Annotated in this window: 47 protein-coding genes and 1 riboswitch (2 of these 48 cut by a window edge); of the genes, 25 read left to right on the top strand and 22 right to left on the bottom strand. The window is 44.3% G+C overall.

Translation table 11 applies throughout. The features are described 5' to 3' along the window. The 4 genes in view from mukB to cmoM are tightly spaced (at most 2 nt apart) and all read right to left on the bottom strand, a layout consistent with a single transcriptional unit that may run on beyond the window. Nucleotides 1–4381 carry the 5' portion of a chromosome partition protein MukB gene (mukB, locus tag AACR11_RS12650; protein WP_079324771.1) on the bottom strand. 83 nt of this gene lie to the left of the window's left edge, so 4381 of the gene's 4464 nt are visible here — the first part of the coding sequence; it begins with the start codon at nucleotides 4379–4381; its stop codon lies beyond the left edge, outside the window. Between the two features lie 2 nt (nucleotides 4382–4383). Then, nucleotides 4384–5109 (bottom strand): chromosome partition protein MukE, encoded by a 726-nt coding sequence (gene mukE, locus AACR11_RS12645; RefSeq protein WP_005450345.1) that lies wholly within the window; start codon nucleotides 5107–5109, stop codon nucleotides 4384–4386. Next, nucleotides 5090–6427 (bottom strand): chromosome partition protein MukF, encoded by a 1338-nt coding sequence (mukF, locus tag AACR11_RS12640; protein WP_009698286.1) that lies wholly within the window; start codon nucleotides 6425–6427, stop codon nucleotides 5090–5092. The genes mukE and mukF overlap by 20 nt, the downstream gene beginning before the upstream one ends. A 2-nt stretch (nucleotides 6428–6429) precedes the next feature. Then, nucleotides 6430–7221, bottom strand: coding sequence for a tRNA uridine 5-oxyacetic acid(34) methyltransferase CmoM (gene cmoM, locus AACR11_RS12635; RefSeq protein ID WP_009698287.1), 792 nt, complete (start codon nucleotides 7219–7221; stop codon nucleotides 6430–6432). Between the two features lie 114 nt (nucleotides 7222–7335). Between cmoM and elyC the strand changes: the two genes are divergently transcribed. Next, nucleotides 7336–8127: an envelope biogenesis factor ElyC gene (gene elyC / locus AACR11_RS12630; RefSeq protein ID WP_005450349.1), complete on the top strand. Its 792-nt coding sequence runs from the start codon at nucleotides 7336–7338 to the stop codon at nucleotides 8125–8127. An 80-nt stretch (nucleotides 8128–8207) separates the two neighbouring features. On the opposite strand, the gene torR is transcribed toward elyC, so the two are convergent. After that, nucleotides 8208–8921 (bottom strand): two-component system response regulator TorR, encoded by a 714-nt coding sequence (torR, locus tag AACR11_RS12625; RefSeq protein ID WP_005450350.1) that lies wholly within the window; start codon nucleotides 8919–8921, stop codon nucleotides 8208–8210. A gap of 233 nt (nucleotides 8922–9154) precedes the next feature. Between torR and torD the strand changes: the two genes are divergently transcribed. From torD to AACR11_RS12600, 5 genes are all read left to right on the top strand, one after another. Next, complete coding sequence (gene torD, locus AACR11_RS12620; RefSeq protein WP_005450351.1) at nucleotides 9155–9802, top strand: molecular chaperone TorD; 648 nt, start codon at nucleotides 9155–9157, stop codon at nucleotides 9800–9802. A 446-nt stretch (nucleotides 9803–10248) separates the two neighbouring features. Next, nucleotides 10249–11253: an HTH-type transcriptional repressor PurR gene (purR, locus tag AACR11_RS12615; RefSeq protein WP_005450353.1), complete on the top strand. Its 1005-nt coding sequence runs from the start codon at nucleotides 10249–10251 to the stop codon at nucleotides 11251–11253. 279 nt (nucleotides 11254–11532) lie between these two features. Then, nucleotides 11533–11622: riboswitch (cyclic di-GMP riboswitch) on the top strand. Between the two features lie 116 nt (nucleotides 11623–11738). Next, the gene (locus tag AACR11_RS12610) at nucleotides 11739–12329 is read left to right on the top strand and encodes a TfoX/Sxy family DNA transformation protein (RefSeq protein WP_005450356.1); all 591 of its coding nucleotides are present in this window, start codon (nucleotides 11739–11741) and stop codon (nucleotides 12327–12329) included. Nucleotides 12330–12449: 120 nt separating this feature from the next. Next, complete coding sequence (locus tag AACR11_RS12605; protein WP_005450359.1) at nucleotides 12450–13139, top strand: TVP38/TMEM64 family protein; 690 nt, start codon at nucleotides 12450–12452, stop codon at nucleotides 13137–13139. Further along, on the top strand, nucleotides 13139–13456 hold the full coding sequence (locus AACR11_RS12600) for a putative signal transducing protein (protein ID WP_005450364.1): 318 nt from the start codon (nucleotides 13139–13141) through the stop codon (nucleotides 13454–13456). Before AACR11_RS12605 ends, AACR11_RS12600 begins: the two co-directional genes overlap by 1 nt. Before the next feature lie 32 nt (nucleotides 13457–13488). Here AACR11_RS12600 and AACR11_RS12595 read toward each other — a convergent pair whose 3' ends face one another. The 4 genes from AACR11_RS12595 to topA form a co-directional block, all read right to left on the bottom strand. After that, entirely contained in the window at nucleotides 13489–14292 is an 804-nt protein-coding gene (locus tag AACR11_RS12595) for an alpha/beta fold hydrolase (RefSeq protein ID WP_005450365.1), read from the bottom strand. 122 nt (nucleotides 14293–14414) lie between these two features. Further along, nucleotides 14415–15872 (bottom strand): glycogen synthase GlgA, encoded by a 1458-nt coding sequence (gene glgA / locus AACR11_RS12590; RefSeq protein ID WP_029789005.1) that lies wholly within the window; start codon nucleotides 15870–15872, stop codon nucleotides 14415–14417. After that, nucleotides 15862–17079, bottom strand: coding sequence for a glucose-1-phosphate adenylyltransferase (gene glgC / locus AACR11_RS12585; RefSeq protein ID WP_005450367.1), 1218 nt, complete (start codon nucleotides 17077–17079; stop codon nucleotides 15862–15864). The genes glgA and glgC overlap by 11 nt, the downstream gene beginning before the upstream one ends. 532 nt (nucleotides 17080–17611) lie before the next feature. Beyond that, on the bottom strand, nucleotides 17612–20242 hold the full coding sequence (gene topA, locus AACR11_RS12580; protein ID WP_029789004.1) for a type I DNA topoisomerase: 2631 nt from the start codon (nucleotides 20240–20242) through the stop codon (nucleotides 17612–17614). A gap of 479 nt (nucleotides 20243–20721) precedes the next feature. Here topA and AACR11_RS12575 point away from each other — a divergent pair, with 479 nt between their 5' ends. After that, on the top strand, nucleotides 20722–20970 hold the full coding sequence (locus AACR11_RS12575) for a YciN family protein (RefSeq protein ID WP_005450369.1): 249 nt from the start codon (nucleotides 20722–20724) through the stop codon (nucleotides 20968–20970). 65 nt (nucleotides 20971–21035) lie between these two features. Here AACR11_RS12575 and aroA read toward each other — a convergent pair whose 3' ends face one another. Beyond that, nucleotides 21036–22316 carry a 3-phosphoshikimate 1-carboxyvinyltransferase gene (aroA, locus tag AACR11_RS12570; RefSeq protein ID WP_005450370.1) on the bottom strand — a complete coding sequence of 427 codons (1281 nt, stop codon included), beginning with the start codon at nucleotides 22314–22316 and terminating at the stop codon, nucleotides 21036–21038. A gap of 339 nt (nucleotides 22317–22655) precedes the next feature. Beyond that, the gene (locus AACR11_RS12565; RefSeq protein ID WP_029789003.1) at nucleotides 22656–23132 is read right to left on the bottom strand and encodes an outer membrane lipoprotein; all 477 of its coding nucleotides are present in this window, start codon (nucleotides 23130–23132) and stop codon (nucleotides 22656–22658) included. A gap of 41 nt (nucleotides 23133–23173) precedes the next feature. On the opposite strand from AACR11_RS12565, the gene aat reads away from it, so the two are divergent. From aat to infA, 3 genes are all read left to right on the top strand, one after another. Next, complete coding sequence (gene aat, locus AACR11_RS12560; RefSeq protein WP_005450374.1) at nucleotides 23174–23884, top strand: leucyl/phenylalanyl-tRNA--protein transferase; 711 nt, start codon at nucleotides 23174–23176, stop codon at nucleotides 23882–23884. Continuing rightward, nucleotides 23881–24582: an arginyltransferase gene (locus AACR11_RS12555; RefSeq protein ID WP_029789002.1), complete on the top strand. Its 702-nt coding sequence runs from the start codon at nucleotides 23881–23883 to the stop codon at nucleotides 24580–24582. Before aat ends, AACR11_RS12555 begins: the two co-directional genes overlap by 4 nt. A gap of 80 nt (nucleotides 24583–24662) precedes the next feature. Further along, nucleotides 24663–24881 carry a translation initiation factor IF-1 gene (gene infA / locus AACR11_RS12550; protein ID WP_001040192.1) on the top strand — a complete coding sequence of 73 codons (219 nt, stop codon included), beginning with the start codon at nucleotides 24663–24665 and terminating at the stop codon, nucleotides 24879–24881. A gap of 378 nt (nucleotides 24882–25259) precedes the next feature. Here the strand turns inward: infA and clpA are convergent, their stop codons facing one another. Together clpA and clpS are read right to left on the bottom strand one after the other, a co-directional pair. Further along, nucleotides 25260–27530 (bottom strand): ATP-dependent Clp protease ATP-binding subunit ClpA, encoded by a 2271-nt coding sequence (gene clpA, locus AACR11_RS12545; protein WP_005449844.1) that lies wholly within the window; start codon nucleotides 27528–27530, stop codon nucleotides 25260–25262. 48 nt (nucleotides 27531–27578) lie between these two features. Beyond that, nucleotides 27579–27899 (bottom strand): ATP-dependent Clp protease adapter ClpS, encoded by a 321-nt coding sequence (gene clpS / locus AACR11_RS12540; RefSeq protein WP_005427554.1) that lies wholly within the window; start codon nucleotides 27897–27899, stop codon nucleotides 27579–27581. A gap of 711 nt (nucleotides 27900–28610) precedes the next feature. On the opposite strand from clpS, the gene cspD reads away from it, so the two are divergent. Beyond that, on the top strand, nucleotides 28611–28829 hold the full coding sequence (gene cspD / locus AACR11_RS12535; RefSeq protein WP_005427548.1) for a cold shock domain-containing protein CspD: 219 nt from the start codon (nucleotides 28611–28613) through the stop codon (nucleotides 28827–28829). A 129-nt stretch (nucleotides 28830–28958) separates the two neighbouring features. Here the strand turns inward: cspD and AACR11_RS12530 are convergent, their stop codons facing one another. Further along, nucleotides 28959–31184 carry an NADP-dependent isocitrate dehydrogenase gene (locus tag AACR11_RS12530; protein ID WP_029788998.1) on the bottom strand — a complete coding sequence of 742 codons (2226 nt, stop codon included), beginning with the start codon at nucleotides 31182–31184 and terminating at the stop codon, nucleotides 28959–28961. Between the two features lie 371 nt (nucleotides 31185–31555). Here AACR11_RS12530 and AACR11_RS12525 point away from each other — a divergent pair, with 371 nt between their 5' ends. Continuing rightward, entirely contained in the window at nucleotides 31556–32260 is a 705-nt protein-coding gene (locus AACR11_RS12525; protein ID WP_005449848.1) for a pseudouridine synthase, read from the top strand. 97 nt (nucleotides 32261–32357) lie between these two features. Here AACR11_RS12525 and AACR11_RS12520 read toward each other — a convergent pair whose 3' ends face one another. Beyond that, nucleotides 32358–33023: a DUF2057 family protein gene (locus tag AACR11_RS12520; RefSeq protein ID WP_017188321.1), complete on the bottom strand. Its 666-nt coding sequence runs from the start codon at nucleotides 33021–33023 to the stop codon at nucleotides 32358–32360. Between the two features lie 261 nt (nucleotides 33024–33284). Continuing rightward, complete coding sequence (locus AACR11_RS12515) at nucleotides 33285–34280, bottom strand: porin (protein ID WP_005449852.1); 996 nt, start codon at nucleotides 34278–34280, stop codon at nucleotides 33285–33287. A 514-nt stretch (nucleotides 34281–34794) separates the two neighbouring features. Between AACR11_RS12515 and dinG the strand changes: the two genes are divergently transcribed. From dinG to rsmS, 4 genes are read left to right on the top strand one after another with little or no spacing between them, the layout of a single operon-like run. Then, a complete protein-coding gene (gene dinG / locus AACR11_RS12510; RefSeq protein ID WP_029788996.1) occupies nucleotides 34795–36870 on the top strand; it encodes an ATP-dependent DNA helicase DinG in 2076 nt (691 codons plus the stop codon). 14 nt (nucleotides 36871–36884) lie between these two features. Continuing rightward, nucleotides 36885–37670 (top strand): sulfite exporter TauE/SafE family protein, encoded by a 786-nt coding sequence (locus AACR11_RS12505; protein ID WP_005449856.1) that lies wholly within the window; start codon nucleotides 36885–36887, stop codon nucleotides 37668–37670. Further along, nucleotides 37667–38209, top strand: a complete 543-nt coding sequence (locus tag AACR11_RS12500) for a primosomal replication protein (protein ID WP_017188325.1) — start codon at nucleotides 37667–37669, stop codon at nucleotides 38207–38209. Before AACR11_RS12505 ends, AACR11_RS12500 begins: the two co-directional genes overlap by 4 nt. A gap of 2 nt (nucleotides 38210–38211) precedes the next feature. Further along, complete coding sequence (gene rsmS / locus AACR11_RS12495) at nucleotides 38212–38376, top strand: pleiotropic regulatory protein RsmS (RefSeq protein ID WP_029788995.1); 165 nt, start codon at nucleotides 38212–38214, stop codon at nucleotides 38374–38376. 63 nt (nucleotides 38377–38439) lie between these two features. On the opposite strand, the gene AACR11_RS12490 is transcribed toward rsmS, so the two are convergent. Next, the gene (locus tag AACR11_RS12490; protein WP_029788994.1) at nucleotides 38440–40557 is read right to left on the bottom strand and encodes a methyl-accepting chemotaxis protein; all 2118 of its coding nucleotides are present in this window, start codon (nucleotides 40555–40557) and stop codon (nucleotides 38440–38442) included. Between the two features lie 177 nt (nucleotides 40558–40734). Here AACR11_RS12490 and xthA point away from each other — a divergent pair, with 177 nt between their 5' ends. Further along, entirely contained in the window at nucleotides 40735–41541 is an 807-nt protein-coding gene (xthA, locus tag AACR11_RS12485) for an exodeoxyribonuclease III (RefSeq protein ID WP_009698305.1), read from the top strand. A 366-nt stretch (nucleotides 41542–41907) separates the two neighbouring features. Here the strand turns inward: xthA and AACR11_RS12480 are convergent, their stop codons facing one another. From AACR11_RS12480 to AACR11_RS12460, 5 genes are all read right to left on the bottom strand, one after another. Beyond that, entirely contained in the window at nucleotides 41908–42585 is a 678-nt protein-coding gene (locus AACR11_RS12480) for an ABC transporter permease (RefSeq protein WP_005446711.1), read from the bottom strand. Nucleotides 42586–42588: 3 nt separating this feature from the next. Further along, entirely contained in the window at nucleotides 42589–43329 is a 741-nt protein-coding gene (locus AACR11_RS12475; protein WP_017819029.1) for an ABC transporter permease, read from the bottom strand. An 81-nt stretch (nucleotides 43330–43410) separates the two neighbouring features. Next, entirely contained in the window at nucleotides 43411–44181 is a 771-nt protein-coding gene (locus AACR11_RS12470; protein WP_009698306.1) for an ABC transporter substrate-binding protein, read from the bottom strand. A 79-nt stretch (nucleotides 44182–44260) separates the two neighbouring features. Further along, the gene (locus AACR11_RS12465) at nucleotides 44261–45031 is read right to left on the bottom strand and encodes an ABC transporter ATP-binding protein (protein WP_005446708.1); all 771 of its coding nucleotides are present in this window, start codon (nucleotides 45029–45031) and stop codon (nucleotides 44261–44263) included. A gap of 238 nt (nucleotides 45032–45269) precedes the next feature. After that, nucleotides 45270–46736, bottom strand: coding sequence for a hypothetical protein (locus tag AACR11_RS12460; RefSeq protein ID WP_029790259.1), 1467 nt, complete (start codon nucleotides 46734–46736; stop codon nucleotides 45270–45272). Between the two features lie 457 nt (nucleotides 46737–47193). On the opposite strand from AACR11_RS12460, the gene AACR11_RS12455 reads away from it, so the two are divergent. The 8 genes from AACR11_RS12455 to AACR11_RS12420 all read left to right on the top strand — a co-directional run. After that, nucleotides 47194–48741 carry a DUF3360 family protein gene (locus AACR11_RS12455; RefSeq protein ID WP_005446706.1) on the top strand — a complete coding sequence of 516 codons (1548 nt, stop codon included), beginning with the start codon at nucleotides 47194–47196 and terminating at the stop codon, nucleotides 48739–48741. A gap of 306 nt (nucleotides 48742–49047) precedes the next feature. After that, complete coding sequence (gene pflB, locus AACR11_RS12450; RefSeq protein WP_005446705.1) at nucleotides 49048–51324, top strand: formate C-acetyltransferase; 2277 nt, start codon at nucleotides 49048–49050, stop codon at nucleotides 51322–51324. 152 nt (nucleotides 51325–51476) lie between these two features. Further along, a complete protein-coding gene (locus AACR11_RS12445; protein WP_017819026.1) occupies nucleotides 51477–52454 on the top strand; it encodes a lipid A deacylase LpxR family protein in 978 nt (325 codons plus the stop codon). A gap of 144 nt (nucleotides 52455–52598) precedes the next feature. Further along, entirely contained in the window at nucleotides 52599–53339 is a 741-nt protein-coding gene (gene pflA, locus AACR11_RS12440; RefSeq protein ID WP_029790260.1) for a pyruvate formate lyase 1-activating protein, read from the top strand. Nucleotides 53340–53518: 179 nt separating this feature from the next. Beyond that, a complete protein-coding gene (locus AACR11_RS12435; RefSeq protein WP_029790261.1) occupies nucleotides 53519–54184 on the top strand; it encodes an energy-coupling factor ABC transporter permease in 666 nt (221 codons plus the stop codon). Nucleotides 54185–54342: 158 nt separating this feature from the next. After that, nucleotides 54343–54843, top strand: coding sequence for a YfbU family protein (locus AACR11_RS12430; RefSeq protein ID WP_005431701.1), 501 nt, complete (start codon nucleotides 54343–54345; stop codon nucleotides 54841–54843). Between the two features lie 489 nt (nucleotides 54844–55332). Next, complete coding sequence (locus tag AACR11_RS12425; RefSeq protein WP_005431706.1) at nucleotides 55333–57267, top strand: PrkA family serine protein kinase; 1935 nt, start codon at nucleotides 55333–55335, stop codon at nucleotides 57265–57267. 45 nt (nucleotides 57268–57312) lie between these two features. After that, nucleotides 57313–57671: the start of a YeaH/YhbH family protein gene (locus AACR11_RS12420; protein ID WP_005446701.1), read on the top strand. 913 nt of this gene lie beyond the right edge of the window; the window shows 359 of its 1272 coding nt (coding positions 1–359); the start codon lies at nucleotides 57313–57315; the stop codon falls past the right edge of the window.

Raw genomic sequence — 57671 nt, 5'->3', positions numbered from 1 at the left:
GTACATGCTCGTGGTCTTTAAACACCTTACGCACCAGTTTGTAGGTCGTACCTTTCTCTGGGCTGATATTTTCTGGCGCCGCGATAAGAAGCTGCATATCCAGACGGTCACACAGTTCAAACAGCGTTGAGATAGATTTCGCATCCAGACGTGCTGCCTCATCAAGGAACAACAGACGACATGGCACGATATCTTTACTGCGCAAACGGCGTGATTCTTCTTCCCAGCTTTGAACAACCATCAGTAGGATTGACTGACCAGTACCGATCGCCTCACCCGTAGATAGCGCGCCAGATTCAGCTTGTAGCCAGCCGTCAGAACCACGGTTCACCTCCACACTTAGCTCTAGGTAGTTACGGTAATCCAGTAGCTCTTCACCCAGAACCTGAGGAGAACGTTGACCCATATCGATATGTGGGTTCACGCGTTGGAACAGTTTCGCCATTGCTTCAGAGAAGGTAAAGCGAGTCGATTCAAACAGATCTTTATGCTGCTCTTGTTGTGTCGCTAGACCGTTAAGTAGCACTTCATGACTTTCGCGGATCTTCACGTTTAGACGTACGCCCTTCACCTGACCGAACGAGATGTTCGACAAACCTTGGTTCAGCATACGAATACGGTTTTGCTCACGCTGAATCGTCTTCTTGATGATGCTCGCTACTGACTCAGAGCTGATCGCTAGGCGGTTTTCACGTTGCGTTAGCTCTTCCGTTAGACGCGCCAGCTCTACTTCCATCTCTTCGATCGCTTCGACTGGATCATCAGTACGGATGATATCCTGACGAATACGTTCACGAAGATGTTGGTAAACCGCGATGTAAAACAGAACTTTACGCTCTGGACGTGCATTGTCTTCTGATAGACGCAGCGCATCACGCAGGTCATCATTATTCGCAACCGCTAGACGCAGCGCACCCAATGATTTATCCGACATTGAACGCAGTTCATCCGCTGACATGTAAGCCAGTTCACGCTTGTGTAGACGACGCTCAACATCGTTCTCACGCGCTAGACGAAGTACCGAACACCAGCCAGCTTTCGCTGCAACAACGAAGGTACGCAGCTCAACGTATTCTTTCTGAACTTTCTTCAGACGTTTCGCCAAGCCTTTCATCTCTAGTTCAGTAGAGGTGATCGTACGCTCGTATTCGCTCTTACGGCTACGAGAAGTGTGTAGACGCTCATGCAGTTCGCCACGACGACGCATTGCACGCTCTTCTGCACCTTCGTCAGCGTTCACGCCAAACTCTTGAAGTTCTTGTTTGAACTCTTGAACCGTTTCCAGTTTCGCTTGGTGTGAACTCTTCAGAGAAGCCAATACTTGGTTGTATTGGTTCATTTGACCTTGCGATTGTTTCAACTCTTCACGAGAGCGAGTACGCATTTGTTCAGCTTGAACCAGTTTTGCTTTTAGCTGTTCGCTCAGCTCACTGCTCTTGTTCAGTAGGTCTACTGAATCTGAATAAGCGAAGTAGTGGCGACGTTCAACGAGATCCGAGAGCGCAAAGATTTGCTTCTTAAGATCTTGTAGCTGTTCGTCTGCCGCTTTGTATTCCGCTTCTAGTGCATCGAATTGCTCTGGGTCAGCATCTAGGGCAACCGCTACTTTTTCCAGTTCCGCCACCGCTTTCGCGTGGTTGGTTAGGAACGCTTTTGCTTCTGAAAGTTGAGCGATTTTCTCTTCCAACTCATCAAAGCGCGCTTGCAGCGACTCATCTTCAATCAACGCCATGTTCGGTGCTAGCTTGTCTAAAGAAGACAATGCTTGCTTGCTGGTTTGCAGTTGAGAACGTTGCTGCTGCTCTTTTGCATCCAGATCAGCCAGTACGCGCGCAATTTGGTTACGCTTGTCGCGAATGGTTGCCAATGCTTGCTCTGGGTCAGCTTCGAATGCTACTTGAATGTGGCTTGCCACAAACTGGTTGAACGCTTGGTACAGACGCTGCATTTTTTGCGAATCGAATGCCGCTTTCGCGTGCTTCTCAACCACTTCTTCACGTTCGTTACGCAGTAGCTCTAAACGCTGCTCACGTGCTGCACGACCAAACAATGGGATTTCAGGCAAGCGAGAGTAACGCATTTGGCGATCGTTCATACGAACACAAACCGCGCCTTCTAACTCTTCTGCGTCGAATGAGCTGTCATCAAAGGCATCGATGTCACCTTCAATGATGTACAAGTCTTCTGGACAGTCGTCTAGTTCTACCAGTTTCTCTTCGATACCAGATAGGTCAGAAACAACGATAGCGTGACGAGCCGGACCGTACATCGCACTGAAGTAAGGCGCGTCATCAATAGTGATGTCATCATAGATCTCTGACAGCAATACGCCGCCTAGAGTATCTGCCAAACCTTTCAGACGAGGGTCGTTTGAACCACCAGGTGAAGCAAGACGCTCAATCTCAGAGTCAAGTTGGCTGCGACGCTCTGCTAGTTTGTCTTTCGCCAGAGAAAGGGTCTTCTCTTGCTCAAGCACCACTTGCATTTGGCTCATGACTGACTGGCTATCTTCTAGCTCAGCGCCACTTTGCTCACGCAGTTTTTCTAGCGCATCGTTCGCCGCAATCCATGTTGGTGCAATGGCTTCTAGCTTGTTGATTTCCGCTGCTGCATCTTGCTCTAGACGACGCTGTTCGCTGCGTTGTTCACGCACGTCTTCCTGCGTCATTTCTAGCGAGTCGATTTGCATCGCGTGACGCTCACGTTCTTGTTCAAACGTGATTTCGTCAGTCAGTTCAACATGGAACTGCTTTTGGTATTCGTTAACGAGCTCACGTGCTTGACGTTGCTGGTTAAGGCTACGCTCAAGGTCACGGTGCTGTGCACGCCATTGCTGTTCGTTTTGCGCGACTTGCTGAGATTCACGCGCTTTCGCAATTGCGGTTTTCGCATGTTCAGACGCATCTTTACGCTCAACTTGACCAACAATGCTTTGTACCAGTTTAAGCGCCGTTTCGAACTGCTCTGCTGCTGCAGAAGACATGTCCAGTTTGTGCTTAACCGATAGCAACGCGTTGGTACTTTCTGATTCTTTGCTCTTAAGCTCAGAGACAAGCGCTTGTGCCGATTCTGCCGTTAGGCTGTCATCGCCAAGTAGCTGCTTCGCTTTTTCCAGCGCTTGAACCGCTTGTTGGTATTGAAGGGCACGAGTTTGTTGAACGTCGAGTGCTTGTTGGTAGTCCGCCAACTGCGTCTTAAGGCTATCCACCTCTTCTTCCGCAACGGTCGCTTGCTCTTCCACCATCATCACGCGTTCTTGCGCTTCTTCCACTACCATCATCTGTTCTTCAAGACGCTCACTCAGCTCTTCAAGATCTTCTTGGTAGCGTTCGATCTTCTCTTGCTGACGCAGTGCGTTTTGCACCAGTTGCAAGTAGTCAGAAGCCGCTTGGTAATCTTGCTCTAGCGCAGATTCCGACTCGATCAGCAGTTCTAGCTCTTCTTGAACACGGTTAAGCAGGTTGTTTTGCTCAACGAGAGTTTCACGAGAACCGAACAGCTCTGAACGTAATGACAGCGTTTTATCCAACTTGTTACGACGATCGTTCGCGTGACGCATGTAGTCCGCCGCCACGTAGTTAGTCGACTCTGTGATCAAGTGTTTGAACAAGTCACGGTCTGCTTGCGTGGTTTTGATCGCTTCTAGCGTCATGCGGTTTTCACGCAGTGCTGATTCCATATCTTGGAACGCTTTCTTCACGCCGCCGTTTTGTGGCAGAAGGTAGTCACGAAGCGAGCGCGTGATTGCACTTGAGATACCACCGTAAAGCGATGCTTCGATCAGGCGGTAGAATTTAGAACGGTCACCAGAGTTACGCAGTTTCTTCGGAATCACACCGAATTCGAACATCTGCGAGTGGTAATCCACGATAGAAGAGAAGGCTTTAAATTGAACGCCTTCAAATTCTGCGATCGATTCTTTTACTTCATTGATTTGACGTACACGAGCTTGAGTCGCAGATACGCTTTCAATCAAGATATCCGTTGGTTTCACATGGCTTGGAAGACCTTGGATAACAAACGGTTTGATGTCTACTTTCTTATCACGACCCGCTACTTGCTGCAGTTTTACTGCAAACAATAGGCGTTGGTTACGTGAGTTCACCACATCTAGCGCCGCATAACATGCGCCCGGCTGTAACTTACCGTACAGACCTTTGTCGCGAGACGATTGGCTGCTGCCTGCTTCTGTGGTGTTACGGAAGTGCAGTAGCGTTTGGTCAGGAATCAATGCGGTGATGAACGCCGCCATTGTGGTCGATTTACCTGCACCGTTACCACCTGATAGCGTGGTGACCAGACCATCGATGTCAAACGTACGGGCAAAGAAGCCGTTCCAGTTGACCATGGTCAGCGATTGGTATTTACCGCGTTCAATCATGCTCATGCTTCACCCTCTTCTGTTGTTTCTTCTTGGGCTTGGTCGTCTTGATCTTCTTCAGACAATAGGCTGCCTTGGCTTGGCTCTTTGGTGTGCACTACCGCTTCACCATCACGGATCAGACGTAGCTGCGCTTCACGCATATCATCACCAATTCGTACATCGGCACCAAAGCGGAATACTGCTTCACTGATGCTGAATTTACCGGTTTCACCGATGTTGATGATCATGCCTAGGCGACGCAGGCGACGGAGTGACGTACGTACTTTTTCAAACAGCTTTTCTTTATCAAGGTCAGAACCAGTCGCACGGTTCGTCACTAGCTTCATCAGCTTGTTTTCATCAGCCAGAGCAAGTAGCTCGTCGTACAATTCTTGGTTAGTGAAGATGCCTTCGTGCGCAAGACGTTCTGGGCTTAGGTAAAGGAAACACAGTACCTTACCCACCAGCATGTCCAGCTCAGAAAGGACACTACGACCAATCAAAGACGTTGAACGTGGACGGAGGTAGAAGAAACCTTCTGGCGCTTTCACCAATTCGGTGTTGTAGCGCTGATAGAAAGAAGAAAGCTCAAGTTCGAAATCCGACAACAACGCGTGGTTGTCCAGATCTTCACTTGAAACATGACGCCCTGCTCGAAGCATGCTGTCTAGCGCTGGGAACAGAGGGTTAGAAATTGCTTTTGCCAGATTCTCTGACATGTATTCATTAGTATCGGTCGATGACATTCGCTTGTACCTTTGCCCCAAATTCGTTGATTGCTTTCCAGTCTGGCTGAACAGCTTGGTAGTCGGATTCTGAATAACCCAGACGTACCGCCTGATCAACGACAATGCGAGCTAAATCAAAGTGATGAGTATGAGGGTGTTGTGCAAGGTAATCTCGCAGTACCACGCTCAAGTCAATAGGTGCGCCTTGGTCTTTATGCGCTTTCAGCATGTCACCAATTCGCTCCGCCAACTCATCATTGACTTGTTGAAACTCTTCGTATTCCACTTCCATCGGAACTTGACCTGTTACCTCGTCATCACGCAGTACTAGGGCTTCATCACGAAGGTCAGAAAGCCTTTCCGCATCTGCATAAGTCAGATACCAAGGCGAATCAAAGTAGTCTTTAACGGACTGGCGCAGACGCGAGCTAAACGCACGGTTCTTATCCATATCAATTGCAGTACGGATGAACTTGTGCACGTGTCGGTCGTAGCCAATCCAAAGGTCGATCGCTTGCTGGCCCCAGCTTGTGATTCGGTCCAGTTTCATCTGAAGACCAAACAAGGCTTCTTCGATAAACTCAAGCTCAGGGTCACCATAGACAATCTCTTGAATGTCTAGGATCTGAGTTTGCAGTTCATCACTGGCAGCTTGCAGCGTATCTTGAAGTTCACGCAACGTGCTTGATGTTTCTGACAGAAGCGCTTCACAGTTGTTGATTGCTTCACGCCAGTCTTTGTTAAGCAGGTCAGCAATCTGTTGTTTCACAGATTGTTGCTGCTCATCCATCACACGTTGGTTGAGATCAATTTGATCGAAGATTTCGCCTACAGAATATTTCAATATCCCGTACACGTTCTTCTTCCAGTGGCCCGGAGTGCCGCCTTTTTGTGCCGCTTCAATCGCTTTCGCCATTTCATCAGCGACCATAGACAACTGAATAGAAAGGCGCAGTTTCGAGAACTCACGATGGCGCACGTAGTAGTCGGTAATTCCTATCGCTAATGGCGACAAGCGGTAAATGCTCGCTCCGTCAGTAATCTCACTGACAAAACGGCTCATAAGACGCTGCTTAACCATCTCGTTAATGGCATTGTTCGCACGGAAAGCCGAAGCTTCTCCCGTCTCATCAAAAAGTCGAGTGACGATGGCAAATGCGTCGTGCAATTCACCTTCACCCAATTCTTCATCGAACCTTTCATTACTTAATACAGCGATAGCAATCAAAAATGCCAGTCGCTCAGTGGTCAGGTTCAACGAGAAATCGTGCTGCTTTACCCAGCCAACCAACTCATCGATTGGTTGCTCTGCAGCATTGAGAGTCATCTCACTCATCGTTATTCCTGTTTATCGTTCTTCTTAGCCCACACATGAATATAGCGGCCTAATGAGAGGTATGGCTCTTGTCGACAAAGTTGTTTTTCTAGCGCCAACACATCTTCAAACTCGTAATCGCCCATGTATTGCATATTACCTATGTAATCACTGAATGAACGAATACCAGATTTACCACAAATACTAAAACCAGAATCTTCTATCCATTGATAAACCTCTTCAGGTTTTAGCCCTTTTTGTGGCTGTAGTTTAAATCTTTTTCGGTGAGGCATGCCGTCTAAAACATGAGGAATGTTGCCACAAACCACATTTTTATAGACCAAGCCGTGGTGGTTATAGAACATAACCGAAGCGATGCCCCCCGGTTTGACCTGCTCCAAAAGCGTTTCAAGTGCGGTTTTCGGATCAACCAACCACTCCATAACGGCATGGAACATGACAAGGTCCACCTGCGCTTCCATGTGTTCAGCAATGGATTGGACAGGCGAATGAATCAGGCGATACTGCTCAAGCAAACCGTTTTTTTCAATATCCTGCTTTGCTAGTTGCAGCATTTCCGAAGATAGATCACACAAAGCGACATGATGTCCGAGCTTAGCAAGCTTTTGCGACATTTGCGCTAAACCACCACCAGCATCAAGGACTTGTAGTGCTTGATGGTCGGCGTCTAATTCACTTAGAATCTGTAGAAAATCTTCCCACACAATGATTTGTCGGATCTCCCCTTTATCGGAGCCGTAAATATTTTTTGCAAATTTGTGGGCGATATCGTCGAAATTGCGGTCTTCTGTCACTTCTGCTGAGTTATCATAACGGATTGTGCCGCTATTCTGTCACAAGGAAAGCAGGAATAAAGAGGGTTATCCTCATTTTTATTATCAATTGATGTTTTTTCGGACTATTTATGTATGTTTGAGCTGAAAAAAGTAATGTCAGCCTTGTTAATGCCGCTTCCGGCATTGCTAATCATAGGCTTGTTAGGTCTTGCTCTCATTAGTTTTACCACGAAACGTAAAACTGGCTGCTTTGTTGTTCTATTCTCTTTTGTCGGCATTTTCCTCGTTGCCTTCCAACCTGTTTCAACCAAGCTTCTGATGCCTCTTGAGCGCGAGTACAAAGCGTTTTTACCTGTATCAGGTAGCATTGACTATGTCATGGTGCTTGGTAATGGTCATGTCGTCGATGATGAGATCCCACCAACTTCTCAACTAAGCCGTACAGCGCTAATGCGCCTTACCGAGGGCATTCGTATTTTACGTATGTACCCTGGCGCTAAGTTAATTTTGTCCGGTTACGCAGGTGGATCTGAAATCAGTCATGCGCGCATGATGGCTAACGTGGCACTTTCTCTTGGTGTCGCAAAGTCCGACATCATCCTTCTCGAAGACGCTAAAGACACATGGGAAGAAGCCCGCCAAGCCGCTGCCTTTGTGAAGCAAAAAGACATTGTGCTGGTAACCTCAGCAAGCCATATGAAGCGTGCTTTGTACGAGTTTAATGCTGCAGGTATCAAGCCAATCCCTGCGCCAACTAACTTTATGGCAATTGATGACATTGAACAGCCATGGCAAAAGTACACTCCGAAAGCTCGTTACTTAGAACAAACCGAGTTGTATTGGCATGAGTATTTAGGTGGGTTGTGGCAAAAGTTGCGTGATAACGTAGGTCAAACACCAATGGTTGAAGTAGAACAACCATAAAACACTTAAAAACGATTCAGTGGTCAAATTGCGGAAACAAAAAAGGAGAGCCAATGCTCTCCTTTTTCTTTAGGTATGATTTAATCACCAGCAAACATGTAGCCTTCACCGTGAACCGTCACAAAGATTTGTGGGTTCTTAGGATCAAACTCCATCTTAGCGCGCATGCGGCGAATCAGTACGTCAATCGTACGATCATTTGGCGCATCCACTCGGTGGCTGATCATATTCAAAATACGCTCGCGGCTTAGTACCTGATTTGGGTACGAGGACAGTGCAACCAATAACTCATATTCAGCTTTGGTTAGTTTCACTGGCTCACCATTACGGCTTAGAGCTCGACGCTGAATATCAAACGTCCACTCACCGAAGCGCACAATGTGTTCTTCATTAGTGTCGTTCGCTGCTTTTTGAGAACCGCTGCGTGCCGCAGAGATGCGCCATAGCAAGTTCTTCACGCGAACCAATAATTCCCTTAGTTCAAAAGGCTTTGTCACATAATCGTCTGCGCCCATTTCTAGACCAACGATTTTGTCAATGCTATCCGTGCGTCCTGTCACTAATATGATGCCGATATCTGATTGGCTGCGTAATTCACGCGTAAGCATAAGACCATCTTCGCCAGGCAGGTTAATATCCAGCATGATTAGGTCAACATCACCGCCTTGAAGCACTTCGCGCATCTCTGCGCCGCTTTCTGCTTCACTGACTTTGTAACCTTCATTTTGGAAATAGCCCGCGAGCTTACTGCGAGTTACAACATCATCTTCTACGACTAATACGTGATAGCTCATTTACACCACTTTCTGTCTTTTTTATTTTCCAAGACGTATTCTATTCATAACTAGTAACATTTCTAGTCATAGATACATTAAAAAGCAAGATTTTGCGATTTTATTGATTCAAAGCAAGCTTATTTACAGCCATTCACAAATACGCATATTTTCCAATAATGCATAACAATTATAGTTACTGCTATTCATCTTAATTGTTTACACTTAAGGGATAACCATTCAGGAGCAAAAAAATGCAAGAAGTGAAAGCTTTTAACGAGAAACGCGCAGAAATCTATTGGTGGTTTTCTAGCCTGTTCGCAAAAGAACTGACAGAGAAAGAACTAGAAACCTACCACAGTGTTGAAATTCGAAGCTTTTTAGCGGGTCTTGGTGAAAACGAATCACTAAAACCAGCTGTTGATACCCTTGTTGATGCACTCAACCGTTTACAAGACCGTGAAGACGCTCAGTTAGAATTAGCAGCGGACTTCTGTGAACTCTTTCTAAAAACAGAAAAGCACGGCGCACTGCCTTATGCTTCAATGTACATCGGCGAATCTGGTTTATTAAATGATAAGCCAGCAGAAGAGATGGAAAAACTGATGGCAGACTTTGGCGTGCAAGTGGACGAAAATCTGAAAGAACCAGCGGACCACTTAGCGGTCGAGCTAGATTTTCTAGGCAACATGATTATCCGCTCGAACGAACTAGAGCAAGATAAACATATGGAAGAAGCGTTCGGAAAACAGAACGAGTTCATCCAACAACACCTTATGACTTGGCTGCCACAGTTTGCTGCTAAATGTAAGCAATTTGACGAATTTGGCTTCTACATTAGCGTTACGCAACTATTAATTGCATTTTGTAAACTGGACAGCACCTACCTTCTTGGTGAATAATTACCACCTATTTTGGGGAGTCTGTCATTCAGACTCCCTATTTTATTCGTTTGTTTTTAATCTGGCACAGAGAAATACAATCAATTTAGCCGTTAAAATGTGACCTCAGGGGCACAAAACAACTGCCTAGAATATTGCCAGCTTGCTCGCATCAGTCTAAAATGTGAGCGCAAACGATTAAATATGATTTATATGTAAACCGCTGAAATAAAGCGGTTTTTGTGTTTTCTTAACAGGATTGCTGACCAATTCCTCACTTATATAAGAAAGGAATATGAGACTCAGCGATAAATGTTGCTACAAACCTTTTTATACCGATTTCGGAACAACCGCTGCCAAATATCTCAGCAATGCCCCTATTCGCAGTTGCTCGGTTTGCGCAAGACCCTAAGCGTATGGTTGTCTTCACTACGGTATTTACAGTAGCTCGATACAGGACATCATTTATGGCCACTATTAAAGACGTTGCTCGCTTAGCCGGCGTTTCTACCACTACGGTTTCGCACGTAATTAATAAAACTCGCTTTGTTGCTGAAGCAACTCAAGAAAAAGTAATGAAAGCAGTGGATGAACTTAATTACGCACCAAGTGCCGTTGCGCGCAGTTTAAAATGCAACTCAACTCGTACCATCGGTATGTTAGTTACTCAATCTACCAACCTGTTCTTCTCTGAAGTAATCGACGGCGTTGAGAGCTACTGTTACCGTCAAGGTTACACTCTGATCCTATGTAACACGGGCGGTATTTACGAGAAGCAACGTGACTACATCCGCATGCTAGCTGAGAAACGTGTAGATGGCATTCTAGTAATGTGTTCTGACCTTACGGAAGAGCTAAAAGAGATGCTTGACCGTCATTCAGACATTCCTAAAGTTGTCATGGATTGGGGTCCTGAAAGCTCACAAGCAGACAAGATCATCGATAACTCAGAAGAAGGCGGTTACATCGCAACAAAATACCTGATCGACAATGGTCATACTGATATTGCTTGTCTGAGCGGTCACTTCGAAAAAGCAGCTTGCCAAGAACGTATTGCGGGTTACCGCCGTGCCATGGCTGAAGCAAACCTAGCCGTTAACGAAGACTGGATTCTTGAAGGCAACTTTGAGTGTGACACGGCTGTCTTAGCTGCAGATAACATCAGTGCTATGGACAAACGTCCAACCGCTGTTTTCTGTTTCAATGACACAATGGCACTTGGCTTGATGAGCCGCCTACAACAAAACGGTATCAAAGTACCTGACGATATTTCTGTTATCGGTTACGACAATATCGAACTTGCTGAGTACTTCTCTCCACCGCTAACGACGATTCACCAACCAAAACGTCGTGTGGGTAAAAATGCATTTGAGATCCTACTTGAGCGCATCAAAGATAAAGAGCATGAGAAGCGTGTTTTCGAAATGCAACCAGAGATCGTTGTGCGTAATACAGTTAAGAAATTGAACTGATCTCTCACTTGATTTTATAAAGCGCTCCTAGGAGCGCTTTTTTATTGCCTAAAAATAACTTTTTTTGGACATTTCATCAGAAAAATAATTTAAAGAACGAAGATAAGTTGCTGTTTTAACTCAAGGTAGCACATATCCTTGATAGACCTTTTGTATTACAATTATACATTCCAGCATATGAAACTTTACACATCAAATTACCACTATTAACTGAACCAAGATCACACTTCAACGTTTGAAACGTGATGTTAATTCAATATACGAAGTATCCTCAAAGAGTCACGCACAGGGCAAACCATCCGAAAGGGTGGGACGCAAAGCCTCCGGCCTGAACCATCTTATTAGATGGAAGGTAGCGGGGTTACCGATGGCAAATATGCATTAAGTGAGTTTACCCTTTAATGACATTGTGTCTGCATGCATTTGCTAATCTCTCGGACCTGATTTTTGGTGGCGTAATATTAATTACACCGAGATAACACACCATGGATAAACCGATACTCAAAGACTCAATGAAGCTGTTTGAGGCACTTGGTAATATCAAGTCGCGCTCAATGTTTGGTGGTTTTGGGCTCTTCGCCGATGAAACGATGTTTGCGCTTGTCGTAAACAATCAACTTCATATTCGAGCTGACCAACAAACTTCATCTGACTTCGAGACTCAAGGACTAAAACCGTACGTCTACAAGAAACGTGGTTTCCCAGTCGTTACGAAATACTATGCAATTTCTGATGATCTTTGGGACACAACCGACCGCTTGATTGAAGTTGCCAAGCAATCCCTCGAGACTGCTAAGCAAGAGAAAAAACAACAAGCAAGCACCAAGCCTAATCGATTGAAAGATCTACCTAACCTGCGTCTAGCAACTGAGCGTATGCTCAAGAAAGCGGGCATTGACTCTGTAGAGCAACTTGAAGCAGAAGGCGCGCTAAACGCATACAAAGCAATCCAAGATACGCATGCCTCTACGGTAAGCCTTGAACTGCTCTGGGCGTTAGAAGGTGCAATCAAAGGCACACATTGGAGTGTCGTACCTCAGTCTCGTCGAGAAGAATTGATGAGTGCTCTTTCCTAAAGCATTTATATCAGCATGACATTGAGTAAAAGCCGCAGTTTTCAAACTGCGGTTTTTTTTTGAAATTTTTTATTGCCCCATTCTGTCTTATTATCTAAGAAGCCAAACGGAGCTATTGATATGAATAAGAAACTGATTTTAGGACTGATCCTACTCGCGACGATTATCTTTTTAGGCGTGAATTTTGGTCAATACCTAACGCTAGAAAACGCGAAGGCGCAACAAGAAGCGTTGAACACTTTTATTAGCGAAAACTTCGTATTCGCTGCTGCCACTTATTTCTTTGCTTACATTGCCATCACTGCGTTTTCGATTCCAGGTGCAGCAGTGGTGACTTTGCTTGGTGCGGCGCTATTTGGTTTCTGGACAAGTTTGCTGCTGGTTTCTTTTGCCAGCACAATCGGTGCAACGATCGCCTTTTTAAGCAGCCGCTACCTATTGAGGGAATGGGTACAGAGTAAGTTTGGAAACAAGCTAGGTGCGATCAACCAAGGTGTAGAAAAAGACGGCGCATTTTACCTGTTTTCGCTACGCTTAATCCCTGTTTTTCCATTTTTCCTAATCAACTTGTTAATGGGCCTGACACCAATGACTATTGCTCGATTCTACTTAACAAGCCAAATTGGTATGTTGCCTGGCACTGCGGTTTATCTGAATGCAGGTACACAGCTAGCAACCATTGATAGTCTTTCTGGAATTGTGTCACCAACCGTATTAGCATCGTTTGCTCTACTTGGTTTGTTCCCTATTATCGCTAAATGGGTTATGAATAAGGTTCGCCCTGCACAAGTACAAAATGGAAACGCTTAATGAAAATATACATCGCTAAAAATCCGGCTGAAGCTCATATCGTTTGTGAGCTTCTTAAAACCGAGCAAATAGCCTGCGAAGTGCGAGGTGAAGGCATGTTCGGATTGAAGGGAGAGCTGCCTTTTAGCGATGATACTGACCCGTATGTTTGGCTTTTACATCCGGAGCAACAGTTGAAAGCATCAGCCATCGTCGAAGACTATCGAAAACAAGCAGAACTTATTTACCAAGATTGGCAGTGCCCACAATGTTCGGAGCAAAATGAAGGTCAATTTGGCGCTTGTTGGCAATGCGGATATCAAATAGGGGAGCCTTAATAGCTCCCCTATTCTTTTCAATCATTTTAAGTTTAAGCGGCTAAGCTTTGCTGCTTAATGAACTCAATAGAGTGTTGATTGAAGTCATCAGGTCGTTCTACATTGCACACATGACCACAGTCTGGAATCTCGCGTAGAACACTTTGCTTATGTACCGCAACCATCTCTTTAACTGGTTTGATGAACATGTAATCCCTATCACCCATTAAATACAATGTTGGGATAGGCAGTTCACGATCTTTAAAGTATTTCATCAGAGGATTAACGTCAGCGGCTAAGATGAACCATCGTTTGAATTCTTTCTGGCACAATTTCTTTGCTTCGCGGATAAATAGGTGACGTGATTCTCGTTGGTTTTTTTGCGGCATAACAATGTAGGCAAACAACTTGTACAGCCACATATAAGGCAGAATGTGCTTTCCTAGATTACCTAACTTCACCAGGATTTGTGAGCGAGTATTTAAACGCGTAACAGCGCCACCAAGAACCATAGAGCGTACTCGCTCAGAGGCTAACTCAGCCAAATTACGAACAATAATAGTACCCAAAGACATACCGACAAAGTGCGCAGACTGAATCTTAAGATGATCCAAAACTTTTAGAATATCTTGAGTCACCGCCGTAAAGGTATAGCGACTTGTCATCAATTCTTTAAGCAGTTGGTTAGATTTTCCATGCCCTCGAAGGTCGATCAGCAGTAAGTTAAAGTGCTGCTTATACGCTTTGATCTGCTTAAACCATATCGAAGAACTGCCACCAGCACCATGCACAAAAACGACCCACTCTTTGCTAGTAGGGTGTATATAGGTTTTATGGAATAAAAGTGGCTGAGTCATGTATCAGTATGAAAAACATTCTTTGTGAACAGGAATGGATAAATGCTACCACACTCCTTATGGGTAAGATAATAAAGGCACCCTATTCGGTGCCTTTCGTTACACTTTTTAAAGATTTTGCGTCAATTTAACGCGGCTCTATACAACTGCAAGTATTCTTCCGCAGCTTTACGCCAACAAAAGTCTTTCTGCATTGCATGAAGCTGTACACGCCTTACTTCGTTCGGACTCTGTGCGTAAAGCAACAGTGCCCTTAGCATCGTCAATAACAACGCTTGTGGTGTTGGCTCATAGAATACAAAACCTGTGGCTTCTTCAAGATCTGCGTCGTAGTCATTAACACTGTCTTTCAAACCGCCTACACCACGAACAATCGGCAACGTGCCATAGGCCATACTGTAGATCTGATTTAAACCACAAGGTTCAAATTCTGAAGGCATCAGGAAGAAATCTGAGCCAGCCTCAACAAGGTGTGCGAGTTCATTATCGTATGCTTCAACAAAAACCAACTTATTAGCGAACTGTGCTGAGACGTCTCTCAGTTGGGCAGCAAGGATAGGATCGCCAGTCCCCACGACGACAACTTGAACATCATGTTTGAGGAAGTCAGCCAATGCTGGTAGCAAATAATGCACGCCTTTTTGTTGCGTTAAACGGCAAACCATACCAAACATAGCGCAATCAGATGCTTCAAGACCCAGCTTTTCTTGTAGGGCTCTCTTACAAGCGTTTTTGCCACGCACCATGCTTTGTCGGTTCGCTTTGTAGTTCAACGGTAAACTAGAGTCCGTTTCTGGATTCCACGCACTGTAATCACAACCATTTAGAATACCCACTAAATCGTCAGCGCGTTGTTGAAACTCCCACGCCATACCATGACTACCTAGCTCAGTCTTAAGCTCTTCTGCGTAAGTCGGGCTTACTGCATTGATTTTGTCTGCATTCATCACCCCCGCTTTGAGCATGGTGATGTGAGTGGCACTGACGGCTGCATCAGGCACATTTCGACTATGGAACTCTGGAAGGCATTGAACATCGTCGTAACTAAATACCCCTTTGAACACCGCGTTGTGAATTGAAATAACGCTGCGAGTGTTTGCAAAGAAGGCTTCATTGCCGTATCGATGTTTGAGCAAGAATGGGACTAATCCTGTATGCCAGTCATTAGCGTGAACAATGTCCGGCTGGAAGCCAAGCTTAGGTAACATGTCCAAACACGCTGCACTAAAGAATGCAAAGCGTTCACCATTGTCTGTATAAGCTTGGTTGTTTTCGGCGTACATAGAAGGACGATTGAAATACGGCGGACACTCAATTAGGTAAACTGGATTATCCCCAAGCGTTAACTTAAGCACTCGGTACGCCGTATGTGGCCAACTCGTTAACTCTGTTTCTAGAACCGTTTCCGCTTCCGATAGTTGCTCAATGCCAGTATAGGCTGGAATAGAAATTCGTACATCTTGCTGAAGATTTTGAAGGGCTTCCGGCAGTGCCTTGGCTACATCAGCCAAGCCACCACTTTTAATTAGTCCTTCGACTTCAGACGCTACAAACAGAACAGACAAATTGTTAGTAGCCAACACGTGCTCCTTTTGGAATTACAACGATGCCATCATCTGACACATGGTAATGTTTCTTATCTTCTTGTAGATTTACACCAATTTGTGTACCCGGCGCAATATCTGCGTCTTTATCTACAATCACGCGACGAAGCACACAACCTTCCCCGACTTTCACATCACCGAGCAAAATACACTGGCTGATGTCACACGCCGAAGCAATGTTGCTACGGAAACCTAATACTGATTTTTCAATACGTGAACCACGTACGTAGCTACCGTTACATACCAAGCTATCGATGATCTGAACTCGACCATTAACAGAGTCAGTAAATGTCGCTGGTGGCAATGGTGGGTAATAAGTATGAAGTGGCCATTTGCGGTTGTATAGAGAGAACGGTGCGTCTTTCTCAAGAAGATCCATATGAGCTTGCCAGTACGCATCAATCGTACCTACATCGCGCCAATATACTTCTTCTTTCTCACCCGTGATGCGGTTGGTACTGAAGTCATAAACAAACACATCACCACGCGGGAACATTTTAGGAATAATGTCTTTGCCAAAGTCGTGCGTTGACGCTTCGTTATCAGCATCTTCAATAAGTTCGGCAAACAGTGTCTGAGCTTCGAAGATATAGTTACCCATAGACACGAGTGCGTGCTCTGGATCACCTGGGATAGATTTCGGATTAGCTGGCTTTTCTTCAAAGCCAATCATGCGACCTTCGTTGTCTACTTCGATAACACCAAATTGAGACGCTTCAGATAACGGCATTCTTAGCGCTGAAACCGTTAGCGAAGCCTCTTTCTCTTGGTGGAAAGCCAACATCTGTTTAATGTCCATTTTATAGATATGATCGGAACCAAAGATACATACTTGATCAGGTTCTGCCAACTCCATAAAACGCAGGTTTTGGTAGATAGCATCTGCCGTTCCTTCATACCAACGCTTGCCTGTACGCATCTGCGCAGGAATTGGGTCGATAAAGCGGTCGGTGATGCCATTGATGTTCCACCCTTTCTTCAAGTGGTGGAATAGAGATTGAGATTTGAATTGAGTAAGGACGTAAATGCGCATTAAATCCGCATTCACAAAGTTATTCAGAGCGAAATCAATAAGTCGGTAACTTCCGCCGAAAGGGACCGAAGGTTTACTGCGGGATTCCGTTAAAGGTCTCAAGCGAGAGCCTTCACCGCCAGCAAGAATCATTCCCAAAACACCAGCCATTCGTTGTTCTCCATATAGTTATAGCTTGGAACTGGTACTCGCTTGATATGAGCAGAACTCGGGGAGTCAAGCGAATACGTTAATACGTCCATATTGATGAGTTTCTATGAACCCTCACAATACGAACTGAAAAAGCTATTGCACATCCTCGTACGCACACGCCTTAGTTATTCTTTATTTTCGGCGCTAAATAACAGCATACAGTTGCATTATCTGTCTAATAAGTTATCGAAGTGGAACTAAATTACAATTTAAAATATGCCATTCCGTGTAGTGTACAGATGTTGCTTACTCAATACGGTATCTTGATCACACAATGGGACGCAAACGATTACATTGTGAAAACAATTTACAAACCGATTAACTACACAAGTGCAGTTTTGCGACAGGATACGATGAAACTATGACCGTTGGATGAAAACAAGAATGGTGAAAAATGGAAGAAAAATGATTGGTGAAATGAATGAATTATAAAATAGCAGGTAAAAAATAAGGCAGCGTATGAGCTGCCTTATCGATTCAATCTCTAGGATTATGCTTTCGCTTTTTTGCGCTTGTCCGTGATTTCCCACTTACCATCGATAAACAATGCCGTCCAACCACTTGGTTTGCCATTGTCTTCAGTGCGCACGTAGTTCTCTTTGCTCTTGCGGCTAAAGCGAACAACAGCAGGGCGACCATCAGGGTCCGCAGTTGGCGCGGTAGTCAGATACTTAAACTTCTCAGGAAGACGTTCTTCGAAGCGAGCAAGTTCAGAAACTAATGGTGCACGAGTCTCACGTGATTTAGGGAAGTTACTCGCAGCCATAAACAGACCAGAAGCACCATCACGTAAAACAAAGTACGCATCTGAGTTTTCACATGGAAGTTCAGGGAAATGAACTGGATCTTCTTTCGGCGGTGCTACTTCACCGTTCTTAAGGATCTTACGAGTGTTCTTACACGTTTCACTTGTACAATCCATGTATTTACCGAAGCGACCGTTCTTAAGCACCATGTCAGAACCACACTTGTCACACTCAACAACTGGACCATCATAGCCTTTCACTTTGAATTCGCCATGCTCGACGATGTAGCCTTCACAGTTCGGGTTGTTACCACAAACGTGCATCTTGCGTTTATCATCGATCAAGTATGCGTCCATCGCCGTTTCACAGATAGGACAACGCTTCTTAGCACGCAGAGCTGCTGTTTCCACATCTTCTTCTAGAACGTTGATGATACCGTCTTCGTCACCCAAGTTGATGGTTGTCTTGCAACGCTCCTTAGGTGGCAATGCGTAACCAGAACAGCCTAGGAATACGCCTGTTGACGCGGTACGAATACCCATAGGACGGCTACAAGTCGGACACTCGATATCTGTCATCACAATGTGATTCAACTTCATGCCGCCTTCGTTCTCGTCTTGCTCCGCTTTCTCTAGATCGCCAGTGAAGTCTGTGAAGAAGTTATCTAGAACATCTTTCCACATCACATCGCCTTCAGCGATTTGGTCAAGCTTCTGCTCCATACGCGCAGTGAAGTCGTAGTTCATTAGATCGTTGAAACTGTCATCCAGACGGTCAGTAACAATCTCGCCCATCTTCTCTGCGTAGAAACGACGCTGTTCTACTTTTACGTAGCCGCGATCTTGGATCGTAGAGATGATTGAAGCGTATGTAGAAGGACGACCAATGCCGCGCTTCTCAAGTTCTTTTACCAGCGCCGCTTCTGTGAAACGTGCTGGTGGCTTGGTAAAGTGCTGTTTAGGATCTAGTGATTCAAGATCTAGCTTATCGCCCAGTTGAACAGCAGGAAGAATCGTATCTTCGTTTTTACCCATTGGGCGTTGAACGCGAGTCCAACCATCAAACTTAAGAATACGACCTTTCGCTTTTAGCGTGTACTCAGCCGCTTTCACACTGATGGTGGTTGAATCGTATTCTGCAGGCGTCATTTGACACGCAACGAATTGATTCCAAATCAGCGCGTACAGCTTATGTGCGTCCGCATCAACACCTTGTAGGTCTTCAGCTTTCACAGCAACATCGGAAGGACGAATTGCTTCGTGCGCTTCTTGTGCGCCTTCTTTGCTACCGTATGTTAGCGGTTTAGCTGGAAGGTATTTGTCACCGAACTCAGAACCGATGAAACCGCGAACTGCATCTACTGCTTCCGCGCTCAAGTTGGTTGAGTCGGTACGCATATAGGTGATGTAACCCGCTTCGTATAGACGCTGCGCCAGCATCATTGTCTTCTTAACGCCGTAGCCTAAACGAGTACTCGCTGCTTGCTGAAGTGTAGACGTAATGTATGGTGCAGACGGCTTACTTTTCGTTGGGCGGTCTTCACGCTTACATACTTCGTAGCTTGCGTTTTCCAGTACCGACATCGCCGCCTTGGTTTCAGCCTCGTTAACTGGCTTAAACGCAACGCCATCTTTCTGCGCAACAAGCAGTTTGAACGCCGTCTTATCTTTTGTGTGCGTATTTGCGTTGATATCCCAGAATTCTTCTGGAATGAAAGCGTTGATTTCACGCTCACGCTCAACCAGTAGTTTAACCGCTACTGATTGTACACGACCAGCAGACAGACCACGCGCCACTTTCTTCCATAGCAATGGAGAAACCATGAAACCTACTACACGGTCCATGAATCGACGTGCTTGTTGTGCGTTAACACCATCCATGTTTAGCTCACCAGGCGTCTGGAAAGCTTGCTGGATTGCATTCTTCGTGATCTCGTTAAACACTACGCGTTTGTATCGCTCTTCATCGCCACCGATGATCTCACGAAGGTGCCATGCGATTGCTTCCCCCTCGCGGTCTAAATCGGTTGCGAGATAAACGTAATCAGCATCTTTGGCTAATTTTTGCAGTTCGCTAACGACTTTTTCTTTGCCTGGAAGGATTTGGTAATTCGCATCCCAGTCATGATATGGGTTAATCCCCATTTTTTTGATTAGAGCTTTACGGTCTTTTTCTTTTTTGACACGCGCTTTTTCTTCCGGGCTCATTCCTTTAGTAGAAATGGCTGCGGCTTTTTTCTCACCAGTGCTTTGACCGGCCGTAGGCAGATCACGCACGTGACCAACACTAGACTTAACAATAAAGTCTTTACCAAGGTATTTATTTATCGTCTTAGCCTTGGCTGGTGACTCCACTATAACGAGCGATTTACCCATAACTGACTCTAACGTCCTTCATAATAATGCGGGTAACTAGCACAAAGGAAGCTACCCGCATAATGTTCTATTTCATTGCTTCTTTTTTTACTATTGTGCGAGATGAAAAGAAGATCAACTGCTTTTTTGAAATTCAGATCCGATTGGTTGACAATTCATCGCCTTTGTACTTTGACGAGGCAGGGTACTGCAAAAGGTCTTGAGCGGCATATACTAAGCAGGCAAAGTTTCCTCTCGCTAGTCGAATTCGATAAATTTTGTCTCTCATCACAAAATAATTTGTCTTACGCGATCAGAACGTAAGCTTAAGTTATGCCAGTGAAATATCGGCTATTTGCAGATGAGAATCGCTTCGCTACTCCCTCTATATTAACGTGTGACGTTCGTAAAACACGCAATCACTGTTTTTAGTATGCAAACCCTTCACAATTGTGGGTATACTGCCCCCACTTAAAGTTTCATTGAATGACGAGAATGGTATGTCTGATAGAAAACACATTGAAGAGTTCGACCTTCTTTTAATTGCGAACCAAATCATCCAAGAGCACGATGACTACATTGAAGGCATGCGCGCAACAAGTGTAGAAGAAAAAGACGGTGTTTTGGTGTTTAAAGGTGAGTACTTCTTAGATGAAAAAGGTCTGCCGACAACCAACACTACTGCGGTTTTCAATATGTTTAAGTACCTAGCGCATCACCTTTCAAAAGAGTTCACATTGAACAAGTAAGCGCTTCAAATTCCAATAAAAAAGCCAGAGTCTCTACTCTGGCTTTTCACTTTCAATAAGGCGAATTAGCAGCTTAGTGCCTTCAATTTATCGAAGTAGTCTGGGAAGGTCTTTGACGTACATTTAGGGTCGTTAATCGTCACTGGAGTATCACTCAGTGCCACTAATGAAAAACACATCGCCATGCGGTGATCATCGTAAGTATCAATCGCTGCGTGCGTAAGCTTAGGGACTGGCTTCACGATGATGTAGTCCTCACCCTCTTCTACCTCAGCACCGACTTTACGAAGCTCAGTCGCCATCGCTGAAAGACGATCCGTTTCCTTTACGCGCCAGTTGTATACATTGCGAATTGCGGTTGTACCTTCAGCAAAAAGCGCTGTCGTTGCAATAGTCATTGCTGCATCAGGGATATGGTTATAATCCATATCGATGCCTTTTAACTGACCAACACGAGAAATGACGTAATCATCACCCCATTCGATTTCTGCACCCATTTTTTCAAGTGCATCAGCGAATTGGATATCTCCCTGAATGCTGTTCTTACCAATACCGGTTACTTTTACTTCACCCCCCTTGATGGCGGCTGCGGCCAAAAAGTAAGAAGCAGAAGAAGCATCACCTTCCACCAAAAAATCACCCGGAGCGATATATTGCTGACCAGCTGGAATCACAAACTCTTGGTAATCATTGTTGATTACGTTGACACCAAACTGCTTCATGATATGGAGTGTAATGTCGATGTATGGTTTAGAAACCAACTCACCGTCGATATTGATGCGAATCTCACCATCAGCCAGCGGTGCTGACATTAAAAACGCTGTCAGAAATTGGCTAGAGATTGAACCATCAATCGATACAGAGCCAGACTTAAGTCCAGTACCAGTGATTTTCAGCGGTGGGTAGTTTTCGTTCTCTAGATATTCGACGTCAGCGCCTGCTGCTTTTAAGGCTGTCACTAAGTGACCAATTGGGCGTTCTTTCATGCGAGGTTCGCCAGTAAGAACGTATTCACCTTCACCTAAGCACAAGGCTGCTGCCAATGGGCGCATTGCTGTACCTGCGTTACCCAAAAATAGCTCAACAGGTTCAGAAACAGAAAATGGACGACCAAGCCCCTCTACGACACATTCTGTCTTGTCTTCAGACAACTGATACTGGACACCAAGCTTAGTCAGAGCGTTCAACATGTGGCGAATATCGTCGCTGTCGAGAAGGTTGGTCAACCGAGTCGTGCCTTTTGCTAGAGCGGCAAGAAGCAAAGCTCGATTGGAAACGCTTTTTGATCCAGGAAGGTTCACTTCCCCTTGAATTTTATTGATAGGTTGTAACGTTAGGCTTTCCATTAAAAGTTGTTAATCCTTTGTGCTCTCACTTCACAATTTTTGAGAGCTAAACAATTCTTCGTGAATTCAGACTAACGAAAAAGCCACCACAAAACCAGAGCAAATCTACGCTAATTTTTGAATAATTAGTCAACTTCGTTTTTGCAGTACAAACATATACCCAAGTGACATCAAGATGCATGGTTCAGACCGTTGTCATTGACTCGAGAGCAAAGAAAACAACGCAGTGTATTGGTTGCCAACTTTTGGCTTGGCTCCACTGAACCTTCAAATCCTAACCACGCTAACAAACCAAGCCATTGTCGCTACCCCAAACATCTCGAGGTTACTTAGAAATATCTAATACGCAATATCAACCCTGACACCATCATCAAAATACAGAATGCGTACATCATCACCACGGTTAAACAGCATACTATTATCAACGTCTTGAATGACGTTGATAAGTTTGTTGCCATCAACCTTAATTAGCAGCTCAACCAATTTATACTCAACCGTGTATTCGTAGTTATTTCGATTTCGAACGACTGCGGCCCCCGCGAGTGCGCCCACGGCAGTTGCGACTTCTCTACCTGTGCCACTACCAAATTGGTTGCCAACTAGACCACCAATTGTGGCACCAAGAAGCGTTTCCCAACCGTTACTTTGTGATTGCTTTACTTCTTGTTGAGTTATGTATCGCACAGAATCGACTTTGCCATACACCACTTGATTGACTGGTTTTGCTACATTTCTTTCATAAGCTGCATTGGCGAAAAATGGCAAAAACAGTATGATCCATGCCCATCGTTTTATATTAAGTCTTTCTCTGCTCATAATAAGCTCCTATAGGCTCTGATGTTGGTAAACTTCTCTTTATGGCTATCTATTTAACTGAACTTGATGATTCGCTCTCTTTTCCATCTCCCTATGATGCGCTGAGCGATCCAAACGGTTTATTGGCGTTTGGTGGCGACCTTAACCCCGACCGCATCCTATGTGGCTATCAACAAGGCATTTTCCCTTGGTATGGTCCCGGAGAGCCAATTCTCTGGTGGAGTCCATCACCACGAGCTGTTTTCGATCCTTTGACCTTTACGCCTTCCAAGAGTTTGAAAAAGTTTCAGCGTAAACAACAGTATAAAGTAACGTTAAACAACGCAACCGAACGTGTCATTCAGTTTTGCTCTTCCACCCGCCCTGCGGAAGAGACTTGGCTCAATGACGAGATGCAAGCTTCTTATATCGAGCTTGCAAAGCGTGGTCATTGTCACTCAGTAGAAGTATGGCACGACGATCAATTAATTGGCGGTCTATATGGTATTAGCGTCGGTCGACTTTTTTGTGGTGAGTCGATGTTTAGCCTCAAAGACAATGCTTCAAAAATCGCATTGTGGTATCTGTGCGAACACTTGGCGTCAAATCAAGGTCAATTGATTGATTGTCAGGTGATGAACCCACACCTAGCATCGCTTGGTGCATTTGAACTCCAACGCGACGATTTCATACAAAAACTACTATCTTTAAGAGATAAGAAAACCGATTTGGGCACGTTTGAGCCACAGATTTTGCAGGGCGCGGTATCATGAGCACAGATCTCCAACATATTCGTATTGGGTTAACCAACAACCATCCATGCAGCTATTTACCTGAGCGTGAAGAGCGTGTGGCAGTAGCTCTTGATGCTGATTTGCATACAGAGCAAAGCTATCAAGTATTGATGGCTAATGGTTTCCGCCGCAGTGGAGACACCATTTACAAGCCGCATTGTCAGCACTGTAGTGCTTGTCAACCAATCCGAATCGCAGTACCGGATTTCGTAGCATCCAAAAGCCAGAAACGTTTGCTAAACAAAGGAAAGGCACTGCATTGGGAGATGAAACCTGAGCTCGATTCAAATTGGTTTGAACTCTACAGCCGTTATATTTGCGAACGGCACCAAAATGGTACTATGTATCCACCTCGGGAAGACGAGTTCGCGCGATTTGCTCAAACAACATGGTTAACGACTGGCTTTCTTCATGTTTATGATGACGAAGCGCGCCTAGTAGCCGTTGCTGTCACTGATATTATGGAGCATTGTGCGAGTGCGTTTTACACCTTCTTCGACCCAGGTTATCCTTTGTCTCTCGGGACCTTAGGCGTGCTTTTCCAGCTAGAATACTGCCGACAGCACAACAAACATTGGCTGTATCTAGGGTATCAAATCGATGAATGTCCGGCGATGAACTACAAAACTCGCTTTCAGAGACACCAAAGGCTAGTAAATCAGCGTTGGCAAGGGTAGAATACGCCCCAACTTTACATAATTACTGTTTAGCGGCAAAATTAGCCCGCTAATACCGCCTAATTTCTAAAGAGGATTAAATGGCTAAAGAAGACGTAATTGAGATGCAAGGCACTGTGCTTGACACTCTACCAAACACTATGTTCCGCGTTGAACTTGAAAACGGTCACGTTGTGACTGCACATATCTCTGGCAAGATGCGTAAGAACTACATCCGTATCCTTACTGGTGATAAAGTAACTGTAGAGATGACTCCATACGACCTATCTAAAGGTCGCATCGTCTTCCGTGCTCGTTAATCTCTGATTTTCGAATACAATAAAAAACGGAGCTCGTAGCTCCGTTTTTTATTGCTTGTCATTTGCTTTAAAAACCAGACTGGCTTTGGAAATTCAATTCACGCTACAAGCTATACTCAAGTGACTTCAAGTTACAGGATTCAGAGCGTTGTCACTGATTCTCTGTTTACCGAAAGTAAGCAAGGAAGACAACGAAGCGAAATAGCCAGCGTTTCAAATAGTCGCCTCGCCTTCAAATCAAGTCAAGTCAAGTCAAGTCAAGTCAAGTCAAGTCATTCTCGCTGAACCAAGCTCATTGAGGTTAATTGAGAATATAATAGCAGACATAAAAAAGCGCACGACTAAGCGCACGCTTTTAGAACTCAACAAGACCTAAGCTTAGTGAAGCGCAGCTTCTTTCTCACTTAAGTACTCAAACTTAAGCTCGTCTTTCACCAACGTAACTTTCACTGTACCACCGTCAACCAGTGATCCAAACAGAAGTTCATTCGCCAAAGGTTTCTTAAGCTGCTCTTGGATAACACGTCCCATAGGGCGAGCTCCCATCGCTTTGTCGTACCCCTTGTGAGCCAACCAATGACGCGCATCTTGCGATACTTCCATCGACACACCACGAGCGTCCAGTTGCACTTGTAGCTCCACGATGAATTTGTCAACCACTTGATGGATAACCGTTTCATCTAGGCTATTGAACCAAATGATATTGTCTAGACGGTTACGGAACTCAGGGGTAAATACCTTTTTGATTTCCGCCATCGCATCATGACTGTTGTCTTGTTGGATAAGACCGATCGATTTCTTCTCAGTTTCAGCTACACCTGCGTTCGTGGTCATTACAAGGATCACGTTGCGGAAGTCCGCTTTGCGACCGTTGTTGTCCGTTAGCGTACCGTTATCCATCACTTGCAGTAGCAAATTAAAGATATCCGGGTGTGCTTTTTCAATCTCATCAAGCAGCACGACCGAATGAGGATGTTTAATCACCGCATCCGTCAATAGACCACCTTGGTCGTAGCCAACATAACCTGGAGGCGCACCAATCAAGCGACTGACCGAGTGACGCTCACCATATTCAGACATATCAAAGCGCAGTAGCTCAATGCCTAGCAGTTTAGAAAGCTGAACGGTAACTTCTGTTTTACCAACGCCTGTTGGACCTGCAAACAGGAATGAGCCAACAGGTTTGTTATCCACACCAAGACCAGCACGAGATAGCTTGATTGCTTCTGACAGCGCATCGATTGCCGTATCTTGACCAAACACAAGCATCTTCATCTTGTCATCCAGATTCTTCAGAATGTCTTTATCTGAAGATGATACTGATTTCTCTGGAATACGTGCCATCTTAGCGACCATCGCTTCGATGTCTGCAACACCAACGGTCTTTTTACGACGACTTGCTGGCGCTAGACGACTGCGGGCGCCTGCTTCATCAATAACGTCGATCGCTTTGTCTGGCAAGTGACGCTCGTTGATGTACTTCGCTGACAGCTCTACCGCTGCACGCAACGCTTTGTTGGTATAACGTACTTCGTGGTGCGCTTCATACTTAGGTTTCAAACCAATTAGGATTTTGGTTGTATCATCCAGAGAAGGCTCTACCACATCGATCTTTTGGAAACGACGGGACAATGCACGCTCTTTCTCAAAGATGTTGCTGTACTCTTGGTACGTCGTTGAACCGATACAACGCAACTTACCACTACTTAGTAGAGGCTTGATCAGGTTAGCGGCATCGACTTGACCACCAGAAGCGGCACCCGCACCAATGATGGTATGAATTTCATCGATAAACAGGATCGCGTCTTCTTCTTTCTCTAGCTGCTTTAACACAGACTTAAAGCGCTTCTCGAAATCACCACGGTATTTAGTACCAGCGAGTAAAGAGCCAATATCCAGTGAGTAAATCACACTGTTTTGAATCACTTCAGGAACCTGCCCCTCAACGATTCTCCAAGCGAGACCTTCGGCAATCGCCGTTTTACCTACGCCAGCTTCACCCACAAGTAATGGGTTATTTTTGCGGCGGCGACAAAGTACTTGGATTGTACGCTCTAGCTCTTTATCACGACCAATAAGAGGGTCGATATTACCGGCTTTTGCAACTTGGTTTAGATTTGTAGCAAAGCTTTCTAAACGTTCTTCTGGGTTGGTTTCTTCAGGCGCTTCCGAGCCAAAAGAGTCGGACGAAGAAGAGTCTTCGCTTGAACCAGAAGCTTTGGTAATACCATGAGAGATAAAGTTAACGATATCCAAACGAGAGATATCATTCTTTTTCAGCAGATAAGCGGCGTGAGACTCTTGCTCACTAAAAATAGCAACAAGAACGTTTGCCCCGGTCACTTCGCTTCGACCAGACGACTGAACATGGAAGACGGCGCGTTGAAGTACACGCTGGAAACTCAATGTCGGCTGGGTTTCGCGCGTCTCATCGCTTTCTGGGATGAGCGGCGTTGTTTGGTCGATAAAAATATCGAGTTCGTTACGCAAAGCATCAAGGTCCGCTTTGCAGGCTAGAAGGGCTTCCTTAGCTGCATCATTCTCCAATAATGCAAGTAGGAGGTGTTCGACAGTCATGAACTCGTGGCGTTTGTCACGTGCACGAGCGAATGCACCGTTAAGGCTTGACTCTAGTTCTTTATTTAGCATAAGTACCTCCCGAAAGAACAACTTTGGTTGCTCGAGCAAGTCTTCTTATTACGCTTGCTCCATAGTACATAGTAGCGGATGCTCATTTTCCCTTGAGTACATCGTCACTTGCGCTACTTTTGTTTCGGCAATTTCTGCGCTGTATGTGCCACAAATTGCCTTTCCTTCATAGTGAATCTTGAGCATGATTTGCGTTGCTTTATCAATATCATGTGAAAAGAATCGCTCAAGCACCTCTATGACGAAATCCATAGGTGTATAGTCATCATTATTGAGTACAACGTTGTATAGCTTTGGCGGCTGAACTTTTGTACTTTCTCGCTCCAGAAGATCTGAGTCTGGAGTCACCCATTCAAAATTTTTACTCATGGCAATTCAAAGATATCGTATCAAAGGGTTGATGTTTTCGACCTATAAAAACAATCTACCATAAGCATGCCGTGCGGTGTAGTGAGATATGACACCTAATTCGATTTTGATAGATAAAATTTGCGTCCTCATATAGAGACTAATGCACCTCCGGCAGGCGCGCAAATAAAAGATTTTTATCTCTTAGAACGGTTATTTTTTGCTGTTAGAACTATCAATTTTTGCTCTGTTTCCATATAACCGATAAACATTCTTAAACTGCCAAGATCACACTTACAACGGAAAAGTCGCTAAATATCACGAAAACATCACTTTTTATTCATTTAGTAGAATCTTCTAATGTACACACTTGGTTTAGAATGCCCTCGCTCTATTTCAATACCTTGCAGACCTTTTATCTAAACTTCGGCGAACCACCTCGATTGAGTTTGCAAAATTGTTAATCTCAAAAGTGATTTGTTTTCAAATATGTTTCTTAATGTTGTCTTTCACTATTGACTGACGAGATTCATTGACTACAGTGGAAAGTGTTGATGCATAAATCCTCATTCTGAATTTGTTGGATTTCTAACAATTTGATGAATGTGGATGTGCACACTCGACGTGTGTTAGCAATTACTAGCATAGCAAGGCTAACAATGAGACCAAGCTGAAGGGATGGCTTGGGTGAAGTAACAACATCAGTAAAAAATGCATGAGGGATGTAAAAGCATGGCTACAGGTACAGTAAAGTGGTTTAACAACGCCAAAGGATTTGGGTTTATTTGTTCAGACGAAGAGGAAGGAGACATTTTCGCCCACTACTCAACTATCCAAATGGACGGTTATCGTACACTGAAAGCAGGCCAACAAGTCTCATACGAGATTGAAAAAGGTCCAAAAGGTTCACACGCAAGCAGCGTTGTTCCAATAGAAGGCCAAGCCAAATAAATAGAGCGCTGTCGGAAAGACAAACCATTTGCTCTCGTAGAAGCACACGAGCTTTTATGAAGAGAAAAATAAACCCGCGTAAAGCGGGTTTATTGTTTCTATAGGTCTACCGAAGTAGCGTGTACAAGATTATTTATTGATAATAGCGTTCAGCGTTGCGCTTGGACGCATCAATGTAGACGCTAGAGAATCATCAAGAGAGTAGTAACCACCTAGCTCGCCTTTTACACCCTGCGCGTTGTTTAGCTCAGACACAATCGCTTCCTCTTGCTCTGCCAACGCTTTTGCGACAGGGGCAAACTCTGCTGCAAGATCCGCGTCTTCTGTTTGCTCAGCCAATGCTTTCGCCCAGTACGATGCTAAGTAGTAATGGCTACCACGGTTATCCAACTCACCTACTTTACGAGAAGGTGATTTATTTTCGTCTAAGAACTCGCCTGTTGCTTTATCAAGAGCGTCAGCAAGAACTTGAGCCTTCGCATTGCCCGCCACAGAGCTTAGGTGCTCTAGAGAAGCTGCCAGCGCAAGGAACTCACCTAGAGAATCCCAACGTAAGTGGTTTTCTTTTTCAACTTGCTGAACGTGCTTAGGTGCCGAACCTCCTGCTCCCGTTTCAAATAGACCACCACCGTTCATTAGCGGAACGATAGATAGCATCTTCGCTGAAGTACCAAGCTCCAAAATTGGGAACAAATCGGTCAGGTAATCACGCAATACGTTACCCGTTACAGAAATGGTATCTAGACCTTCTTTGATACGCTCTAGAGAGAATTTACATGCATCGATTGGCGCAAGGATCTTAATTTCTAGACCTGAAGTGTCGTGTGCTGGAAGGTAGGCATTCACTTTTTTGATAAGTTCTGCATCATGAGCACGCGCTTCATCAAGCCAGAACACAGCCGGCGCACCCGAAGCACGAGCACGAGTTACCGCAAGTTTCACCCAATCTTGGATTGGCGCATCTTTGACCTGACACATACGGAAGATGTCACCTTCTTCTACTTCTTGCTCAAGAAGAACCGCACCAGAAGCATCTACAACACGTACAGTACCTGCTGCATCTAAAATGAATGTCTTATCGTGTGAACCGTATTCTTCAGCTTTCTGAGCCATTAGACCTACGTTTGGTACGCTACCCATAGTTGTTGGGTCAAATGCACCATGTTCTTTACAAAAATCGATAACCGCTTGGTAAATACCTGCATAGCTACGATCTGGAATCATTGCTTTAGTATCTTTCTGTTTGCCGTCTGGTCCCCACATTTGACCAGATGCACGCAGCATTGCTGGCATAGAAGCATCAACGATGATGTCACTTGGTACGTGCAGATTGGTAATACCGCGATCTGAGTCAACCATCGCGAGTGCTGGTTGTGTTTCGTATACCGCAAGGATCGCCGCTTCGATTTCCGCTTTTTGTTCAGCAGGTAGCGCATCGATCTTCGCGTATACGTCACCGATACCATTGTTTACATCAACGCCTAGCTCTTCGAATAGCTTGCCGTATTTCGCAAACACGTCTTTGTAGTAAACCTTAACAGCATGACCAAAGATAACTGGATCCGATACCTTCATCATGGTCGCTTTCATGTGTAGAGAGAGCAAAACGTCTTGCTGTTTTGCTTCTGCAATTTCCTTCTCAAAGAACTCAACAAGCGCTTTCTTGTTCATTACCGAACAATCGATCACTTCTTTGTCTTGTAAAGGGAACGCCGATTTAAGTTCTTTCACCGAACCATCTGCAGCGACAAATTCAATTTTTACGTCAGTAGCACCAGAAACGGTTGCCGATTTTTCACTACCGAAGAAGTCGTTGTCTGCCATGCTTGAAACATGAGATTGAGAATCCGCTGACCATGCACCCATTGAGTGTGGGTTCTTCTTCGCGTAATTCTTTACTGAAAGTGGCGCACGACGGTCTGAGTTACCTTCGCGTAGAACCGGGTTAACCGCACTACCTTTGATTTTGTCGTAAGTCGCTTTAATCGCTTCTTCTTCGTAAGTGCTCGGCTCTTCTGGGTAGTTTGGTAGCTCATAGCCTTTTGCTTGCAGCTCTTTGATAGCAGCTTTTAACTGCGGGATAGATGCAGAAATGTTTGGAAGTTTGATGATGTTTGCTTCTGGCGTTTTCGCCAACTCGCCAAGTTCTGCTAGCGCGTCACCGATGCGCTGTTCTTCTTTTAAATGCTCTGGGAAGTTAGCGATGATACGACCTGCTAACGAAATATCACGAGTATCTACATTAATGCCAGACGATGCAGTAAATGATTGAATGATTGGTAGTAATGAATAGGTTGCTAACGCCGGGGCTTCATCAGTGATTGTGTAGATAATTGTAGGTTTTTCTGTAGGCATGAAATTTCCCTATTTTTTACTCAACTAAGCTGAACAACTCAGCAACTGAGTTCGTTGAATTTACGCATTGCTTAACGTTAGTAGTGCATTCCTCCTCACCAACGTGACATGCGGTTTGCACTCTTTCTTATAGTTTGAAGCTCTATGGCTCTCTATCCATGAGTGCACTTTGTGCCAAGTTTGCTTTCATGAAGTTCTTTTGCAAAAACACCTCTCTAAAAGCAACTTGGCTATATCATTAAACAAATAACACGAAATAGTCTATTATTCTGTGCGCTTTTGTTAGTTTTAGGCGCGCAAATGATAGCCGATAAGAAGAAAACTTAAAACTTTCAAACACAGTTCATTTACATTTTTGCAAGGTAGTTAACATGTCATCTCGCACGGGTCATGAAAAAGGTCGCCGTAGTAACCACTCTAAACCGAGCCATTTTAAACGCTCAGGCAAGTCAAACCATTCAAATGGACAGGCGAAAAATCGACCAGGGCGCTCTACCCGTTCATCAAAGTCAACAAAACCACGCATTACACCAGAAGACCGTAAGGTGATCATCTTCAACAAACCTTATGATACGTTGAGCCAATTTACCGATGGAGATGGTCGTAAAACGTTAGCGGATTACATCCCTGTCAAAGATGTATACGCGGCAGGACGGTTAGATAGAGATAGCGAAGGTCTGATGGTGCTAACAAATGATGGCATCTTGCAAGCAAAGTTGACACAACCTCAATCAAAGTCGCCAAAAACTTACTGGGTACAAGTAGATGGAGCACCTAATGAAGAGGACTTGGAAAAACTTCGTAAAGGTGTTGAATTGAAAGATGGCATGACATTACCAGCAAAAGTAGAAGTGATGCCTGAACCAAAGATCTGGGATAGAAATCCGCCCGTTCGGTTTAGAGCTAATATTCCTACAACTTGGCTAGCAATTACGATCATTGAAGGTCGAAATCGCCAAGTACGACGAATGACAGCACATATTGGCTTCCCGACACTGCGTTTAGTACGTTACTCCATGGGTGATATTGCGCTTGACGACTTGAAGCCGGGAGAATGGCGAGAAGTCACTCTCTAAGCTCGTCTAAGCTCGCACATCAAAAAACACCCACATCAAAAAATATAAAAAGCAGGTCAAGACCTGCTTTTTATATTTTTGTCGTCACCAATAATATTTATTGTTGAGCAACCCACTTCATGAATGCCTGACGTTCTTCGTCTGTCATTTCTAGGTAGGCAATCTTCGCTTTTGTTACCGGTGATTTTACTCTTTGCGCGCTTTTGCTAGTTGCCGTTACAGCCGTCGCTGCTTGTAGCTCAGACAATTCGACTCTCTTACCGTTAGCAAAGAAAACGCCATTAGCTTCATTGTATTCCGCTAGTTGCTCATCTAGGTTTGAGTAAGGGAACGCACCTTTCTCACCTGGCATTTTATATTGAGAGTAATCAATAGACTTATCGTTGAAACTTACTTTCCAGTCCATTTTGTCTTGTTCGAACAACTTCTCAGCCTGACGTTGCTCTCTAAAAGACGGCGCATCAATGTATAGCTTTCCTGCACCTGCACTCAAGCCGATAATATATGGTGAGGATTTAACTTGGGTACGCTTTTCACCACGACCAATCCCCTTATTAACTTTAACCACAATTTGGTTTGAGCCTTCAACTAGGGGAAACGGTGCACTCAAATCGTCCGCATCAACGCCATTTACAAACAGCACTTGAACGCCTTGAGCGGTAGTTAGGGTTGCTGATGCATCAGCTTTATTTGTTGTGTCTGCGCTCGCTGTTGTCCCAAATAGCCCAAGAACAAATGCTACAGTCCAAGCTTTTAGTCTCATATCCTAATAACCTTAAAATTCAATTAATTACATCAACAGTGTTAAATCTCGTTTACCGTTCATCACAGTTTGAGGAAATCATTGAAGAAAAGCCAATGATTTCTACATAACTCACTGTAGATAATTGGTAAACGCACTCAACCCTTGACGTTTCACACTCTTTCACATTGACCAGAGTTCAAGAAGGATTTGCTTATATACTCTATAGAAAAAAGGTCGCAATAACTGCGACCTTTTACTATATCTACTTAAGTTCAGTAATTAGAACGTGTAGTAAACACCAGCAAGAACTAGAGTATCTTCAAGTTTCGCAGTGCCGTTGTCAGCTTCTGCTACTGAGTATTCTAGGAATGAAAGAACGTTGCTAGTCACTGCGTAATCAGCACCAAACGTGTAGTAGTTAGCATCTGCGTCTGAGTCATCAATATCAGTGAAACCGAATGAAGTGTAAACTCGAGCTTCATTCATTTGGTATGCAGCAACAGCAGACCAAGTGTTTACGTCAACGTTGTCCCACTCTTCAGCAATGTAGTTAACCGCTGTAGAGAAGTTATCCATGTTGAAGCGAGCTGCGATACCCAAAATTTTGTGGTCTACAGTCGTTTTAACATCAGCGAATTTAACTTCTGCTTTACCTTGATCTTGGTAAGAAGCACCTACGGTGAACATGTCGTTGATTACGTATTGTGCAGATAGACCGAATGCAGTATCAACATTTTCGTCTTGATTTAAGTATGCATCTGCAATAACAGTAAGCTGGTCAAAGCTGCCCTTAACAGATACTGCGTGACCAGCACTTTCAAGAGAACCTAGGAAGTCATCAGCGTAACCGTAACCTTCGTTAGTGTTGTCGATTGTGATCGCGTCTAGAGAGTCACCGAAGTCACCAATTTCACCAACAGCAACACCCCAGTTATCACCGAAGTAAGCACCAAAGTAAAGGTCGTCTGTGCTAACCTTGTTGTTGTCTGCGTCGTAACCGAAACCGTTACCGTTTTCTAGCTCAAATGAGCCAAACACTTTAACGTCATCGTTGATTTTATGAGTAGCATCAACTTGAACTTTTGCCCATAGGTCAATGTCAAGGTCGTTTTTCTTGATTTGCTTGCCTGCTAGCTTAGCTTCTCTTGTACTTAGGTAAGTATCGATCTCACCCTTAAGGTTGAAAGAAGTTGTACCGTTGTCGTAGATGTTGCCTGCTGCTAGTGCAGACGTAGAGATGCCTGCTACTGCAAGAGCTACTAGAGTCTTTTTCATAATTAATCCACTGCCTTTTCTTAGATTGGGATATCCTTTCCGATTCCCTTTTTTATATTTTTGAGGTCGCTTGTTATCAAATCGCAACAATGCTTTACCTGCAAAATCTGGGCACTAGAGTGCAAAAGATTATTCTGGCTGTCAAATTTTCTAAATCACAACATCAAAAAACAAAAAAATCTTTATTTTACAGCAACATAGAAATTTAAGTTTCAATTATTCGATGAAGATCTAAACAATCGACTTGATTTTTCTTAATTTAGCAAAAGATAAACAAAAGAGATAAACAACCTTACAACAACAAAAAACCGAATTAATTCAGAATAAAATTCTGGTCAAATGGTATTTTTGAAGCTTTATATTTTTCACCTAATGAAATTATTTTCATTTAGATTGAGTTCAATATTTTTTTGTGAACAAGATCTACATTCCACATAAAAGCATTCCGTTTTGTGAACTACAGTACAACTAGTGATGTGTGCTACTATGCGCGCCCCACGCGTTTGAGGCACTTATGCTAACTAGTAACATCCAAAAATCGATCAGAACCAGCTACCAGAACTTACAAGCTCAACTGGATAACTTTGTACCTCGAAGAGCGCAAAATTACCTAGTCGCAGAGATTGCTAAGACGTTGTGCGGGCAATACCACAAATCGAATAGAATGCTTGTTGCAGAAGCAGGAACAGGGATCGGTAAGTCATTGTCATATCTGATGGCGGTTATTCCCGTGGCAGTCTATAACAACCGAAAAGTCGTGATTTCGACTGCAACAGTCGCGTTGCAAGAACAGTTGGTGAATAAAGATCTCCCATTATTTCGTCGTATTACCGACCGAGAGTTTTCTTTTATTCTGGCAAAAGGGCGCCAACGTTATTGCTGCGCGGAGAAACTCGCAACGGCAAGTGGTGTCGATGGCGGACAACTTGCCATGTTTGAGACTAAGCCAAAAAAGAAAGACATTGATTTGTTGGAAACCATGTACCGTTCTCTTGCTCAAGGCAAATGGGATGGCGACCGCGACTCCTGGCCAAAACCTATTGATGACCATATCTGGCAATTGATTGTCAGTGACAAGCACAGCTGTAATAACAGCCTACCAGCTCATCGTAACTGCCCTTTCCAAAAAGCACGTTCAGAACTGGATAAAAATGATGTCATCATCGCAAACCATTCATTAGTAATGGCAGACGCCGATCTGGGTGGTGGCGTAATTCTGCCCGAGCCGGAAAATACTATTTATGTCTTTGATGAGGCGCATCATCTTCCGCACGTCGCACGAGACCACGCTTCCGCATCTGCAAGCTTAAAAGGAGCGGCAGCTTGGTTAGAAAAACTCAATCAGTCCACCAGCAAATTCTCATCATTGGCAGACGAGAAACGCGTCGCACGCTTTCGCAATGACTTGCAGGAGTCGGTACAAGAACTCATTCCCGCGCTTAGCCAATTAACAAAGCAATTTGACCCAAACCAATTTGAAGAAAACATCTATCGCTTTGAACATGGCGAACTTCCAACTTGGTTAGAAAATCAATCTAAAGATTTAAAACAGCTCAGTAAAAAAGCAAACCAAAGTGTCGCGAAAATTGCGGATTTGATTGCTGAGCGAGTAAAAGACGGGGAACTTTCTTCAAGGTTAGCAGAGCCAGCTCTGGCTGAATTGGGGTTCTACATTCAGCGCTTAGAAAATCTTGCTCAAGTTTGGAACTTGATGGCAGAGCCAACACGAGAAAAAGGGGCACCGTTAGCAAGGTGGCTTGAGAAGCACCCAGATCGTGAAGGTGACTATATTGTGAGCGTTTCGCCTTTGGAAATCGGCTGGCAACTTGATCAACAAATCTGGAGTCGTTGTATCGGTGCGGTATTAGTCTCTGCTACGATGCGTGCACTGAATTCATTCCATTATTTTTGCCATCAAGTGGGAGTAGACGCAAAACCTGAGTCAGGTACGCAGTTTTTAGCCTTGGCGTCACCGTTTGATTATCAGAACCAAGCGGAGCTTTTAATCCCTGCGATGAAGTATGAACCTCAAGCGCCACAGTTTACCGAATATCTTATTGAAATTTTGCCTAAGTATTTAGAAGACAACAAAGCGAACTTGGTATTATTCTCGTCATATTGGCAGATGAACCAAGTCGCAGATGCTCTAAGTGCTGATTTTGTAAAACGAGGCTGGGCACTGCAAGTACAAGGCGAAAGTTCACGTGCAGAAATTCTAAAAAAACATAAAAAGCTCGTCGACCAACAGAAAACCAGTATTCTCTTTGGCACGGGTAGCTTCTCGGAAGGTCTTGATTTACCAGGAGAGCTATTGGAAAACTTGGTCATTACTAAGATTCCTTTTGGTGTCCCTACCTCACCCGTAGAGCAAGCGCACTCAGAGTACATAGAAAAGAAAGGGGGCAACCCATTCATGCAAATTACTGTGCCTGATGCGAGCAAAAAACTGATTCAAAGTGTCGGTCGTTTACTGCGCAAAGAGCGCGATTCTGGTAGAGTGACCATCCTTGATAGACGTTTGATAACAAAACGCTACGGGCAAGCCTTAATTGACTCGTTGCCGCCATTTAAACGCAAGATAGAATATTAGAAGAATAACGATTTATGGAAATGATTGAGCCAACCATGCTGTTGGTTTTGGCGCTCGTCGCTTTTGTTGCTGGATTTATCGATGCGGTTGCAGGCGGTGGCGGTATGCTCACCGTCCCTGCCTTATTGTCGTTGGGACTCCCTCCGCACATTGCATTGGGCACAAATAAACTGGCAGCATCGTTTGCCTCTTCTACTGCCGCTTTCACATACTACAAGAAGCGTTTGTTTAAACCACAATGCTGGGGACGAGCGTTTGTGGCGACTCTTGTTGGTGCCACGCTCGGCACATTGTTTGTCGACGCAATCAGTACTGAATGGCTAGAGAAGGTTTTACCTCTCATTATTCTTGCTGCCGCGATGTATACCGTGTTCCATAAAGCTCCACAATCGACTCACCAGAGCCCGACACCCGAACCATGCCCAATGTTGAATAAAAAGCAGTATCTGCAAGGATTCTCAATCGGCTTCTACGATGGTCTAGCCGGACCAGGGACTGGCGCATTTTGGACTGTAAGCTCAATGGCGCTTTATCGGTTGAACATCTTGCTCGCTTCCGGGTTAGCAAAGGCGATGAACTTTACTAGCAACTTCACTTCTCTTGTCACTTTTGCTGTTTTGGGTCATATAAATTGGGTGCTAGGATTAACAATGGGCGTATGTTTAATGGCAGGCGCATTTGTTGGGGCTCACTCTGCAATCCGCTTTGGTTCTAAATTTATTCGCCCTGTGTTTGTTTCTGTTGTCAGCGTATTAGCAATTAAACTCGCTTATGATGCGTGGTTTGTAGGCTTATCATGAACATCAAACAGCTTTCCAATGGTCTAGAACAAATGTCTGAGAAAGCGGCTTCACTTGACCATCAGCGAGGTCACCATGAGGCAATGCTGTTTGATGAACGTCTATTTCGCTGCCGCTCTCGTTTGTTAGTTCCTTGTGTCAATGAAGCAAGAGCGACATTAAACGACATCATCAAGGAGCAAAAAGAAGGTGAGTTAAATGCACAACGAGCAGAATATCTGACTGACCGATTGGTTGCCCAAATCACGGCAATTCAACGCGAAATTTCTATCGCCGAGATACCTAAAGCAAAGCCTAAGAAATCCGCTCGACAAGACAAGTCCCTTGATGCACTAAAACAAGAAGTCGCGCAGCATAAAGAATGGGCTCGTCGCTTGCGCGAGATGGTTATAGAAAAACAACAAATAGTTTCCATTGCTCCGGCTCATTTACGCACCGAAGCGCAGAAAGCTGTATTAACCGCAAAACAACGACTGATTCGCTGTGAAGCAGCATTAAGCGAGCTAGAAAAGCAAGTAATCCAAAGAGAGAACAATTGAGCATGTCTGAAGAATCGAAATCACCACTGGATGATGCCCCAGAAGAGATCAAGCTAGCTGTCGATATAATTTACTTGCTAGAAACGAATGAAATCGATCCTAAAATAGCGCTAAAAGCGATTAAGATCGTACAAAGCGATCTTGAAAATAAGATCAAAGCAAGCTGATAGACAACAAAGAGGCGCGATTTCGCTCCTCTTTGTTTAAGCTGAGTTTACGTTGATACCACGCTATACTTTGAATTGAGACATTAAGGTTTGCTGTTGTTCAGAAAGTGAGGTCATCTCGATACCTGCATTTTCCGACGTTTGCGCTTGATTAAGGATTTCTCTGCTCAGATCGCGAATGTTCGCCACACTTTGATTCACCTCATTAGAGACAGATTGCTGCTCTTCTGCCGCTTTTACTATCTGATTATTCATATCACTTATCGCAGCAATTGACTCAAATACTTTCTGTAATTCCTCTACCGCCATATTCACCTGTTGAGAAGAGGATTGCGCACTTTGATTCCCTTCTGTAATGGACTCAACAACCGCTTGCGTGCCCTTTTGAACATTAGCAATGACATCTCGAATTTCACCCACCGAACTTTGAGTTCGACTTGCTAAGCTCCTTACCTCATCAGCCACCACAGCGAAACCACGACCTTGTTCACCAGCTCGTGCGGCTTCTATTGCTGCATTGAGAGCTAACAAGTTGGTTTGCTCAGAAATGCCTTCAATAACAGAAAGAATTTCGGTAATGCTGGCGTTGTTCTTCGCTAGCTCTTCTACAACCGGGACGGCATTCATCATGGTCAATAATAGTTTTTGCATCTGAGCTTCAGACGCCAAGATCACTTTCTGACCGTTTTCTGCAGATTCACTCGCCTCACCAGCCGCCTTTACCGCAACTTCGGCATTTTGTACCACCAACGCCGCTGTTTGCGTCATTTCTTCAGCAGCAGTCGCGACTAAATCAACTTCTTTAAACTGCGAATCACTGCTATTTCGAGTAACGGCTACAACGTGTTTTGCATGTTCGGTCTTATCTGCAATTTGTCGAGATGTTTCTGCGACTTCTTTAATCGTTAATTGCAAACGCTCAAGAAATCGATTGAACGCCCTCGCAAGTTGACCAATTTCATCGTCTGTTTTAACTTCCAAACGCTGAGTTAAGTCTCCTTCCCCTGTCGAAATATCTTCCAAACGAGCGACAACTTCTCGAATCGGCTTCACTAAGGTCTTAGCCAGCAGTCCGGTTGTAATCAGTCCAACAACGACAAGTGCGACACCAACACTTAATTCAATAATAACGCCGTCTTGCATCTTATTGGTAATCAAAGCGTCTAACTGATCCGCATCAGCAAGCACTGCAGAACGAGGCATTTCAAAGATCACACCCCACGTTTGATTCGCTATTTGGATAGGCGAAAAGACCGTCATCCACTCACCAGAGGCATCCCATTCAACCTTGGCTTCACCGCCAAACAATAAATCAGTGAGATTGTCATTAGAAATGGTGGAACTCGAAAAAGGCTGTCCAGGGGAATCAGTGTTACTATCTGAAGCTAACAAAGTTCCATCGAGACTGATCATTGATACCTTTCCAGCCCCAGCGAACAAGCTTTGATCAGAATTAATCGCAATGCTCGCTAACTGGTCTAATCGTAACTCTATACCCAAGAAGCCAATCGGCATACTCTCCACAATGAGTGGAATGGAGATCGATGTTGTTAAGAAGGAACCAGCATCGTTGGTGTTAACCCGCGGCGATGCAATGCAGGTTTGACCAGACGAGAGCGGACAGTAAAAGCGCTCAGCATTGTCGTTCTCATTCAAGGCTTGCTCACTTATCGTACTCGCTAACACGTTTTCACCATTGCTCGCTTTGGACCAATAGGTCGCAAACCGACCGACTTCATTAGAACCGACGTAATCGGCACTTCGATAGTTGGCATCTTCACTGTCGAGCATGTCTGGGTTAAACACCAGATAAGCCGCTTGTATCGTGTCAAAGCGTAGCACTGCCTGACGAATCATTTCATTCAGAGCGGAGCGAAGATCTTCACTACTGCCAAAATTCTCTTCCGAGTTGGTTTTAAAAAACAGCGCATTTGCTGCCAACATTTCAGCGCGGTAAGTCGCTTCATTGAGATACTCAGACACTTCCGTCGCGTTTAATAACGCTCGTGTCTGTAGGAGTTGTTCAGATTTTTCGATAACAGAAGAGCTAGTTTCTCGCTGCAACAACTTTTGGTTACCGAGCGCGTTGTAGACCGAAAAACCAATTAAAGATAAAGAAGTGACGAGCAGGCAAAGCCCGGAGAGTAATGTAATTTTCCACTGCACAGATATGGTTCGCATACAACATCCTTATTCAAGCAAACTCATTTTTGAGACTCATTAAACCATACGCGGGCACAATAGCAATTACATATTTAACAATTCTTTAAACTTATTCCGTTTACATGAGAACCATTTTCAGCTTGCCTTTGCAATGGTAACATCATGCTCAAACACGCCCTCTGAGAAGGATAAAAAATGAAAGTAATTAGCTTTAACATCAATGGACTTCGTGCGCGTCTGCATCAACTCCAAGCCCTCATCGACAAGCACCAACCTGACGTGATTGGTCTGCAGGAAATCAAAGTTCACGACGAAGCCTTCCCTATCGACGATGTAGAAGCAATGGGATACAAAGTTTACTTTCACGGTCAAAAAGCCCATTACGGTGTGGCAATGCTATGTAAACAAGAGCCTATCAGCGTTCAAAAAGGTTTCCCAACCGATAATGAAGAACACCAAAAGCGCATGATCATGGCGACGTTTGAAGATGAAAACGGTGAAAAAGTGACGGTTCTTAACGGTTATTTCCCGCAAGGCGATAACGTTGCTCACGAAACTAAGTATCCATACAAGCGTCAGTTCTACAAAGACTTGATGACTTACCTCAACGATCACCACACTAACGATGAGCAGCTGATTGTCATGGGCGACATCAATATCAGCCCAATCGACGCGGACATCGGTATCGGCGAACCAAACCGTAAACGTTGGCTGAAAACGGGTAAATGTTCTTTCCAACCAGAAGAGCGTGAGTGGTTGCAAACGCTTCTAGATTGGGGCTTTGAAGATACTTTCCGTAACTTACACCCTGAAGTCGATGACCGCTTCTCGTGGTTTGATTACCGTTCGCGTGGCTTCGATGATAACCGTGGTCTTCGTATTGATGTTATTTTGGCAACACCATCACTCGCGGAAAAATGCATAGAATCCGATATTGACTATGAGTTACGAGGCATTGAAAAACCTTCAGATCACGCGCCAATCTGGTCAACCTTCAAGTAGTTCTTACTAGGGTCTGTTGACCTTTTGAGCTGATTTTTGCAGCAGTTTGTGGGTTCTTTATACAAGGCAGAGGCTTTGAAATGTAGTTGCCCTACCTGATAAGCCGATAACGCAGTAGAAAGGAGCCACAAACGCTGCCCGAAGGGTTCGGCTAAAAGCGTTTTACTCTTTGTTGAGAGGATTTTGCTTAGAATAACTAGGCTACAAACCTCTCGCCGCGATTAAAACGCTTTTATCTCGAACAAAATTTAACCGCAAAAGGTCAACAGACCCTAACATCGACGAGAAATAAAAAAGAGCGCCAACAAGCGCTCTTTTTTGATGTTTGTATTGTCCTACATGAAGTGGAATGAACAACCCATCTTGTTAGCTCAATGGTCTTAGGTACGCCAAGAAGCGCTTCTCTGCCACTTTGAAGCACCACAAAATAATAAATGTCAGCGCCATGTAGAAGAGTCCCGCTGTCAAGAATGACTCAAATGGTGCGTAGTATCTTGAGTTCACCAAACGTGCTGCACCTGTCAGATCCATAATGGTGATGATGCCGGCGACCGCACTGCCATGAAGCATGAAGATAACCTCATTCGAGTAGGCAGGTAACGCGCGACGCAAAGCACTTGGAAGAATAATGCGACGGTAAGTCATAAACGTACTCATACCGTATGCCTTAGCTGCCTCTACCTCTCCCTTCGGCAAGCCATTGATTGCCCCGCGAATAATTTCAGCAGTATAAGCGGACGTGTTGAGAACAAACGCCACCAGCGCACAAAACCATGCGTTTTCCCAAAGCGTGTCTTTTACCGGAAAAAACTGGTCCATGCCGTAGTAGATCAGATACAGCTGCACCAACAAAGGAGTGCCTCGGAAAAAGTAAATAAACGCCCATGAAGGCAGGCTTAGTGCGTAGTTTGCACTATTACGTGCAATCGCAAGAGGAATCGATACGGCTAACCCAATCACCAGTGCTAACGCAACAAGCCATACCGTCGTCCACAATCCATCTAGGTAGACCGGGAAACTTTCAATTATCAATGAAAAATCCATGGTTTACCTCGCGTGAATACTAAATTTGCGTTCAACCAACTTAAGTAAGCCTGTTGAAACACTGGTAAAGAACAAGAAGATGATTGCAACCGCCATGTAAAAAGTGAATGGCATTTTGGTTGTACCCGCAGCCAACGAGCTAATGCGCACCATATCTTCCAGACCAATGATGGATACTAACGCGGTCGTTTTCAGTAGAACCAACCAGTTGTTACCAAAGCCTGGTAAAGCATGTCGGATCATTTGAGGCAATAGAATTCTTCGGAACGACATTATCGGGCTCATGCCATAAGCTTTTGCGGCTTCTAGTTCACCCTTGTCTACCGCCATGATAGCGCCACGAAACGTCTCTGCCATGTATGCACCGAAGATAAACCCAATGGTTAAAACGCCAGCAATAAAGGGGCTGACATCGATGTAATCTGGCAAATACGAAGTCCACTCATGATTTGGGTCACTTGCAGTAAACCATTCATTGAGTGTTTCATTGATCGAGTAAAGGCTATTGTTAAGTAGAATTTGACCACCAAAGAAGATAAGCATCATCAGAACTAAATCAGGGATGCCACGAATGATGGTGGTGTAAAGCGTCGCAACTGCTCTTGCCCACTTATACGGTGCCAACTTCGCCAATGCACCCAGCATTCCGAGAATGACCGCTAAAAGTAAAGAAAGTATTGCGACTTCGATGGTTACTAGAGCCCCTTTTAAGATCGAGGCTTCATATCCTTGTAGATCCAGCATAGGTGAGTTCCTAATCCCTAAACTCAAAAGATCGACCGTTGGTTACTTCTAGGAACAAGCCAACGGTCGCTTAATTACAGCTTATTCGCCGTAAACGTCGTAGTTAAAGTATTTACCTGCGATTTCTTGATAAACACCTTTTTCACGTAGTGACAAAATAGCTGCATCGAGCTTTTTCGTTAGATCCTTATCTTGCTTACGAACTGCAATACCAAAACCATCACCAAACCACTTAGGATCCGTTAGTGAAGGACCAACAAATTCATAAGCATCGCCACCAGCTTTGTTTAAAACACCCTCTTCTAGTGCAGACGCATCACCAAGCACTGCCGCAACACGACCGTTTGCAAGATCTAGGTACGCTTCGTCAAATGATCCGTAACGCACGATTTCAACTTTGTCGCCATAGTTATCTGTCAGGTATTTGTCGTGAGTCGTTGCACGCTGCACGGCAATTTTTTGACCATCAAGGTTATCAAAATCTAGGTTTGCACCTTTCTTAGCGATGAACTTGTTTGGAATCAGCGCGTATTTTCCTGTGAAGTCGACTTTCTTCTTACGTTCTTCAGTGATCGACATTGCAGCAATAATCGCATCGTATTTACGAGCAAGTAGAGAAGGAATAATTCCATCCCAATCTTGAGCAACGATCTGACACTTCACTTTCATCTCTTCACAAAGTGCGTTCGCCATATCCACGTCGAAGCCTTTTAGAGAGCCGTCCGTTTCTGTCCAGCTAAACGGAGGGTAAGCGCCTTCAATACCAAAGCGAACGGTTTTCCATTCTTTCGCTTGAGCGACACCAGACACTGCTGTTGCAGCAAGCGTTGCTGCTAATAACCACTTTTTCATTTCCATACTCCTGTGATTGCTTTTATTTGGTTTTGATTGTTGTGCTTATGGGTGGCAAAAGACTGCCACCCAAGAAATATTAGTAGATAGATGAGATAAATTGCTGTAATCGTTCTGAATCTGGGTTTGTAAATAGCTTAGCTGGATCTCCCTGTTCTTCCACTAAGCCTTGATGTAAAAACATCACATGGTTAGATACGTCACGCGCAAATGCCATTTCATGGGTAACAACCAACATCGTTCGCCCTTCATCTGCCAAATCTCGCATTACTCCTAACACCTCACCAACCAACTCAGGATCGAGTGCTGAGGTCGGCTCATCGAACAACATCACTTCTGGATCAACAGCAAGAGCACGAGCAATAGCAGCACGTTGTTGTTGACCTCCGGATAGATGTCCAGGGTAGTAATCTTTACGTTCGTACAATCCCACTTTTTTCAAAAGCAGTTCAGCGTTTTCGATGGCTTGAGCTTTCGGTACGCCAAGCACATGAACTGGTGCTTCAATCACATTTTCTAGAACGGTTAGATGTGACCAAAGATTAAAGCCTTGAAACACCATGGCTAAACGAGAGCGAATGCGCTGAACTTGTTTCTCATTAGCTGGAACTGACTCTCCTGCTCGGTTGTTCTTCATCTGGATAAGTTCACCATTTACCCAAATTTCACCGGCGGTCGGAGTTTCAAGAAGGTTAATACATCTAAGGAAGGTACTCTTACCTGAACCGGAAGAGCCGATGATGGAGATAACATCACCTTTATGAGCGGCAAGTGAAATGCCTTTCAAGACTTCATTTTGTCCAAATGTTTTGTGCAGGTCTTTTATATCTAGCGCTGGTACATCATTCATGCGCCTTACTCCCTGTGTTTTTGTCACTGCAATTAAGGGACTCCGCCCTCTTTGAATTGGAACAAACTATCACCACCCATCGCAAGTTGCAACAAATTATTAACCTAAATAATTCGAATAGATAGATACAACAATCAAATGAATATGCAATTTTTAGCAATATATTCTTTTAATGCTGAATATTAGACGTAAAAAAGCCCCTCACAGGAGGGGCTCTTTTTTGTAAAAATGTTAATTATTACTTAATCAACACCATAAAGTCAGACTTCTGAGCATTCGTATTGACCTTCTCAGAATCAACTTCACTGATCACAAGACCATCGTGATCCACTTTAAGATCGGTCACATCACCATGAGAGAAAAGAGAAACAAAGTCATAGCTATTTAGGTTTGCTTCAGCAGACTCCACGACAATAGATTGTGAGTAATCACTGGTAGAAGAAACTTTCAAATCTTGCTTCACACTGTCATCGAATGTGTAGTAGTACAATTCCGGAACAACGACATCACTCTCTAAAGTTGTAAATATCTTGTGTGTTACTCGGTGTAGTGTTCCAGAGTTAGACTCTGCACGATATGCGAGGCGGCTAAAGCCTTTATCTTGGTCATTGAAAGCAAAACCAGTATCAATCGTTGAACCTCTCACCACATGCGCTGCAGGCAGAGCATTTAGGTTGTAGTAAGCGCTTGGATCAATTGAGATATCCCATTTTGCGTCCTGGTACATCTTTTGGTTCAGCGCAACTGTCCAACCATTGATCGGTTTTTCAGCTGCAACACTGTAAGTCCAAGTTTCCGTTTTAGGTTCAAGCGGGTGGTAGAACTTCGTCGTTGACATAGGTAACTCTGCAACTTCGTAGTTGTAATCACCAACCAGTACACTGATGTCTAAAGTGTCATATTTAAAAGATGTTGGGTTCAGGATTGGTGAAGAACCAGTCATGCCAACCAACGGCAATGGTGATTCACTTGACCAATCGCGAATACCATATTGGTGCAGTTCTGTCTTCGCTGCGTCCGCATATTGCAGCACGACAGTCGATTCCATCTTCGAACCAATAGCTCTCACATCCAAAGAGTCAATGGAATAAGCAGGCTTAGACTCTTTAGCAACTTGAGATATAAAGTTGTACTCTAAGCCACCAGCTTCTGTTGCCACATAGTTAAGATCGGTTCGGGTAGTCTTATTAAAGTTACCATTTTTGTTACAAGCAGACACCGCCTCTCGATTCATCGAGAACGTTGAGTTTCTAAGGTTATTGTCCTGTAAAAAGTCTCGACTAAAGCTGTTTGCCGTAAATACGGTTCCAGAAGCATCAAGCAACTGATAAGTAAAGTAGCCATCCTCAGGAATGTCTTCTAGAATAAATTTTAAAGTAGTGCCTGATGGGTAGATAAAGTCGCCTTGACGGACACCATTCTTGTCAGAATAGAAACCAACAACCTTATCCCCTGTCAACTGTGCACTTACAGCTGGTTGATAAGTTAATACTTGATTGATGCCATTACCATCTACTCTACGCTCGTAAACAGTACAACTATCTTTTTGTGCGTTTGCTTCACTGATGACATTTGGGGCAGCAAAAGTAAAAGTGAATGTAGTTCTCGGTGTAGAACTGCCACCACCGCCACCGCCGCCGCCACCGCAACCGACCATTAATCCCGAAATGATTGCCACTAGCGGCAGTACTTTAAGCTGTTTCATGTCTTCTTCCTAAACTGAGCGGCAATGGTTAGCCAAAAAATCGTCTTTGCTCGGTACTAAGCAAGAATAAAGCCAGCTTTTAATATCACTCATGAATGATATCAATAAATATCGTTGAGTATTATTTCCGCAAAACCACATCTAATTTTATGCAACTTGTGTAATCGAATTACACACGAAACAACCAAGTTGTTCGCATGCCAGACACTTTCTGTAGTTTTCTTTCACATCTATTCTTAAAGTGATCTAAATCAATCACCCCAAAGGGCTATCTTGTTAGACTCCGCCCCAATGATGAGGAATTTTTTGTGCCTCAACACAACAAGTTATTAGCTATGCTTAGGCACGAGATATTCGTGTGACAAAATCTAATAATAGCTAGCATAGGACGTGCCGCAGGAAGCGGAAAAACACAATTCAATTTAGAATTCATAACTTTTAAATATATGAGGAATCTATGTCAGACGCAGTTAATAAAGCGCACTCTGATTCGGATATTGAGACTAAAAGCTACCGCGAGCTTCATCGTCCATCATCTGAGTTCGCAAGCCGTTCAGACTACCTAGACCACGAACTACAAATTATGAAGCCACGTCGATTTGGCTTGAACTTGCCAGGTCGTGACTTCCGCTTTGAGCTTGAAGACCTTGTTCCAGCACTTGCTGGTACTATCGGTATTATCGCAATGTACTCTGCGGTAATGATGTCTTGGGCTGAAGGTCTTACTGCAGCATGGGACCACGTCAACTTGGGCAAAGATTTTGCTATCGAAGTTGCACGTGTAGAAATGCTTATCCCTGCACTTCTTTTCTGTGTACTTGCTTCTGGTTTTATTAACCCTAAAGCCAACCTTGCAGGTAACCACGGTCCAATGATCCCTCTTATTGGTACCATCGCTCTTGCTGGTGCTCACCCTCTTGCATTGGCAATTCTAATCGGTGTATTCGGTCTTCTACTGAGTTTCCTAAAAGGCGGCTCCAAACTGGTGAACCTCACCTCGGAAGGTACAGCCGGTGGCTTGCTTATCTTCTTGGGTTTGACTGGTACCATGAGCCAGATTACTTCGATTCAAGAATGGGCAGTTGGTCTGCAATCTTCTACTGTTGAAGCTGGTAGCATGGGCTATGTTGGTCTGATCGTACTGGCAGTCACTATCGCACTATACGCATTCCTTGCAAAAGTGAACAAGCGTTGGCTTGCTATTCCGGTGTGTGCTTTCACTGGTCTTGCAATCGCTTTAGTACTAGGTGCAGGTTTCGATATTAAATTCGTCACTGAAACCGGTCTTCCTAACCTAAACCCTGTTTACTGGTGGGGCAGCACTGAAGAAGGTTGGATGCTAGGTCTTCCTAACATGGAACACTTCATCGCATCTCTACCATTTGCAATCCTTGCCGTGGCAATGTGGTCTCCTGACTTCCTAGGTCACCGTATCTTCCAAGAATTGAACTACCCTAAAAAGACAGAAAAAGTATTGATGGACGTAGATGACACAATGACAATGTGTTCTATCCGTCAGATGGTAGGTACAGCAGTAGGTGGTGGTAACATCACTTCATCTTGGGGTACTTACATGATCCCAGCAGCGATCGCAAAACGCCCTATCCCTGGCGGTGCAATCCTTCTTGGTCTTCTGGTAATGATCATTGCAATCCTTGGTTTCCCAATGGATATCGCAGTATGGCCACCAGTAATGCGTGTTGCTCTTCTTGTAGGTGTATCTCTACCTCTACTTGAAGCAGGTATGCAGATGGTGAAAGACTCGAAAGATTCTCAAGCAGCAGGTATCTGTATCTTTGGTTCTGCAGTCGTTAACCCAGTTCTTGCTTGGGCACTGACTATGCTGCTAGACAACAATGGTCTGATTGGTGATAAGGAGCGCGCTTCTCGTCTATCCTTTGTCGATAAGATTGTGATCCCTGTAGGTGTACTTGTTATCTGTTTAGTCGCTATGCTTGCAGTAGGTATGCTAGAAGGACAATATGGCATTAAAGCTTGGCTATAATGACAGTCGTTCAAAAATTGTGTGGGTAGCGCTCGTCGCTACCCAATTTTTATCGAGATTTTTTAGGATTTATTGATTTAGTTTAAGGTTTGCAAAATTTTTTTAGTGTAGCCTTGAATTGTGGTTGGGAAGAACCCACATTGTTAGCAGTGACAATATTTATAGTTTTATGACCCACTCTTTCTTATTTAAGACTATAAATATTGTTATTCATTAAGAGTGTACTGTTCTCCGTTTAACAGTGGAGATAGCTGGCTCAACGGCGAACCAGTACGTATTTTTTTCTACTACAAAGGTAGGTATGTCATGGCAGAGCAATTTGCTAAAGCTTGGGAAGGTTTTGCTGCAGGCGACTGGCAAAACGAAGTAAACGTTCGTGATTTCATTCAGAAGAACTACACTCCGTACGAAGGCGACGAATCTTTCCTAGTTTCTGAAGGTACTGAAGCGACTAACAAGCTTTGGGCTAAGGTAATGGAAGGTATCAAACAAGAGAACGCGACTCACGCTCCTGTTGATTTCGATACTTCAGTTATCTCTACCATCACTGCTCACGATGCAGGCTACATCGAAAAAGACCTAGAAACTATCGTAGGTCTACAAACTGAAGCTCCTCTTAAGCGTGCAATCATCCCTAACGGTGGTATCCGTATGGTTGAAGGTTCTTGCAAAGCTTACGATCGCGAGCTTGACCCACAAGTTAAGAAAATCTTCACAGAATACCGTAAAACGCACAACGCTGGCGTATTCGATATCTACACTCCAGATATCCTAGCATGTCGTAAATCAGGCGTTCTAACTGGTCTTCCAGATGCGTACGGTCGTGGTCGTATCATCGGTGACTACCGTCGTGTTGCTCTATACGGTATCGACCGTCTAATGCAAGACAAGCTAGCTCAATTCAAGTCTCTACAAGAGCGTTTTGAGAACGGTGAAGATCTACAGATGACTATGCAGCTTCGCGAAGAGATTGCTGAGCAGCACCGTGCACTTGGTCAAATGAAAGTTATGGCTGCGAAATACGGCTGTGACATCTCTCGTCCAGCTGAAACTGCACAAGAAGCTATCCAGTGGACTTACTTCGGTTACCTAGCAGCTGTTAAATCTCAAAACGGCGCAGCAATGTCTCTAGGTCGTACTTCTACTTTCCTAGATATCTACATCGAACGTGATATCGCTGAAGGTAAGATCACTGAAGTTGACGCACAGGAAATGATCGACCACTTCGTAATGAAACTACGTATGGTTCGTTTCCTACGTACTCCTGAGTACGATGATCTATTCTCTGGCGACCCAATCTGGGCAACAGAGTCTATGGGTGGTATGGGTCTTGACGGTCGTACGCTAGTTACACGTTCAAACTTCCGTTTCCTAAACTCTCTATACACAATGGGTCCTTCTCCAGAGCCAAACATCACTGTTCTTTGGTCTGAGCAACTACCTGAAGGCTTCAAGAAGTTCTGTGCAAAAGTATCTATCGATACTTCATCAATCCAGTACGAGAACGACGATCTAATGCGTCCAGACTTCGAGTCTGATGATTACGCAATCGCATGTTGTGTATCTCCAATGATCATTGGTAAGCACATGCAATTCTTCGGCGCTCGCGCTAACCTAGCTAAGACTCTTCTATACGTTATCAACGGCGGTGTGGATGAGAAACTGAAGATCCAAGTTGGTCCAGAGATGCCTAAGATCACTGACGAAGTTCTAGACTTCGACGATGTATGGGGCAAACTAGACCACTTCATGGATTGGCTAGCTAAGCAGTACGTGACTGCACTAAACAGCATCCACTTCATGCACGACAAGTACAGCTACGAAGCTGCGCTAATGGCTCTACATGACCGTGACGTTCGCCGTACTATGGCTTGTGGTATCGCAGGTCTATCTGTTGCAGCTGACTCACTATCTGCAATCAAATTCGCGAAAGTTAAACCAGTTCGTGACGAAGATGGCGTAGCGATCGACTTCGAAATCGAAGGCGACTACCCTAAATTCGGTAACAACGATGCTCGCGTAGATGACATCGCTTGTGAACTTGTTGAAGTGTTCATGAACAAGATTCGTCAGCTTAAGACTTACCGTGACGCAATCCCTACTCAGTCTATCCTAACTATCACTTCAAACGTGGTATACGGTAAGAAGACTGGTAACACGCCTGACGGTCGTCGCGCAGGTGCTCCTTTCGCACCTGGTGCTAACCCAATGCACGGTCGTGACGAAAAAGGTGCTGTAGCGTCTCTAACGTCTGTAGGTAAACTACCGTTTGCTCACGCTAAAGATGGTATCTCTTACACGTTCTCTATCGTACCTAACGCTCTAGGTAAAGATGAAGGTTCACAACGTGCTAACCTTGCTGGTCTAATGGATGGTTACTTCCACCATGAATCTGGCATCGAAGGTGGTCAACACCTAAACGTGAACGTTCTTAACCGCGAAACTCTAGAAGACGCTGTTAAGCACCCAGAGAAATACCCTCAGCTAACAATCCGTGTATCTGGTTACGCTGTACGCTTCAACTCTCTAACTGCAGAGCAACAAGCTGACGTAATCGCACGTACATTCACTGAGTCTCTATAAGACTGATTGAATTAGCACTTTAAGTGATAGAACAAAGGTCGATGCTGAAAAGCATCGACCTTTTTTTGTTTCTTGAACTAAAGTTGTGACATTACAAAAGATTTTGTCTGGGATCTTCCGTATGATGCGTAAAAAGCTTGCAAACATACACTATGAAACTCAGTAAATTATTCATCCTTGCGCTGCTATCACCGGCAGCAATCGCATCCACCAAATCCACAGTCTCTTTCACTCTCGATAACGATGGCATTTTTGGCGTTGACCAAGATTATACCAATGGTATTTTTCTCTCTTACGCGACTGAACAATTGCGTGAAGACGCAGAATGGAAATGGTTTACATTAAATGATTCTAGCCAAAGCAACGTCGATAAGATTGAATTAGTGCTTGGGCATAAAATGTACACGCCAAGTGACATCGAAGCCGACTACCCACTTATCAACGATCGTCCTTACGCTGGCTACTTACACACTGAAATCAACTATATCTCACTCACCGCTGATAAAGCTGTTCGCTACAATTTCACTATCGGCGCAACGGGCGAGAGCTCACTATCTGAAAAGGCGCAAGAGCTGGTTCATAGCATTACTGGTTCAACCGATCCACAAGGTTGGGATTACCAAATTGATGACGAGTTGGCATTTAGCGTCGGCTACCGAGCGTTCAACAAATTGATGCGTAGCGAAGGCAAAACGACACAGTGGGAAATCACCAACGTTAACGATATTAACGCAGGTAATTTCCGAAGTGACGTTTCACAAGGTGTCATGTTTCGTTGGGGTACTAACTTAGCCAACAGCATAGGTGCCGCAAACATCAGCGTTGAAAGTCCATTCCATGCCAGCATGTTAGCTAAGAGCACATCAAGTTGGTTCTTATTCACGGGCTTTGAAGGTCGTTACCGCTTTAACGATATCACTATTGAAGGCGACCGTTCAGGTCTACCAGAGCCATCAGACCAATATGATGTCACACTACAGAACTGGCAAGCGAGTGCCGTTGCAGGTGCGGCTTGGTACAACCAAAACTATGGCGCAAGCTTAACATTTACAGTGAAAACGCCAGACTATGAGGAAGCCCAAACTGACGTTTACGGTACAGGCTCTTTGTCTTTGTTCGCCTTCTTCTAAAGAAATCTCCCCATACGGCGTGTGAGTTTTCATTCGCCGTTGTCTTTGCTCAATATCTCGCCAACGAAAGCCCACTTAGACTGTTTTAACCCTGCAATTTGTAATAAAATAACGGTCAGAATTTATTAAAAATGAGAGCAAAAGATGTCAACAACTGGTCGTATTCACTCGTTTGAGTCATGTGGTACCGTAGACGGACCTGGTATCCGTTTTATCGTCTTCTTGCAGGGTTGCTTAATGCGTTGTAAGTATTGCCATAACCGCGATACATGGGACACGCATGATGGCAAGGAAGTTACGGTTGAAGAGATTATTGCTGAAGCAAAAACTTACCGTCACTTCATGAACGCATCAGGTGGTGGCATTACTTGTTCCGGTGGTGAAGCGATGCTTCAGCCTGAGTTCGTTCGTGACTTCTTCCGCGCTGCTCAAGCAGAAGGCATTCACACTTGTTTGGATACTAACGGCTACATCCGTAAACACACCGACGTGATCGATGAAGTGTTGGATGCGACTGACCTAGTCATGCTTGACCTAAAACACATGAAAGATGAGATTCACCAAGACTTCATTGGTGTGTCTAACCGTCGTGTTTTAGACTTTGCTCGTTATCTAAATAAAATTGGTCAAAAGACTTGGATTCGTTATGTGGTTGTTCCTGGCTACACGGACGAACCAGAAGCCGCTCATATGCTTGGTGAATTCATTAAAGATATGGATAACATTGAAAAAGTAGAGCTTCTGCCATACCACAAACTTGGCGCACACAAATGGGAGGCGCTTGGTGTTGAATATCCTCTTGATGGTGTAAATCCTCCATCTAAAGAAACTATGGACGAAATCCAGTCAATTCTTTCCCAATACCACTCAAATGTGAAATACTAAGTAGCATTAGGTTATTGAATAGATTAAAAATACCAGCAACTTGCTGGTATTTTTTTACCTATACGTAGGTATATGTGTCTAACAGACCAGCAGGTCTTGTGCCCTATCCAACTCATATTAGACGTATTAGGAATACGAAACCGTAAGTAAAGCTCATAGGAAAAGCGTTGGGAGAACACATGGATTGGTTTAATTTTGTTTCGATCATCATTATTTTCTGGGTCGTCGTCGTTTATTGTCTCCCCGATTGGCGAAGAGTCGTTTGGCCTAAAATGGAACAAGAAAAGCCATTCCAACATTTAGTCTTCGCGACACTTTTCTTGATTAGCGTTTTGTGGTCTGCCCAAGCAGGGGTAAAAGAAGGGTTACAAATTCATTTCCTTGCTTTAACCACGCTAACTATGATGTATGGTTGGCGCATGGCTTTTCTATTTTGCATCCCTGCGATGGTCGTCAACCACTTGATTCATGACATATCGTTGTTGATGTTGCCAAGCGCGCTGGTGCTCTCTGCACTGATTCCAATACTTATCAGTTACAGCATCTTTCTTCTGAGCTACCAGTACTTACCACGTAACATCTTCGTTTTCATTTTTGTGGCAGGATTCTTCAATGGTGCACTTACCGGCAGCCTCCACTTGCTGATCAATTCTTTTTACCACCTATCTGTGGGTCACTATGATTGGCAAACCATCCAGCACAATTACTTTGTGTTTGTTCCGTTAGTCGCTTTCCCTGAAGGTCTTCTTAATGGAATGGCTTTAGCGGTACTGACCGTTTTTAAGCCTGAGTGGCTGAGAGTTTTTTCAGACCGTGACTACATATACAACCATTATCACAAATAAGTTGTAACGCCCCATTCATACTGCATTTGTAAACTGGTTAAATTCGATAATTCTTGCCATTTTTCATATTAAATATGTGTTGAGATCATGTTTCACCTTCATCCGAAACGTTAACCTAAGCACATTAAAAATGTATTAGATTATTTAGTGAGGTCACCATGGAAATGTCAAACGCTCAACGTTTGATCCTATCAAACCAGTACAACCTAATGTCTCAACTTGATCCTAACAACGCGGCAAAATACAAGCGTCTACAGACTATTGTAGAGCGTGGTTACGAGCTACAAATGCGCGAGTTGAACAAAGATTTTGGCTGCATTACAGAAACCGAGTGTCGTGAAATCATCGACATCATGGAGATGTACCACGCAATGCAAGAATCAAACAAAATGCTGGATGACGAAGAGCGCGGTAAAGTCGACCAGCGTCGCCTTCAGTTCCTTGGCTTTGATATTGCGACAGAAGCACAACAAGTACACTATGTGCGCTTCCTAGTGGATTCAGAAGGTCTTTACCCTCAATTTGATAAAGCTGATCACCACTTCAATAGCCAAATGCCAATGTTAGACAAATACCGCCGCATGCTAAAAACCTGGCGCAACTGTCCTCGTCAATACCACCTATGTGCAAACGAGCTAGCACAAATCTTTAGTGCATAATTCAGCAAGTATTTGAAAAGGAGGGCAAAGGCTCTCCTTTTTTCTTTTCCCCTGTCACAAGTCAAGCTCATTCTATCAGCACAGTTTTATCTTTCATTCTCTAGACTTGTATACGAATCACTAATATCAGTGATTCAAAGCCAAATATCTGATTTCTATCACTCCTATTCACAACATAAATTTTTCAATCTCCAAACAGTGATTCAAATGTCACTTTTGCAATAAATTCATAATTGTTAAGCAAAATTGGAAATCCCCGACTAGGCTTAAAATGAGAAAGGGAGTGATTGAAAGGTACCTATCCATCGTTCTCCGTTGCAATGAAAAAGTGTCCATAAAGCAAAGTCTTTGGTGTTGTCTAGCTTACTTCCAGTACAAACCAAACGTGATAACAGGACGTATAACTTCATACAACGAAGGGCATATCAAAGGTGGATAAGCCTGCGTCAACGTTCGTCGGTAGACTGACTAGTTAAAGGGGAAAGCGACATGAGTATTTTCGACCACTATCAATCAAGATATGAAGCAGCAAAAGATGAAGAGATGTCGTTACAGGATTTCTTAGCCCTGTGTAAAGACGACAAAAGCGCTTACGCTAATGCTGCAGAACGCCTACTGATGGCTATCGGAGAGCCAGAAGTCATTGATACTGCTCAAGATCCAAGACTGAGCCGTATATTCTCGAACCGAGTCATCTCACGTTATGAAACCTTCAAAGACTTCTATGGTATGGAAGATGCGATTGAGCAGATTGTTTCTTATCTCAAACATGCCGCACAAGGTTTGGAAGAGCGTAAACAAATTCTGTACTTACTCGGTCCTGTTGGTGGTGGTAAGTCATCACTTGCCGAAAAGCTAAAAGCCCTAATGGAAAAAATGCCCGTTTATGTGCTTAGTGCGAACGGCGAACGAAGCCCAGTTAACGATCACCCTTTCTGTCTGTTCAATCCGACAGAAGATGGCGAGATCTTGAAGAAAGAATACGGCATCGAACATCGTTACCTAAGATCTATCATGTCACCGTGGGCAGCAAAACGTCTGCATGAATTTGGTGGTGATATCACCAAGTTCAAAGTGCTGAAAGTACGCCCTTCCATCCTCGACCAAGTGGCTATTGCTAAAACCGAGCCAGGCGATGAAAACAACCAAGACATTTCGTCCCTCGTTGGTAAAGTCGATATTCGTCAGTTAGAGCATTACTCACAAGACGACCCAGATGCCTACAGTTACTCTGGTGCGCTGTGTAAAGCGAACCAAGGTTTGATGGAATTCGTAGAGATGTTCAAGGCGCCAATCAAGGTGCTACACCCTCTATTAACCGCAACTCAAGAAGGCAACTTTAATGGTACCGAGGGACTGTCTGCGATTCCATTCGACGGTATGATTCTGGCTCACTCGAACGAATCTGAGTGGCAAACCTTCCGCAACAATAAGAACAATGAGGCGTTCTTAGACCGTGTGTACATAGTGAAAGTACCTTACTGCTTACGTGTGTCGGAAGAAGTGAAGATCTACCAGAAACTGCTTGAAAACAGTGAGCTTTCTAAAGCACCTTGCTCACCAAGTACGCTCGAAACTCTGGCACAATTTAGTATTCTTTCGCGACTTAAAGAGCCTGAGAACTCGTCCATCTTCTCTAAGATGCGAGTGTACGATGGTGAAACACTGAAAGACACCGATCCGAAAGCGAAGAGCTACCAAGAGTACCGTGACTACGCAGGCGTTGACGAGGGTATGAACGGTCTATCAACTCGTTTCGCCTTCAAAATCCTATCTCGCGTGTTCAACTTCGACCAAACGGAGGTGGCGGCCAACCCTGTTCACCTGTTCTATGTTATTGAACAGCAAGTAGAACGTGAGCAGTTCCCTTCAGAAATGGCAGAGAAGTACCTTGAATTCTTGAAAGGCTATCTAGTGCCTCGTTATGTCGAGTTCATTGGTAAAGAAGTTCAAACTGCATACCTAGAGTCTTACTCTGAGTACGGTCAGAATATCTTCGACCGTTACGTCACCTATGCAGACTTCTGGATCCAAGACCAAGAATATCGCGATCCAGAAACAGGCCAACTGTTCGACCGTGCTTCTCTAAATGCTGAATTAGAGAAGATCGAGAAAACAGCGGGCATCTCTAACCCGAAAGATTTCCGAAACGAAATCGTAAACTTTGTGCTTCGTGCGAAAGCCAATAACAATGGTCAAAACCCAGTTTGGACCAGCTACGAAAAACTGCGCACGGTAATCGAGAAAAAAATGTTCTCCAATACCGAAGAGCTGCTTCCGGTTATCTCATTCAATGCGAAAACGTCTTCTGAAGATCAGAAGAAACACGACGACTTTGTCGCTCGCATGATGGAAAAAGGCTACACCGAGAAACAGGTTCGCCTACTTTCTGAGTGGTACCTACGAGTACGTAAGTCATCCTAACCAGTTTGAGTTAGGTCGCTTGTGAAACATGAAGAGGGCTATTTCATGGCGCAATTTATAGACCGAAGGCTCAATGGCAAGAACAAGAGCGCTGTTAATCGACAGCGCTTCTTGAAGCGCCATAAAGAGCAGATTAAAGAGTCGGTAGCTGACGCAGTGAATCGACGCTCGATCACGAACACGGAAACGGGCGAAGACGTCGCAATACCGCACAAAGACATTAACGAACCTATGTTTCATCAGGGTAAAGGGGGTGTACGTGACCGTGTGCACCCTGGCAACGACCAATTTATCACGGGTGATAAAATTGAACGTCCGAAAGGTGGAGGTCAAGGCGGCGGAGCTGGTGAAGGCAATGCTAGCCCCGACGGCGAAGGTCAAGACGAGTTCGTTTTCCAAATCTC

This window comes from Vibrio sp. L85 (genome assembly GCF_963871815.1).
GTDB lineage: Bacteria > Pseudomonadota > Gammaproteobacteria > Enterobacterales > Vibrionaceae > Vibrio > Vibrio harveyi.
The sequence above is the reverse complement of the archived record's forward strand: the minus strand, read 5'-3'. Positions and strand labels throughout refer to the sequence as shown.

What these genes read in the sequence shown, in the direction of transcription:
- mukE (WP_005450345.1), bottom strand. Translation starts at nt 5,109, where the DNA reads ATGTCATCGACCGATACTAATGAATACATGTCAGAGAATCTGGCAAAA.
- mukF (WP_009698286.1), bottom strand. Translation starts at nt 6,427, where the DNA reads ATGAGTGAGATGACTCTCAATGCTGCAGAGCAACCAATCGATGAGTTG.
- elyC (WP_005450349.1), top strand. Translation starts at nt 7,336, where the DNA reads ATGTTTGAGCTGAAAAAAGTAATGTCAGCCTTGTTAATGCCGCTTCCG.
- torR (WP_005450350.1), bottom strand. Translation starts at nt 8,921, where the DNA reads ATGAGCTATCACGTATTAGTCGTAGAAGATGATGTTGTAACTCGCAGT.
- torD (WP_005450351.1), top strand. Translation starts at nt 9,155, where the DNA reads ATGCAAGAAGTGAAAGCTTTTAACGAGAAACGCGCAGAAATCTATTGG.
- purR (WP_005450353.1), top strand. Translation starts at nt 10,249, where the DNA reads ATGGCCACTATTAAAGACGTTGCTCGCTTAGCCGGCGTTTCTACCACT.
- AACR11_RS12610 (WP_005450356.1), top strand. Translation starts at nt 11,739, where the DNA reads ATGGATAAACCGATACTCAAAGACTCAATGAAGCTGTTTGAGGCACTT.
- AACR11_RS12605 (WP_005450359.1), top strand. Translation starts at nt 12,450, where the DNA reads ATGAATAAGAAACTGATTTTAGGACTGATCCTACTCGCGACGATTATC.
- AACR11_RS12600 (WP_005450364.1), top strand. Translation starts at nt 13,139, where the DNA reads ATGAAAATATACATCGCTAAAAATCCGGCTGAAGCTCATATCGTTTGT.
- AACR11_RS12595 (WP_005450365.1), bottom strand. Translation starts at nt 14,292, where the DNA reads ATGACTCAGCCACTTTTATTCCATAAAACCTATATACACCCTACTAGC.
- glgC (WP_005450367.1), bottom strand. Translation starts at nt 17,079, where the DNA reads ATGGCTGGTGTTTTGGGAATGATTCTTGCTGGCGGTGAAGGCTCTCGC.
- topA (WP_029789004.1), bottom strand. Translation starts at nt 20,242, where the DNA reads ATGGGTAAATCGCTCGTTATAGTGGAGTCACCAGCCAAGGCTAAGACG.
- AACR11_RS12575 (WP_005450369.1), top strand. Translation starts at nt 20,722, where the DNA reads ATGTCTGATAGAAAACACATTGAAGAGTTCGACCTTCTTTTAATTGCG.
- aroA (WP_005450370.1), bottom strand. Translation starts at nt 22,316, where the DNA reads ATGGAAAGCCTAACGTTACAACCTATCAATAAAATTCAAGGGGAAGTG.
- AACR11_RS12565 (WP_029789003.1), bottom strand. Translation starts at nt 23,132, where the DNA reads ATGAGCAGAGAAAGACTTAATATAAAACGATGGGCATGGATCATACTG.
- aat (WP_005450374.1), top strand. Translation starts at nt 23,174, where the DNA reads ATGGCTATCTATTTAACTGAACTTGATGATTCGCTCTCTTTTCCATCT.
- AACR11_RS12555 (WP_029789002.1), top strand. Translation starts at nt 23,881, where the DNA reads ATGAGCACAGATCTCCAACATATTCGTATTGGGTTAACCAACAACCAT.
- infA (WP_001040192.1), top strand. Translation starts at nt 24,663, where the DNA reads ATGGCTAAAGAAGACGTAATTGAGATGCAAGGCACTGTGCTTGACACT.
- clpA (WP_005449844.1), bottom strand. Translation starts at nt 27,530, where the DNA reads ATGCTAAATAAAGAACTAGAGTCAAGCCTTAACGGTGCATTCGCTCGT.
- clpS (WP_005427554.1), bottom strand. Translation starts at nt 27,899, where the DNA reads ATGAGTAAAAATTTTGAATGGGTGACTCCAGACTCAGATCTTCTGGAG.
- cspD (WP_005427548.1), top strand. Translation starts at nt 28,611, where the DNA reads ATGGCTACAGGTACAGTAAAGTGGTTTAACAACGCCAAAGGATTTGGG.
- AACR11_RS12530 (WP_029788998.1), bottom strand. Translation starts at nt 31,184, where the DNA reads ATGCCTACAGAAAAACCTACAATTATCTACACAATCACTGATGAAGCC.
- AACR11_RS12525 (WP_005449848.1), top strand. Translation starts at nt 31,556, where the DNA reads ATGTCATCTCGCACGGGTCATGAAAAAGGTCGCCGTAGTAACCACTCT.
- AACR11_RS12520 (WP_017188321.1), bottom strand. Translation starts at nt 33,023, where the DNA reads ATGAGACTAAAAGCTTGGACTGTAGCATTTGTTCTTGGGCTATTTGGG.
- AACR11_RS12515 (WP_005449852.1), bottom strand. Translation starts at nt 34,280, where the DNA reads ATGAAAAAGACTCTAGTAGCTCTTGCAGTAGCAGGCATCTCTACGTCT.
- dinG (WP_029788996.1), top strand. Translation starts at nt 34,795, where the DNA reads ATGCTAACTAGTAACATCCAAAAATCGATCAGAACCAGCTACCAGAAC.
- AACR11_RS12505 (WP_005449856.1), top strand. Translation starts at nt 36,885, where the DNA reads ATGGAAATGATTGAGCCAACCATGCTGTTGGTTTTGGCGCTCGTCGCT.
- AACR11_RS12500 (WP_017188325.1), top strand. Translation starts at nt 37,667, where the DNA reads ATGAACATCAAACAGCTTTCCAATGGTCTAGAACAAATGTCTGAGAAA.
- rsmS (WP_029788995.1), top strand. Translation starts at nt 38,212, where the DNA reads ATGTCTGAAGAATCGAAATCACCACTGGATGATGCCCCAGAAGAGATC.
- AACR11_RS12490 (WP_029788994.1), bottom strand. Translation starts at nt 40,557, where the DNA reads ATGCGAACCATATCTGTGCAGTGGAAAATTACATTACTCTCCGGGCTT.
- xthA (WP_009698305.1), top strand. Translation starts at nt 40,735, where the DNA reads ATGAAAGTAATTAGCTTTAACATCAATGGACTTCGTGCGCGTCTGCAT.
- AACR11_RS12480 (WP_005446711.1), bottom strand. Translation starts at nt 42,585, where the DNA reads ATGGATTTTTCATTGATAATTGAAAGTTTCCCGGTCTACCTAGATGGA.
- AACR11_RS12475 (WP_017819029.1), bottom strand. Translation starts at nt 43,329, where the DNA reads ATGCTGGATCTACAAGGATATGAAGCCTCGATCTTAAAAGGGGCTCTA.
- AACR11_RS12470 (WP_009698306.1), bottom strand. Translation starts at nt 44,181, where the DNA reads ATGAAAAAGTGGTTATTAGCAGCAACGCTTGCTGCAACAGCAGTGTCT.
- AACR11_RS12465 (WP_005446708.1), bottom strand. Translation starts at nt 45,031, where the DNA reads ATGAATGATGTACCAGCGCTAGATATAAAAGACCTGCACAAAACATTT.
- AACR11_RS12460 (WP_029790259.1), bottom strand. Translation starts at nt 46,736, where the DNA reads ATGAAACAGCTTAAAGTACTGCCGCTAGTGGCAATCATTTCGGGATTA.
- AACR11_RS12455 (WP_005446706.1), top strand. Translation starts at nt 47,194, where the DNA reads ATGTCAGACGCAGTTAATAAAGCGCACTCTGATTCGGATATTGAGACT.
- pflB (WP_005446705.1), top strand. Translation starts at nt 49,048, where the DNA reads ATGGCAGAGCAATTTGCTAAAGCTTGGGAAGGTTTTGCTGCAGGCGAC.
- AACR11_RS12445 (WP_017819026.1), top strand. Translation starts at nt 51,477, where the DNA reads ATGAAACTCAGTAAATTATTCATCCTTGCGCTGCTATCACCGGCAGCA.
- pflA (WP_029790260.1), top strand. Translation starts at nt 52,599, where the DNA reads ATGTCAACAACTGGTCGTATTCACTCGTTTGAGTCATGTGGTACCGTA.
- AACR11_RS12435 (WP_029790261.1), top strand. Translation starts at nt 53,519, where the DNA reads ATGGATTGGTTTAATTTTGTTTCGATCATCATTATTTTCTGGGTCGTC.
- AACR11_RS12430 (WP_005431701.1), top strand. Translation starts at nt 54,343, where the DNA reads ATGGAAATGTCAAACGCTCAACGTTTGATCCTATCAAACCAGTACAAC.
- AACR11_RS12425 (WP_005431706.1), top strand. Translation starts at nt 55,333, where the DNA reads ATGAGTATTTTCGACCACTATCAATCAAGATATGAAGCAGCAAAAGAT.